The 47278-nt window shown below is 73.2% G+C and carries 39 protein-coding genes and 2 riboswitches; of the genes, 21 read left to right on the top strand and 18 right to left on the bottom strand.

Annotated elements, in window-relative coordinates; all coding sequences use genetic code 11:
- Positions 1-123: 123 nt before the first annotated feature.
- The 6 genes from ACFVS0_RS05060 to ACFVS0_RS05035 form a co-directional block, all read right to left on the bottom strand.
- On the bottom strand, positions 124-876 hold the full coding sequence (locus ACFVS0_RS05060) for a PspA/IM30 family protein (RefSeq protein ID WP_430548637.1): 753 nt from the start codon (positions 874-876) through the stop codon (positions 124-126).
- A gap of 101 nt (positions 877-977) precedes the next feature.
- A complete protein-coding gene (locus tag ACFVS0_RS05055; RefSeq protein ID WP_430587340.1) occupies positions 978-3044 on the bottom strand; it encodes a TPM domain-containing protein in 2067 nt (688 codons plus the stop codon).
- 73 nt (positions 3045-3117) lie between these two features.
- Positions 3118-4140, bottom strand: coding sequence for a TIGR03557 family F420-dependent LLM class oxidoreductase (locus ACFVS0_RS05050; protein ID WP_430548639.1), 1023 nt, complete (start codon positions 4138-4140; stop codon positions 3118-3120).
- A 52-nt stretch (positions 4141-4192) separates the two neighbouring features.
- Positions 4193-5881 (bottom strand): DNA repair helicase XPB, encoded by a 1689-nt coding sequence (locus ACFVS0_RS05045; RefSeq protein ID WP_430548640.1) that lies wholly within the window; start codon positions 5879-5881, stop codon positions 4193-4195.
- 94 nt (positions 5882-5975) lie between these two features.
- Positions 5976-8489 (bottom strand): helicase-associated domain-containing protein, encoded by a 2514-nt coding sequence (locus ACFVS0_RS05040; RefSeq protein ID WP_430587339.1) that lies wholly within the window; start codon positions 8487-8489, stop codon positions 5976-5978.
- Between the two features lie 106 nt (positions 8490-8595).
- Entirely contained in the window at positions 8596-9519 is a 924-nt protein-coding gene (locus ACFVS0_RS05035; protein WP_430587338.1) for an NAD-dependent epimerase/dehydratase family protein, read from the bottom strand.
- A 122-nt stretch (positions 9520-9641) separates the two neighbouring features.
- Between ACFVS0_RS05035 and ACFVS0_RS05030 the strand changes: the two genes are divergently transcribed.
- From ACFVS0_RS05030 to ACFVS0_RS05010, 5 genes are all read left to right on the top strand, one after another.
- Positions 9642-10355, top strand: coding sequence for a TetR/AcrR family transcriptional regulator (locus tag ACFVS0_RS05030; protein ID WP_430586360.1), 714 nt, complete (start codon positions 9642-9644; stop codon positions 10353-10355).
- Between the two features lie 166 nt (positions 10356-10521).
- Positions 10522-10905: a cold-shock protein gene (locus ACFVS0_RS05025; protein WP_430548644.1), complete on the top strand. Its 384-nt coding sequence runs from the start codon at positions 10522-10524 to the stop codon at positions 10903-10905.
- 73 nt (positions 10906-10978) lie between these two features.
- Positions 10979-11884, top strand: a complete 906-nt coding sequence (locus ACFVS0_RS05020) for a DUF3027 domain-containing protein (RefSeq protein WP_430548645.1) — start codon at positions 10979-10981, stop codon at positions 11882-11884.
- Positions 11881-15096, top strand: a complete 3216-nt coding sequence (locus tag ACFVS0_RS05015; protein ID WP_430587337.1) for a sacsin N-terminal ATP-binding-like domain-containing protein — start codon at positions 11881-11883, stop codon at positions 15094-15096. The genes ACFVS0_RS05020 and ACFVS0_RS05015 overlap by 4 nt, the downstream gene beginning before the upstream one ends.
- A 33-nt stretch (positions 15097-15129) precedes the next feature.
- Positions 15130-15738, top strand: a complete 609-nt coding sequence (locus tag ACFVS0_RS05010; RefSeq protein WP_430548647.1) for a TIGR00730 family Rossman fold protein — start codon at positions 15130-15132, stop codon at positions 15736-15738.
- A gap of 12 nt (positions 15739-15750) precedes the next feature.
- Here the strand turns inward: ACFVS0_RS05010 and ACFVS0_RS05005 are convergent, their stop codons facing one another.
- The gene (locus tag ACFVS0_RS05005) at positions 15751-16008 is read right to left on the bottom strand and encodes a DUF2530 domain-containing protein (RefSeq protein ID WP_430548648.1); all 258 of its coding nucleotides are present in this window, start codon (positions 16006-16008) and stop codon (positions 15751-15753) included.
- 246 nt (positions 16009-16254) lie between these two features.
- Between ACFVS0_RS05005 and ACFVS0_RS05000 the strand changes: the two genes are divergently transcribed.
- On the top strand, positions 16255-17763 hold the full coding sequence (locus tag ACFVS0_RS05000; protein ID WP_430548649.1) for a sugar transferase: 1509 nt from the start codon (positions 16255-16257) through the stop codon (positions 17761-17763).
- On the opposite strand, the gene ACFVS0_RS04995 is transcribed toward ACFVS0_RS05000, so the two are convergent.
- Positions 17741-18325: a low molecular weight phosphatase family protein gene (locus ACFVS0_RS04995; RefSeq protein WP_430587336.1), complete on the bottom strand. Its 585-nt coding sequence runs from the start codon at positions 18323-18325 to the stop codon at positions 17741-17743. The two genes, ACFVS0_RS05000 and ACFVS0_RS04995, sit on opposite strands and share 23 nt — an antisense overlap.
- Before the next feature lie 405 nt (positions 18326-18730).
- Here ACFVS0_RS04995 and ACFVS0_RS04990 point away from each other — a divergent pair, with 405 nt between their 5' ends.
- The 3 genes from ACFVS0_RS04990 to ACFVS0_RS04980 all read left to right on the top strand — a co-directional run bounded on the left by ACFVS0_RS04990 (position 18731) and on the right by ACFVS0_RS04980 (position 22561).
- The gene (locus ACFVS0_RS04990) at positions 18731-20284 is read left to right on the top strand and encodes a DUF4012 domain-containing protein (protein WP_430587335.1); all 1554 of its coding nucleotides are present in this window, start codon (positions 18731-18733) and stop codon (positions 20282-20284) included.
- 31 nt (positions 20285-20315) lie between these two features.
- Entirely contained in the window at positions 20316-20981 is a 666-nt protein-coding gene (locus tag ACFVS0_RS04985) for a hypothetical protein (RefSeq protein WP_430587334.1), read from the top strand.
- 128 nt (positions 20982-21109) lie between these two features.
- Entirely contained in the window at positions 21110-22561 is a 1452-nt protein-coding gene (locus ACFVS0_RS04980; protein WP_430587333.1) for a sugar transferase, read from the top strand.
- On the opposite strand, the gene ACFVS0_RS04975 is transcribed toward ACFVS0_RS04980, so the two are convergent.
- Complete coding sequence (locus ACFVS0_RS04975) at positions 22555-23748, bottom strand: hypothetical protein (protein ID WP_430587332.1); 1194 nt, start codon at positions 23746-23748, stop codon at positions 22555-22557. The genes ACFVS0_RS04980 and ACFVS0_RS04975 overlap by 7 nt on opposite strands.
- Before the next feature lie 352 nt (positions 23749-24100).
- Here ACFVS0_RS04975 and ACFVS0_RS04970 point away from each other — a divergent pair, with 352 nt between their 5' ends.
- The gene (locus tag ACFVS0_RS04970; RefSeq protein WP_430587331.1) at positions 24101-25579 is read left to right on the top strand and encodes a polysaccharide biosynthesis tyrosine autokinase; all 1479 of its coding nucleotides are present in this window, start codon (positions 24101-24103) and stop codon (positions 25577-25579) included.
- Positions 25580-25600: 21 nt separating this feature from the next.
- On the opposite strand, the gene ACFVS0_RS04965 is transcribed toward ACFVS0_RS04970, so the two are convergent.
- From ACFVS0_RS04965 to ACFVS0_RS04950, 4 genes are all read right to left on the bottom strand, one after another.
- Complete coding sequence (locus ACFVS0_RS04965; protein ID WP_430587330.1) at positions 25601-27100, bottom strand: lipopolysaccharide biosynthesis protein; 1500 nt, start codon at positions 27098-27100, stop codon at positions 25601-25603.
- Complete coding sequence (locus tag ACFVS0_RS04960) at positions 27097-27897, bottom strand: glycosyltransferase family 2 protein (RefSeq protein ID WP_430587329.1); 801 nt, start codon at positions 27895-27897, stop codon at positions 27097-27099. The genes ACFVS0_RS04965 and ACFVS0_RS04960 overlap by 4 nt, the downstream gene beginning before the upstream one ends.
- 11 nt (positions 27898-27908) lie before the next feature.
- Positions 27909-28841, bottom strand: a complete 933-nt coding sequence (locus ACFVS0_RS04955) for a glycosyltransferase family 2 protein (protein ID WP_430587328.1) — start codon at positions 28839-28841, stop codon at positions 27909-27911.
- A gap of 177 nt (positions 28842-29018) precedes the next feature.
- The gene (locus tag ACFVS0_RS04950) at positions 29019-30059 is read right to left on the bottom strand and encodes a glycosyltransferase family 2 protein (RefSeq protein WP_430587327.1); all 1041 of its coding nucleotides are present in this window, start codon (positions 30057-30059) and stop codon (positions 29019-29021) included.
- A gap of 126 nt (positions 30060-30185) precedes the next feature.
- Between ACFVS0_RS04950 and ACFVS0_RS04945 the strand changes: the two genes are divergently transcribed.
- Complete coding sequence (locus ACFVS0_RS04945) at positions 30186-30863, top strand: O-methyltransferase (RefSeq protein ID WP_430587326.1); 678 nt, start codon at positions 30186-30188, stop codon at positions 30861-30863.
- A 64-nt stretch (positions 30864-30927) separates the two neighbouring features.
- Here the strand turns inward: ACFVS0_RS04945 and ACFVS0_RS04940 are convergent, their stop codons facing one another.
- Positions 30928-31698, bottom strand: a complete 771-nt coding sequence (locus tag ACFVS0_RS04940; RefSeq protein ID WP_430587325.1) for a class I SAM-dependent methyltransferase — start codon at positions 31696-31698, stop codon at positions 30928-30930.
- A 432-nt stretch (positions 31699-32130) separates the two neighbouring features.
- Between ACFVS0_RS04940 and ACFVS0_RS04935 the strand changes: the two genes are divergently transcribed.
- The 4 genes from ACFVS0_RS04935 to rfbB all read left to right on the top strand — a co-directional run bounded on the left by ACFVS0_RS04935 (position 32131) and on the right by rfbB (position 36609).
- Positions 32131-32508, top strand: coding sequence for a CAP domain-containing protein (locus ACFVS0_RS04935; protein WP_430587324.1), 378 nt, complete (start codon positions 32131-32133; stop codon positions 32506-32508).
- 128 nt (positions 32509-32636) lie between these two features.
- Positions 32637-34100, top strand: a complete 1464-nt coding sequence (locus ACFVS0_RS04930) for an NCS2 family permease (RefSeq protein WP_430548650.1) — start codon at positions 32637-32639, stop codon at positions 34098-34100.
- A gap of 163 nt (positions 34101-34263) precedes the next feature.
- The gene (locus ACFVS0_RS04925; protein WP_430587323.1) at positions 34264-35577 is read left to right on the top strand and encodes a UDP-glucose dehydrogenase family protein; all 1314 of its coding nucleotides are present in this window, start codon (positions 34264-34266) and stop codon (positions 35575-35577) included.
- Between the two features lie 36 nt (positions 35578-35613).
- A complete protein-coding gene (gene rfbB / locus ACFVS0_RS04920) occupies positions 35614-36609 on the top strand; it encodes a dTDP-glucose 4,6-dehydratase (RefSeq protein ID WP_430587322.1) in 996 nt (331 codons plus the stop codon).
- A 22-nt stretch (positions 36610-36631) separates the two neighbouring features.
- On the opposite strand, the gene ACFVS0_RS04915 is transcribed toward rfbB, so the two are convergent.
- Positions 36632-37249, bottom strand: coding sequence for a dTDP-4-dehydrorhamnose 3,5-epimerase family protein (locus tag ACFVS0_RS04915; RefSeq protein WP_430564085.1), 618 nt, complete (start codon positions 37247-37249; stop codon positions 36632-36634).
- Between the two features lie 62 nt (positions 37250-37311).
- Here ACFVS0_RS04915 and rfbD point away from each other — a divergent pair, with 62 nt between their 5' ends.
- A complete protein-coding gene (rfbD, locus tag ACFVS0_RS04910; protein WP_430587321.1) occupies positions 37312-38196 on the top strand; it encodes a dTDP-4-dehydrorhamnose reductase in 885 nt (294 codons plus the stop codon).
- Between the two features lie 25 nt (positions 38197-38221).
- Here rfbD and rfbA read toward each other — a convergent pair whose 3' ends face one another.
- Positions 38222-39085, bottom strand: a complete 864-nt coding sequence (rfbA, locus tag ACFVS0_RS04905; RefSeq protein ID WP_430587320.1) for a glucose-1-phosphate thymidylyltransferase RfbA — start codon at positions 39083-39085, stop codon at positions 38222-38224.
- Positions 39086-39397: 312 nt separating this feature from the next.
- Here rfbA and ACFVS0_RS04900 point away from each other — a divergent pair, with 312 nt between their 5' ends.
- Positions 39398-40744, top strand: coding sequence for an MFS transporter (locus ACFVS0_RS04900; RefSeq protein WP_430587319.1), 1347 nt, complete (start codon positions 39398-39400; stop codon positions 40742-40744).
- 27 nt (positions 40745-40771) lie between these two features.
- Here ACFVS0_RS04900 and ACFVS0_RS04895 read toward each other — a convergent pair whose 3' ends face one another.
- Together ACFVS0_RS04895 and serC are read right to left on the bottom strand one after the other, a co-directional pair.
- Entirely contained in the window at positions 40772-41605 is an 834-nt protein-coding gene (locus tag ACFVS0_RS04895) for an MHYT domain-containing protein (RefSeq protein WP_430548657.1), read from the bottom strand.
- Positions 41606-41737: 132 nt separating this feature from the next.
- Positions 41738-42922 carry a phosphoserine transaminase gene (serC, locus tag ACFVS0_RS04890; RefSeq protein ID WP_430586383.1) on the bottom strand — a complete coding sequence of 395 codons (1185 nt, stop codon included), beginning with the start codon at positions 42920-42922 and terminating at the stop codon, positions 41738-41740.
- 148 nt (positions 42923-43070) lie between these two features.
- On the opposite strand from serC, the gene ACFVS0_RS04885 reads away from it, so the two are divergent.
- The 4 genes from ACFVS0_RS04885 to ACFVS0_RS04870 all read left to right on the top strand — a co-directional run bounded on the left by ACFVS0_RS04885 (position 43071) and on the right by ACFVS0_RS04870 (position 47224).
- Complete coding sequence (locus ACFVS0_RS04885; RefSeq protein WP_430548659.1) at positions 43071-43790, top strand: metal-dependent transcriptional regulator; 720 nt, start codon at positions 43071-43073, stop codon at positions 43788-43790.
- Between the two features lie 131 nt (positions 43791-43921).
- Positions 43922-44099, top strand: a riboswitch (cyclic di-AMP (ydaO/yuaA leader).
- A gap of 3 nt (positions 44100-44102) precedes the next feature.
- The gene (locus ACFVS0_RS04880; protein WP_430548660.1) at positions 44103-44891 is read left to right on the top strand and encodes a C40 family peptidase; all 789 of its coding nucleotides are present in this window, start codon (positions 44103-44105) and stop codon (positions 44889-44891) included.
- A gap of 190 nt (positions 44892-45081) precedes the next feature.
- A riboswitch (cyclic di-AMP (ydaO/yuaA leader) is annotated at positions 45082-45268 on the top strand.
- Positions 45269-46081, top strand: a complete 813-nt coding sequence (locus ACFVS0_RS04875; protein ID WP_430548661.1) for a C40 family peptidase — start codon at positions 45269-45271, stop codon at positions 46079-46081.
- A 174-nt stretch (positions 46082-46255) separates the two neighbouring features.
- The gene (locus tag ACFVS0_RS04870) at positions 46256-47224 is read left to right on the top strand and encodes a universal stress protein (protein ID WP_430548662.1); all 969 of its coding nucleotides are present in this window, start codon (positions 46256-46258) and stop codon (positions 47222-47224) included.
- The last annotated feature ends 54 nt before the right edge of the window (positions 47225-47278 follow it).

Genomic DNA, 47278 nt, shown 5'->3' with positions numbered 1-47278 from the left:
GCGACGAGGTGCGCGTCGTGGGTGCTCGCCGCGACGGTGGCGCCGTGCCGGGCCGGGGGGGGGGGGGGACCCCACCCCCCCCCCCCCCCCACTACCTCGCGGGGGCTCGTGCTACCTCGCGGGTCAGGCCGGGTCGGACGGGGAGATCTGCGGCGCCGGCGCGTTGCCCGCCTTGAGGGCGGCGAGCCGGGCCTCGAGCTCGATGTCCTTGTCGGACGCCTCCAGCTCGGCGAACTGGGAGTCGAGGGACGCCGCCGCGACCTCGGCCTGACCCATCGCCATGGCCTCCTCGCGGCGCACGGTCTCCTCGTAGCGGGCCAGCTCGCTGGTCGGGTCGAGCACGTTGATGGAGCTGATCGCGCCCTGCACGGTCTGCTGCGCCTGCGCCGCCTTCTGGCGGGCGACGAGCTGGTCGCGCCGGGACTTGAGCTCGCCCAGCTTGTCCTTCATCGCGGCCAGGCCGGTCTTGAGCTTCTCGACCGTGACGCGCTGCTGCTCGATCATCGGCTGCGCCGTCTTGACCTCGGACTCGGCGTCGAGCTGCTTGCGCAGCGCCACCTTGGCGAGGCTGTCGAACTTGTCGGCGTCGGCCGTGTTGCCGGCGGACCGGTACTCGTCGGCCTTGCGCGACGCGGCGAGGGCCTTGGTGCCCCACTCGCTCGCCGCCTGGACGTCCTCGTTGTAGTCCTGCTCGGCGAGGCGCAGGTTGCCGATGGTCTGGGCGATGGCCTGCTCGGCCTCCGCGATGTTGTTCGTGTAGTCGCGGACCAGCTGGTCCAGCATCTTCTGCGGGTCCTCGGCGCGGTCGAGCAGCGCGTTGATGTTCGCCTTCGCGAGCTGGCTGATGCGCCCGAGGATGCTCTGCTTCTGCGTCATGGTCGTGCTTCCTTCCGTCGCCCTGCTGAGATGGTGTGCCGTCGTCGTGTGCCTGCCAGAACGTGCGCCGCCCCGGACCGGTTCCGGCCCGTACGACGGGGTCAGAAGCGGCCGCCGCGCGACCTCCCGCCGCGGCCGCCGCCGCTGCTCCGGCCGCCGCCGAAGCCGCCGCCACCGCGGCCACCGCCGAAACCACCGCCATAGCCGCCCCGGCGCCGGCCGCCCCCGTAGCCGCCGCCGAACCCGCCGCTGATGCCGCCGCCGGACCCGCGCAGCACGGAGTCGAGCAGGATCCCGCCCAGCACCATGCCGCCGACGTTCGGCCCGCCCTGTCCGCCCTGGTTCGCGCCCCACGACGAGGTGTCCTGCTCCGCGAGCTGCGTCCCCTGCTGGGCGTACCGCTCGGCCTGCTGGGCGCGCTCGAGGGCCGCCGTCGGGTCCTGCGACTGGAGCGCCTGGGCCTCGGCGACGAGCCGCGCCGCCTCGGCCAGGCGGGTCCGGGCCTCGGGGCCGACGGCTCCGCGCCGCGTCGCGACGTAGTCCTGCGTGGCGCGCACCTGCGAGTCCACGCGGCCGAGCGTGTCGCGCAGCAGGGCGCGGGCGCGGGCGTCCGCCTCCGCCTTCTCGCGCGCCGGGGCGAGCGCGGTGTCCAGGGCGGCCTCGGCCGCGGTGAGCCGGTGCAGCGCGGCGAGCGGGTCGCCCCCGGACCGGGCGTCGCGCGCCTGGGTCATCGCGGACTCGGCCTCGGCGAGCGCGGCGGCCACGGCCGCCCGGTCCGCCTGGCCGTCGCCCGCACCGCCGGCGGGCACGAGGCGGGCGGCGTCGGCCACGTCCTGGCCGATCGACGCGAGGCCCTTGTCCAGGTCGGCGCCGGCGGTGGCGAGCTGCGCGCCCGCCTGGTCGACGGCGTCGAGCAGCGTCGCGGCCTGCCCGAGCGCGTTCTGCGCCGCCCGGAGGTGGGCGACCGAGGCGGCGCGGGTGCGGCCGGTGAGGGCGGTGCGGCCCGAGGCGACGGCCTCGCGGGCGTGCGCCACGAGGGCGGTCGCCTGGTCGGGGTTGCCGCGGACGGAGGCGAGCGCGGAGGCCGGGTACGACGCCGCGAGCCCGTCGAGCGTCTCGCGCGCCACCGGGACGCGGGCCTCGATCTCGCCGGCGCGCTGCTCCGTCTCGTCCAGCAGCTCGGGGGCCCGCTGCTGGAGGGCGCGCAGCTCGTCGAACGCGTCGGTCTGCGCATCGAGCGACGCCCCGGCGTGCTCGGTCAGCTCGAGGATGCCGGCGAGCAGCTGGCGGCGGCGCGGCTCGCTGTCCGGAACGTCGTCGTCGAGCTCCTGGCGCAGATGGAAGGCTTGCCCGACGTCGGCCTTCGCGACCTCCAGAGCCGCGGAGAAGTCCTGGGTGGCCTCCAGCCCGAACTCCGCCTGGGCGAAGCCCAGCTCCTGCTCCGACGTGCGCAGGGCGTCGTCGATCTCGACGAGCGCGGTGCCCACGCGGCGCTCGAGCTCCTCGGTCGGCACGGCGGACAGGTCGCCCGGACCGGCCGGGGCGGCGGTGCCCTGCTTCCTGCGGCGCGACCGGACCCAGAGCCAGCCACCGACCCCGCCCGCCACGGCGACGCCGCCCACCGCGGCCGCCACGCCCCAGCCGCCGCCGGAGGACGTCGTGCCGCCGGTGCGGATCGTGTCCGCGGCGGCGATCGCCGCGCCGGCCCAGTCGTCGTCGCGCAGGTGGTCCTCGGCGACCTGCTCCACCTGGTCGAGCTGCGCGTCCGAGAGGCCGTTGTTCGTGTCCACCGACAGCCCGTACGCGCGGTCCTGGGTGGCGACGGCGAGCAGCAGGTCGTTCACCCCGAGGCCCGCGTCCGTCGCGGTGCGGTTCGCCCAGTCGCGTCCGTCGGTGCCGTCGAACGAGTCCACGTAGACGACGAACAGCTGGTACGGCGTGTCGTCCGCGAGCTGGTCGAGCGAGGCCTGCACCTGCGCCACGTCGCCGTCGTCGAGCACCCCCGACTGGTCGGTGATCTCGCTGTCGAGCTGGGTCAGGGGAGGGACGGCGGAGGCGCTGAGCGCGAGGACGGCGGCGCCGGCGAGCGCCAGCACCAGGGCCAGCACGCACGCACCGACGGCCGCTGCGGCGCGGCGCGGCGCAGCGGGGGCGACACGGGGATTCACGACCCGATCGTGTCGCGCGCGGGCATCCGACGCAATTGCGGCACCGACGCCGGCCCGCCCTCCGGGCCGGGCATCAGGGCTCGACGCCACCCTCGACGCCGCCCTCGACGTCGCCCGGGGCGGCGGACCGCAACCGCTCCAGGAGCGGGCCGGCCGCCTCGTCGAGGAACTGGCCCTGGCGCTCGTCCCCGATCTGCACGAGCGCCAGGTCCGTGAACCCCGCCTCCCAGTAGGCGGAGGCGGCCTCGACGACCGCGTCCAGGTCCGGGCCGCACGGGATCGAGTCCGCGACGTCCTCGGGGCGGACGAACGCGGTGGCGCGGTCGAAGGCCTCGGTGGTGGGCAGGTTGGCGTTCACCGGCCAGCCGAGGCCGAACCAGCGGAACTGCTCGTGCGCGCGGGCGATCGCCGCGTCCCGGTCCGGGTCCCACGAGATCGGCATCTGGCCGATCTTCCGCGACGGCGGCAGCGCCGCGTCCTCACGGACGGCGTCCCACCGCTCGACCAGGCCAGCCTTCGGCTCGGTCGCCACGAGGTGGTCGGCGAGCGGCGCGAAGTGCTCGACCGACTGCCGGCCCGAGACGGCCACGCCGATGTCGACCGGCTCGTCCGGCAGGTCCCACAGTCGCGCCGAGTCCACCTGGAAGTGGTCACCGCGGTAGCTGACGAGGTCGCCGCTGAAGAGCACGGAGATGATCTCGACGGCCTCCGCCAGCAGCTCGTGCCGCTCGTCGACGGCGGGCCAGCCGGCGCCGACGACGTGCTCGTTGAGGTTCTCGCCGGCGCCGAGGCCGAGGGTGAACCGGCCGTCGGAGAGCAGCCCGACCGTCGCCGCCTTCTGCGCCACGACGGCCGGGTGGTAGCGCAGCGTCGGGCAGGTCACGTACGTCATGAGCCCCACGCGCTCGGTCGCGTGCGCCACGGCCCCGAGCACGCTCCACGCGTACGGGGAGTGGCCCTGCGCGTCCAACCACGGGAAGTAGTGGTCGCTCATGACCTCGAAGTCGAAGCCGGCCCGCTCGCCGCGCACCGCGTACTCGACGAGGCGCTTCGGGCCGGCCTGCTCGGTCATCAGGGTGTAGCCGAAACGGGTCATGCGGCCACCGTGCGACGGCGGGTGGATGCCCGCACGCCGTCGTCGTCCCGGACTACCGCGCGGCGTCGGGGGCCTCGAGGTCCTCCGCGTCGACGATGCGGTACGCGTAGCCCTGCTCGGCGAGGAACCGCTGCCGGTGGGCGGCGAAGTCCTGGTCCACGGTGTCGCGGGCGACGACGGCGTAGAAGTGCGCCGTCCGGCCGTCGGCCTTGGGCCGCATGACGCGCCCCAGCCGCTGCGCCTCCTCCTGGCGCGACCCGAACGACCCGGACACCTGGATCGCCACGGACGCCTCCGGCAGGTCGATGGAGAAGTTCGCGACCTTCGACACCACGAGGCGGCTGATCTCGCCCTCCCGGAAGGCGGCGAACAGCTTCTGGCGCTCGCGGACCGTCGTCGCGCCCGTGATGAGCGGCGCGTCGAGGTGCTGGCTGAGCTCCTCCAGCTGGTCGAGGTACTGGCCGATGACGAGCACCTGGTCGTCCGGGTGCTGCGCGACGATCCGCTCGACGACGCGGTTCTTGCCCGGCGCGCACGCGGCCAGGCGGTACTTGTCCTCCGGCTCGGCCGTCGCGTACACCATCCGCTCGTGCTCGGGCAGCGTGAGGCGCACCTCCACGCAGTCGGCGGGCGCGATGTAGCCCTGCGCCTCGATGTCCTTCCACGGGGCGTCGTAGCGCTTGGGGCCGATGAGGCTGAACACCTCGTCCTCGCGCCCGTCCTCGCGCACCAGCGTGGCGGTGAGGCCGAGGCGCCGGCGCGCCTGCAGGTCCGCCGTCATGCGGAAGATCGGCGCGGGCAGCAGGTGCACCTCGTCGTAGAGGATGAGGCCCCAGTCGCGGGCGTCGAGCAGCTCGAGGTGGCTGTACACGCCCTTCCGCTTGGTGGTGAGCACCTGGTACGTGGCGATCGTGACGGGCTTGATCTCCTTGCGGGAGCCCGAGTACTCGCCGATCTCGTCCTCGGTCAGCGTGGTGCGGCGCACCAGCTCGTCGCGCCACTGGCGGGCGCTGACGGTGTTGGTCACGAGGATGAGCGTGGTGGTGCCGGACTTCGCCATCGCGCCCGCGCCGACGATCGTCTTGCCGGCGCCGCAGGGCAGCACGACGACGCCGGAGCCGCCGTGCCAGAAGCCGTCCACGGCCTGCGCCTGGTAGGGGCGCATCTCCCACGTCTTCGGCTGCTCGTGCGGGGTGCGGGGGTGCGTGGGGGAGGCCAGCGCGATCTCGTGCTTCTCGCCGTCGACGTACCCGGCGAGGTCCTCGGCGGGCCAGCCGAGCTTCACCAGGACCTGCTTCAGATGGCCGCGCTCGGACGGGTGCACGACGACGGTCTGCTCGTCGACGTGGTCGCCCACCAGGCCGGCGGTGCGCTTCGACTTGAGCACCTCGGCGAGCACGGCCCGGTCCGTCGACTCGAGCACGAGACCGTGCGTGGGATGCGTCGCGAGCGTCAGCCGTCCGTACCTCCCCATCGTCTCCGCGACGTCGATGAGCAGCGCGTGCGGCACCGGGTACCGGGAGTACTCGATGAGCGTGTTGACGACCTGCTCCGCGTCGTGGCCCGCGGCGCGGGCGTTCCACAGCCCCAGGCTGGTGAGCCGGTAGGTGTGCACGTGCTCCGGCGCGCGCTCCAGCTCCGCGAACGGCGCGATGGCGCGGCGCGCGTCGTCCGCGCGAGGGTGGTCCACCTCCAGCAGGATGGACTTGTCGCTCTGCACGATGAGCGGGCCGTCGGTCATGCGGCTCCTTCCGAGGGGTGGCGATCCAGGGTCTGGACCCGAGGCGTCAACGTCGTGGGCGGGCGCGCTTGTTCCGTGGCGGCGTCCGGCGAGGTCAGCCGTCCACCGGCTCCACGCCGGCGATGCGGTGCACGGCGACGGTGAGCTCCGCCTCGCGCGCCGGGTCCAGCGCGCGCAGCCGGCCGCCGTCGAGGCGCAGCGGCTTGAGCGCGCGCCGCTCCAGCGTGCCCGACGCGCCGACCATCTCGATCCACACGACGCGGCCGTCGCGCAGCGCGTCGTGCAGGGTGGCCAGCGCGTCGCCGGGCTCGGCGGTGCGAGGGCGGCCGCCCGTCGCGGTGGCCCGGCCGCCGTTCGCGGGCCCCCGCGGGGTCGTCCCGACGGCGCCCGACGGTGCGGCGCGGTGCGCGCCGGCCAGCCGGTCCACGGCCGTCTCGTCGCCGGCGTCCGCGGCGCGCAGGCGGGCCACCAGGTGGGCGCGGGCGTCGTCCGACGTCGCCTCCGGCTCGGCGACCGGGCCGCGGCGCGGGTCGCGCGGGGAGCGGTCCGGACGCGGCGGCCGGCGCAGGCGCGCGCTGAGCACGCGGCCGTCGGGGCCCTCGACGGCGGACAGCAGGCCGCGGGCACGCAGCGCGTCGTGCAGCTCGACGGCGGGGACCGTCGCGGCGAGCACCGTGGGCGCCAGCCGCACCAGGCCCAGGTGGGCGAGCCGAGGGTCCGCCACCAGCCCGGCGAGCACCGCCGGGTCCGCCGCGCGCACGTACGAGCCGGCCGACCCCACCCGCAGCGACTCGTGCCGGCGCGCCGTGTCGCGCACCAGGTACTCCAGCGGCTGCGGCACGGGCACGCGGGAGCGGCGGGCGAACGCGTCCAGCAGCTCGTCCGCCGTCGTGCCGTGGTCCAGCGCGCGCGTCACCGACGACGGCGAGAAGCGCACCGTCGTCGCCGCCCCGCGCGACTCCACGTCGGCCGACCGCTCCAGCAGGAGGGCGAGGGCCTGCGACGGCCGGCCCGGCACGATGCCGGTGAGGTCGCCCTGCAGCAGCACCTCGTCCACCTCCGGCGGCAGCGCCGCGCGCAGCGCCGCCTCCAGGTCGTGCGGGGTGTCCGACCCCTGCGGGGTCAGGTGGGCGAGGACGGCGGTGCCGGGGCCGGACAGCGCCCCCGCGCCCGTCGCGCCGAGCAGCGCGGCCTCCGTCAGCAGGCCGGCGACCGCCTGCTCCGGGGGCACCGTGCGCGGAGCGTGCCAGCGCAGCACGGTCATGACGGCGTCGACGTCGAGCGCCGTGCCCGGCTGCGCCGCCAGGACCTGCAGCACCTGACGACGCAGCCGCGGCACCCAGCCGCGGTGCAGGTCGCCGGACAGCGGCGCCCGCAGGTTCCCCTTCTCGTCGCGCGAGCCCACCAGCCACGGCGTGCGTCGCGAGCCCGACCACGCCGCCGCGAGCAGCGCCCAGCGCTCGGCGTCGTCCATCACCTCCCAGCGGTCGGCGACGGTCGTGGGCCGGTACGACGGCGGCGCCTCGCCGTCGTCGGCCACCACGCCCGCGGCGGCCGCCAGCTCGACGACGAACGCCGTGTCCGCCTCGTCGGCACCGAGCGCCTGGGCCGTGCGGCGCAGGTCGCGCACGCCGAGGCCCCCGCTGCGCAGCACCGCCGGCGCCGTGTCGTCCCAGGCGGCGACCAGGAGGTCGACGCGGCGCACGAGCTCGAGCGCGGCGCTCGCGGCCTCCGCGTCGACGACCACCTGCGGCACCGCGCGGCCGTCCGGCCGGGGCGGCGCGAGCTCGGGGGAGCGGTGCGTGCGACCGCCGCGCAGCGCGAGCCCGACGTCGCGCGGCAGCGTCACGTGCCGGGCGTCCGTGCGCAGCAGCAGCCGCGCGTCGACCAGGGCGTCGACGGCCGCCCGCGCTGGTGTCCCCGGCGCCGGGACCAGGCCGATCGGCGGGCCCCACGTCAGCGCGTCCAGCACCTCCTGCCCGCCGCGCGGCAGGTCGGGCAGGTGCGGGCCGCTCGTGTCGGTGCCTGCGGCGCTTTCGGGCCCGGTCGGCGACAGGGAGGGACGGGAGTCGGGGCGGACGGGTCCGAGGCCCGCCGGGTGCGGGCCGAGGACGTCGTCCAGCCCGGGCGCGGGGCGCAGGTCCGGGCGGCCGGGCTCGCCCGCGTCCCACAGCAGCGCCGCGGTCAGCGCGTCGGCGAGCGATCGCTCGACGGCGGACCCGCCGTCGAGCGTGCTCCCGCCGTCGTCCGTGTCGCCGGTGTCGTCGGTGTCGTCGGTGCCGTCCGCGCCGACCGCGTGCCGCACGTCGTCAGGGGACACCGGGCCGTCCCCGGCGAGCGCGACGACGGCCTCCAGCGCCTGCAGGGTGCGGGCGTCCGCGTGCGCCAGCGCCCGCTCGAGGGCCGTGCGGCTCGACGCGCGGGCGGCCAGCGACCGCAGCGTCGACGGTGACGGGGTGGCCAGGTCGGGCCGGGCGCGCAGCAGGGCGAGCAGCTCGGCGTCGTCGCGGCCGCGGATCGCCTCGGTGAAGGTCCGGGGCGCGCCCGTGGCGCCGGCGCCGTCCGCGACGTCGGCCTCCGCCGTGCGCCGGGGCGACGTGCTGGCCATCTGATCGATGCTACGCGCCGCCCCCTCGTCGCCGAACAGGTCGTTGTGCACCGAATACGGACTCGGAACGTGCGCAACTGCCTGTTCGGCGACAGCCCGACGGTCGTCAGCCCCGGGCCGTGCGGCGGCAGACCTCGTCCCACGGGGTGGGCTCGAGGCCCCAGCGGTCGCGGGCGGCGGAGTCGTCGAGGACGTACGGCCGCTCCCACTGGTAGCCGAGCTGGCGCAGCTCGCGCAGGAGCGGGGAGAAGGCGGAGACGGCGGCGAGCGCAGGGCCCCGCAGCGAGCGGACGCGGACGGGCGGGTGCCCGGCGGTGGCGAGCACGTCGGCGAGCGCCTGGGCCTGGGTGCGGGGCGCGTTGCTCGGCACGTGCCAGGTGCGGCCGTGCGCACCCGCGTCCTCCGCCGCGGCGACCAGGGTGCGCGCGACGTCGCCGACGTCGGTGAACGTGTGCGGCTGGTCGGTGCGGCCCATCATCGTCACGGCCCGGCCCTCCAGGGCGGCGGGCAGCACGCGCGACACGTGCCCGTTGCCGCCGACGCCGGGGCCCATGTAGTCGGACGCGCGGACCTCGACGGCGCCGCGCAGCCGGCCCGCCTCGAACGCGTGCCGGGCGTCGGACCACAGCCGGGCGCGCAGGCGGCCCTTGTGGTCGGTGGCCGCGTCGGGCAGGTCCTCGGTCATCGGCCCGTCGACCGGGCCGTACGGGTAGAGGTTGCCGGTGATCGCGTAGACGGCGCCCGTGCGCTCGGCGGCGGCGAGGAACGCGGCCGCGAGCGGCGGCCAGGCGCGCTCCCACTGCGTGTAGTCGCCGGGGTTGGCGCAGTTGTACAGGACGTCGGCACCGTCGGCCGCGCGGCTCAGGGCGTCGGCGTCGGAGGCGTCGAGCGCGGCGTGCCCGACCCCGGCGATCCCGGTGTCGCGCCCGCTGCGGGTGACGACGGTGACGTCGGAGCCGCGCTCGGCGAGCAGGGCGGCGACGTGCCGGCCCACGGGCCCGGCGCCGACGATCAGGTGACGGTCGGTCATGACTGGTGCTCCAATCCGAGAGCGGTGCTCTCTGTCTGGTCGATCGTGGCACGCCGCCGACCGCCTGACAAGAGCGATGCTCTCGTTGGTGACGACTGCTCTCGCGTGACAGGCTGAGGCCCATGGTCGACGCTCCCCGCACCGCCCGCGCCCTCGCCCGCGAGACGCTCACCCGCGAGATCCGCGCCGCAGCCCGCGCCCGCCTCGCGACCGACGGCCCGGTCGCCCTGTCGCTGCGCGCCGTCGCGCGCGACGTCGGGATGGTCTCCTCCGCCGTCTACCGCTACTTCCCCAGCCGCGACGCGCTGCTCACCGCGCTGATCGTCGAGTGCTACGACGAGCTCGGCACCGCCGTCGAGGACGCGGACGCCGCGGTGGCCGACCGCGACGACGTCGCCGCCCGCTGGCTCGCCGCCTGCCGCGCGCTGCGGGCGTGGGCCGTCACGCACCCCGCGGAGCTCGGCCTGCTGTACGGCACGCCGGTGCCCGGGTACGCCGCGCCGCGCGACACCGTCGACCCGGCCACCCGCGTCGTCCGCGTGCTGGTGACCGTCGTGGCGCGCGCCCACGCGGCCGGCGCGACCCCGCGGCCCGCGCCGGACGGTGCCCCCGACGCCACCGCCGTCGTCGACCCGGCACGGCGGTTCGTCGCCGAGCGAGGGATCGTGCAGGACGCGCCCACGGAGCTGGTCGCCCGCACGCTCATGGCCTGGACCACCCTGTTCGGCACCGTGTCGTTCGAGATCTTCGGGCACCTCGTCGGCTCCGTCGCCGACCCGGAGGCGTGGTTCGACGCCGTCGCCCTCCGCCTGGCCGCCGACCTCGGCATCCGCTGACGACGCCGGGCCCGGGGCGCGGACCCGGACCGATGCGGCACCCTGCCGCACCGGCCGGTAGCCTGAGCCTCTGGCCGTGTGCCGGGCGCGCGCCCGTGCACCGGCCGGATCCGGCTCCGCGCACCGGCGCGGGGCCGTAGTCGACGACGAGCACGAAGAGGTTCAGGTGCCCACCGGCAAGGTCAAGTGGTACGACGCGGAGCGCGGGTTCGGCTTCATCGCCAGCGAGGACGGTGGGGAGATCTTCCTGCACGCGTCCGCGCTGCCCTCGGACGTCGAGGGCGTCAAGCCCGGTGCCCGGGTCGAGTTCGGTGTGGCCGACGGCCGTCGCGGCCCGTCCGCGCTGTCCGTGAAGCTCCTGGACCCGGCGCCGTCGGTGGCCAAGGCCAAGCGCAAGGCGCCGTCCGAGATGGCCGGCATCGTCGAGGACCTCATCAAGGTGCTCGACCGCGTGGGCGACCAGCTGAAGCGGGGCAAGTACCCGGACGCCGCGGGGGGCAAGCGCGTGGCCACGCTGCTGCGCGCCGTCGCCGACGACCTCGACTCCTGACGCTCCGGCCGACGACCACGCCCGAGACGAGGGCCCGAGACGAGGACATGACGAGCACGAAGAGGACGAGGACATGGTGACCGCTGCCGCTGACGCCCCCGCACGCACGACGCGGGTCAGCTCCCGCGCGCGCAAGGACGCCGTGCTGCTCGGCGCGGTCGACCTGGCACGCGAGGCCGCGCAGGAGGGCGCGTCGTCGCCGTCGGACGTCGGCGAGCACCTGGGCGCGGTCGCCGAGGGCGAGCGCCTCATGTCCCACCGGTTCGCCGCGACGATGCCGGGCTACCGCGGCTGGCACTGGACCGTGACGCTGGCGCGCGTGCCGCGCGGGAAGGTCGCGACGGTGTGCGAGGTCGAGCTGCTGCCCGGCGACGACGCCCTGCTCGCGCCGGCCTGGCTGCCGTGGTCGGAGCGCCTGCGCCCGGGCGACGTCGGTCCCGGCGACACGCTGCCGTTCAAGGCCGACGACCCGCGCCTCGAGCCCGGCTGGAAGGCCACGGGCGACGAGGAGCTCGACTCCGTCGCGATCGACGAGCTCGCCCTCGCGCGCGAGCGCGTGCTGTCCCCGCAGGGCCGTGACGAGGCCGCCGAGCGCTGGTACCGCGGCTCGCGCGGCCCGACGGCGCCGGGCGCGGTCGCCTCGCCCGCGGAGTGCACGACGTGCGGCTTCCTCGTGCCGCTCCAGGGTCCGCTCGGCCAGCTCTTCGGCGTCTGCGCCAACGCGTGGTCGCCCGACGACGGCAAGGTCGTGTCGCTGGACCACGGCTGCGGCGCGCACTCCGAGACCGACGCCCCGCACCCGCCGAGCGACTGGCCGGCCGACGCGCCGCTCATCGACGAGCTCCGGGTGGAGGCCGTGACGGTCGAGCGGCGCGCGCCGCAGAGCGACGCGCCTGCCGACACCGCCGACGCGGCCCGTGACGGCACGACCGACGTCGCGGAGGCGGACGCCGCTCCCGAGCGCCCCGTCGCCGAGTGACGGGCGACGTCTTCGGGACCGCCGCGCTGCGGCACGCGGTAACGGAGGCGTGGCTCGGGTCGAGCACGCGCTTCCGGGAGGACGCGAACGCGGAGGAGGACCATGCGCGCGGCTACTACCGCGACCGCGTGGTGACCGAGCTCGCGCAGAACGCCGCCGACGCGGCCGCGCGGGCCGGTGTCCGCGGGCGGCTGCTGCTGCGCCTCACCGAGCTCACCGACGACCCGCGCGGCGTCGCGGTCCTCGTCGCCGCCAACACCGGCGCCCCGCTGACCGCGGAGGGCGTCGCGTCCCTCGCGTCCCTGCGCGCGTCGGCGAAGACGGGCTCCTCGGCGGCGGAGTCCGCCGAGCCCCCCGCGGGGACCTCCGCCGAGGTGGGCCGCTTCGGCGTCGGCTTCGCCGCGGTGCGGGCGGTCGCCGACGAGGCCACGGTGCGCTCCACCACCGGCGGCGTGCGGTTCTCCCTCCCGGCGACGCGCGACCTGCTCGACGACGTCGCCCCGGAGGGCTCGCCGCTGCGGGACGCCGTCGCCGGGCGCGGCGACGACCTGCCGGTGCTGCGCCTGCCGTTCCCGGCGCCCGCGCTGGGCGAGGCGGCCGACGGGGCCGACGGGGCCGACGACGTGGGGGACGGCTTCGCCACCGTCGTCGAGCTGGTGCTGCGCGACGCCGACGCGGCGGGGTCCGTGCGCGCGCAGCTCGACGCCGTCGACGACGCGCTGCTGCTCGCGCTGCCCGCCCTCGCCTCGGTCACCGTGCACGGCGACGACGGGCGGACGCGGGTGCTCGCCGACGTCGACGACCGGTGGGCGGTGCTGCGCCGGTCGGGCGCGGTGGCCGACGACGAGACGGCGGACCTTCCCCTCGAGCAGCGCCGCCAGCGTTGGACCCTCGCGTGGGCGGTGCGCCGGCACGCGGGCACGCCGGGCGACGGCGCGGCGGCCGACCACGGCGCCGTGCTGCACGCGCCCACGCCGACGGACGTGCCGCTGACGTTCCCGGCGCTGCTGGTGGCGTCGTTCCCCGTGGACCCGGGCCGCCGGCGCGTGCTGCCGGGGCCGCTGACCGACCGCCTCACGGCCGAGGCCGGCCGCGCGTACGCCGACCTGCTGGCCGGGCTGGCGCACGAGCGGGGCGCGGACGTGCTCGACCTCGTGCCCGGCGGGATGCCCGCCGGGGACCTCGACGCCGCCGTCCGCGAGTCCGCCCTCGACGCGCTGCGCTCGGTGCCCCTGCTGCCCGCGCCGCCCGACACGTCCGCGGGCGACGACGCGCCCGTCGCGGCCAGGGTCGCCCCCGCCGACGCGACGGTGCTGGTGGGCGCGGCGGGGGACGACCCGCGGCTCGTCGGCGTGCTGGCCGGCGTCGTGCCGGGGCTGGTGGCGCTCACGACGGTTCAGCAGGGCGTGGCACGCCGGCTGGGCGCGACGCCCACGACGCTCGCCGACGTCGTCGCCGAACTGCCCGGCGGCCTGCCCCCGTCGCGCTGGCACGCGCTGTGCGACGCGCTCGAGCCGTACGCCGTCGACCCGGGGGTGCTGGAGGCGCTGGCCGGCGCGCGCGTGCCGCTCGCGGGCGGGCGCACGGCGTCCGGGGTGCGGGGCACGGTCGTGCTGCCGGAGGACGACGACGATCCCGCGCTCGCCGCGGTCGCCCGGACGCTGGGCGTGCGCGTGGTGCACCCGGACGCGGCGCACCCGCTGCTGGTGCGGGCGGGGGCGTCGTCCACCAGCCCGCGCGCGCTGCTCGACGACGCGGGGGTGCGCGCGCTCGCGCTGGCGGCGTCGGAGGCGCTGCTCGACGGCGCGCCCGAGGTGCCGGAGACCGGCGCGGTCGCGGCGCCCACCCTGGTGGGGCCGGTGGACGAGGGCCCGCGCGAGGTGGTGCAGAACGTGCTCGCGCTGGCGCGCCTGGCGCACGCGGGCGGCGGGCAGGACTTCCCGTTCTGGCTCGGCGAGCTGCCGGTGCCGACCGAGGACGGCTGGCGCCCCGCGCGCGAGGCCGTGCTGCCCGGGTCGTGGGCGGCCGGGGCGATGCCGGGGCTCGCACCCGTCACGCGCGCGGCCGTCGCGTACTACCCCGCCCCGCTGCTCGTGGCGCTGGGCGTGCGGGCGGACGTCGACACGTACCGCGTCAGCGACGTGCTCACGCCCGACCCCGCGGACCCCGAGGCCGAGCACGGGCCGGACGACCCGGCGGGCTGGCTGTCCGGGTGGGAGGACTACCTGGAGTTCCTCGCCGGCCGGCTCGGACCCGGCGTCGACGTCGGGGACGTGGAGGCGGTCGCGGACCTCGACGCGGTGGGCGACAGCGACACCGACGACGCCGACGACGCCGACGACACCGACGAGGCGGACGCCGACCCGTGGGGGCCGGTGCTCGCCGCGCTCGTCGCGGACCCGGACGCGCGCCGCGCGCTCGTCACCCCCGTGGCCGGGGCGCCGTCGTACACGGCGTGGTGGCTGCGCGACCGCCTGGGCGCGCCGTTCGCCGCACACGACGGGGTGCCGCTGCTGCCGCCCGCGCCGCCCGCCGTCGCCGCCCTGGACGCGGAGGCGCGCCGGGCGCTCGGCGTGGTCGACGGCCTCGACCGGCTCGACCCGATGGACTGGCCCGCGGCGCTCGACCGGCTGCCCGACGTCGGCACCTCCGTGCCGCTGCCCGTCGCGCTCGGCGTGTGGCGGGGCCTCGCGGGGCTCGCGGTGCGGCTCGCGCCCGCCGCCCGGGCCGCCGCGCTCGACCCGCTGCCGGACCGGCTGCCCGCGCTCGACGCGAGCGACGTCGTCGTGCGCCGGGCCGACGACGTCGAGGTGGCCGGCACGGCGCGCTGGGCCGTGCTGGGCGCGGTGCTGCCCGTGCCCGAGGCGGAGGTCGCGGCGGTGGCCGACCTGCTCGACCTGCCGGTGGTGGGGGAGGACGGGCTGCCCGCCCCCGACGGGCCGGGCCGCGAGCGGGCGCTCGACGAGCGCGTGGCCGCCCTCGACCCGCGGCTGCCCGAGGTGTGGTTCGAGCACGGCCGGCTGTCCGTGGCCGGCAGCCCCGTGCCGTGGTGGGTGGACGCCGACGGGCGCGCGCACGCCACCGACCGGGCCGGGCTCGCCGCCGCGCTCGCCGACGTGCTGGGCAGGCCGGACCGGTGCGCGCTGCTCGCCACGGTGCTCGCCGCGCCGGAGCGCGCCGCCGAGCTCTGGGTCACGACGGCCTGGGGCTGACGGGTCGCCGCCGGGCGTCCGTACGATGTCCGGGTGCTCGAACCGCAGAATCTGACGCCGTCGACCGCGGGCGCGCTGCGCCGCCTCACCCTCTTCACCGGCTCGTCGCCGGGCCGCGACCCGCGGTACGCCGCGGCCGTGCGCGACCTGGCAGCGGAGCTGGCCGGCCGCGGCGTCGGCGTCGTCTACGGCGGCGGCCGCGTCGGGCTGATGGGCGAGGTCGCGGACGCCGCTCTCGCCGGCGGCGGCGAGGTGCTCGGCGTCATGCCGCAGGCGCTGGTCGACGGCGAGATCGCGCACCCCGGCCTCACGCGGCTGGAGGTCGTCGCCGACATGCACGAGCGCAAGCTGCGGATGGGTGAGCTCGGCGACGGGTTCGTCGCGCTGCCGGGCGGCGCGGGCACCCTGGAGGAGCTGTTCGAGGTGTGGACCTGGCAGCAGCTCGGCATCCACGCCAAGCCCGTGGCGCTGTACGACGTCGGCGGGTTCTGGCAGCCCCTGCTCGCGATGGTCGACCACATGGTCGCCGAGGGGTTCCTCGCGTCGGCCTACCGCGACGCGCTGGTCGTCGCCGACACGCCGGCGGCTCTCCTCGACGCGCTGGACGCCTGGCGCGCGCCCGCTGCCAAGTGGGGGCGCTGAGGCCCGGGAGGGTCAGTCCTCGCCGCGGTACTCGTCGCGGTGCTTGCGCTCCCACAGCATGCCGGCACCGCCGAGGAGGACGCCCGCCACGCAGGTGACGACCGCCTCCTGGGTCCCGCGGCCCATCAGGTACACGACGAGCGTCGCGACGAGCGCGACCGCCCACAGGCCGATGCCGCCGAGCAGCACGCGCCGCAGGTCGACGCGCAGCGGCGGCGGACCGGGGCGGCGCTCCTCGGGATGGGTGAGCAGGCGGACGAGCGAGGGCACCCGCTCATCCTATGCCGCGGGACCCGGGACCGTGGCCCGCGGCGGCAGTCGTCCGAGGCACCTCGCCCATGACGCGGGGGCGTGGTTGAAATGCGGGTGAAACCGCAGGTCAGCGGGTGAAAACCCGGTCGGGTGAAAGCCGGGGTGAAAGGGCCCCGGAAGGCTCTCCGCAAGCCCCGTGACGCTCCTACCTTGGTGACGCCACCGTGCACGGGCACGGTGCCCGACCCGGGAGAGGAGGCCGCCGTGATCACCGTCTCGGACATCGGCCAGCCCCTCCGGTCGCGCACCGCCGCGCTGCGGGCCGCGCGCCTCAAGGAGGTGCGGGACTCGTTCCGCGCGGAGTCGTGGCAGACCTCCTACCGCCGCCGCCTGGTGCGCACGGACGTCGTCGTGGTGGTGGCAGCGGCGGTGGCCGCCGCCGTCGTGCGGGGCGTCGCCGTGCACGACCACGTCACGCCCTCGGTGCTGGGGGACCAGCTGCTGTCCGTCGTCGTCCTGGTGACGACGTGGCTCGGCAGCCTGTGGGTCGCCCGCGCCTACGACGTGCGGGTGTTCGCGTCCGGGCCGGCCGAGTACCAGCGGGTGTTCGACGCGTCGTGGCGGCTCGTGGCCCCGCTCGCTCTGCTCGCCCTGCTCGTCGCGCGGCCCGGGATCTCGACGTTCCTGCTCGTCGCGGTGCCCACCGGCATCGTCGCGCTGCTGCTCGGTCGGTGGCTGTGCCGCGGCTGGCTGCACCGGCAGCGCCGGCAGGGCGCGTGCGTCACGCTCGTCCTCGCGGTGGGGCTGCGCGACCAGGTGGAGCGGCTCGTGCACGAGCTCAACGACCGCACCTCCGGGTACCGCGTGGTCGGGGTGTGCGTGCCGACGTCCGACGACGTGCGGCCGGGCGAGGAGATCCTCGGCGTCCCCGTGCTCGGGGACCTGCGCACCGCCGGCACGATGGCGGCCCAGGTGGGTGCGGACTGCGTCGCGGTCAGCGGGTCCGACGCGATCACCGCGGACGTCGTGCGCAAGCTCGGGTGGGAGCTCGAGCCCGCCGGCGTGGACCTCATGCTCACCGCCGAGCTGGCCGACGTCGCGGGGCCGCGCATCACCGTCACCCCCGAGCAGTCGGTGTCCCTGCTGCACGTCGACGCCCCGCGCTTCACGGGGCCGCGGTACGTGCTCAAGTCGGTCGTGGACTGGACGGGCGCCGCGCTCATCACGCTGCTCCTGCTGCCCGTGATGGCGGTCGTCGCCCTCGCCGTGCGGGTCACCAGCCGCGGGCCCGTGCTGTTCCGCCAGGACCGGGTCGGGCGCGACGGCCACACGTTCGAGATGCTGAAGTTCCGCAGCATGCGCCAGGGTGCGGACCGCGAGCACACCGTGCTGACCGGGCCCAGCGACGGCGACGGCGTCCTGTTCAAGCTGCACGACGACCCGCGCATCACCCCGGTCGGGCGCGTGCTGCGCCGGCTGTCCCTCGACGAGCTGCCGCAGCTGTTCAACGTGCTCGCCGGCCAGATGTCGCTCGTCGGGCCGCGGCCGCCGCTGCCCGCCGAGGTGTCGAGGTACGAGGCGCGCGTGCGGCGGCGGCTGCGCGTCAAGCCCGGCCTCACCGGGCTGTGGCAGGTGGGCGGCCGGTCCGACCTGTCGTGGGAGGAAGGCGTGCGTCTCGACGTCTTCTACGCGGAGAACTGGACCGTGTTCGGCGACCTCCTCATCCTCGCCCGCACCGCGAAAGCCGTGGTCACAGGGCGCGGGGCGTACTGACAGGGTTCACGCCTTCACGCAACGACGTCACCAGACGGCCCACGTGGTGTCGGAGCCACGCGTAGGACCGCCAGTACTCGTCGTCGGGGCGGCCGTACGGGTCGGGGACGTCGTCGTCGCCGTCCTGGCCGAGGAACCGTGGGCGAAGCGCCAGAGCCGCCGGGACGAGCGCGGCCAGACGCCCGGCGTCGTCGGCGCCCTGGGCTGCGCCGCGCGGCAGGTGCGACGCCAGCCGCGACAGCTCGCCCAGCGTGACCGTACGCCGCACCGCGGACGGCTGGAGCGCGAGCGCCGGCGCCCGGTGGGCCGCCGTGGCCGTCACGATCAGGTCGGCGCCGGCCATCAGGTCGGCGGTCAGAGGGCGGGACCGGAAGGCGTCGGTGCGGATCGCGTCCTCGCGCAGGTGCGCGGCCATGCGGTCGTCGATCGCCCAGCCCGGCAGCGCCGCGGTCCCCGCGCTCGTGACCAGCACGCTGTCGTCGACGGCCCGGGTCAGGAGGAGCTGCACCGCCGGAGACCGGCAGATGTTCCCGGTGCACACCACCAAGATCCGGTAGGTCATCCCGGTCCTCCCTTCGATCGCCGACTCCCCGGTTCACGATGCCGCCGTGCCCGACCGTGGGTAGCGTGACTGCGACGCACCGCCCGACGCCATCACACGACGGGGGAGCCCGTGACGCATCCCGGATGGGGAGACAGGTGGGCCGCCGCCCCGGTCCCGGCGCCTGGCACGCCGACGGGCCGTGCGACCGACGGGCGACGTCCGGTTCGGTCCAGGCCCCGGTCGGGGCGGGGACGTCGCCGCCTCCGCGTGGCTGTCTGGGTGCTGGTGGCGCTGCTCCTGGTGCTCGGGCTCCTGCTCGCCCGCGTCGTCACCGACGCCCTCCGGGCACGGGACGCCCTCGAGCGTGCGGCGGCCGGTATCGCGGTCCTCACCCCGGACGCCGTCGCCGGCCGGACCGATCGGGTGGACGCCGCCCTCGCCGCACTGCAGGAAGACACCGCCGACGCGGTCCGGGCGACGAGCGGCGTGCACTGGTCGCTCGCCGAGCGCCTCCCGTTCGTGGGGTCGACCGTGGACGCGGTGGCGACGCTCGCCGAGGTGAGCGACGACCTGGCGCACGGCCCGCTGGACGCGCTCGTGAGCGTGGCAGAGGCGGTCAACCCCGCCACCGTGGCGCCGCAGGACGGCGCAGTCCGGCTCGGGCCGCTGCAGGACGTCGCGGCCGAGGTGGTGGGGGCTGACACCGACCTCGAGGTCGCGCAGCAGAGGGTGGCGGGCATCGACGACACGCTGATGCCCCAGGTCGACGACGCCGTCGCCTCGGTCGACGCCGAGCTCGCCGAGGTGCGGTCCACCACCGCGACGGCCGCGCGCGCCGCGCTGCTGCTCCCCGCGATGCTGGGAGCACAGGGCGAACGCAAGTACCTGGTGCTGGTGCAGTCGAACGCCGAGCCCCGGGCGCTCGGCGGTATCCCAGGGGCGTTCATCCTGCTCCGTGCCGAGGACGGTGAGGTGACGATCGAGGACCAGCGAGCAGCGTCGTCGCTCGGAGTCTTCGATGCGCCGGTCCTCGACCTCGACGAGTCCGAGAGCGCCCTGTTCGGCGACAAGCTGGCGCGGTTCGGGCAGAACGTCACCATGACGCCGGACTTCCCGCGCGCGGCAGCGCTCGCCCGCGAGATGTGGCGCGAGCGGACCGGCGTCGCCGTCGACGGCGTGCTCTCGCTGGACCCGGTGGCGCTCGCCGACGTCCTCGCCGTGGACGGCCCGATCGAGGTGCCCGACGGCCGTGAGCTCGAGGGGGAGAAGCTGGTGCGGTTCCTCCTGCACGGTGTCTACCTGGGGTACCCCGACCCGCGCGAGCAGGACGAGGTCTTCGCCGACGTGGCGCGGTCGGCCTTCGAGCGCGTGATGAGCGGCTCCGCCGACACGTCCGGCGTTCTGGAGGCCCTCGCACGGAGCACCCGCGAGGGCCGGGTGATGCTGTGGTCCGCTGACGCGGACGAGCAGAAGGTGCTCGACGGCACCGTGCTCGACGGGTCGCTGCGTGGCATCCAAGGGGACGCCACCCCGGTGGTGGGCGTCTACTCACAGCTGACGCGCGCGGCGAAGATGGGTTGGTTCCTGGACTCCGACGTCGAGGTGGAGGTCGTGGCGGACCGGCCGGACGGTTCGCACGAGCTCGCGGTCACCGTGTCGTATACGAACACCGCGACGCGGGACGAGGCGCGAGGTCTGCCCCGATATGTCGCGGGAATGGGCGACGGAGATCCCGGTGAGATCAGGATGAATTCGCTGGTCTATGCGCCGGCCGGGGGAAGAATCATGTCCGCACATGACAATGGACGGAATGTCGGTCTTTTCCCACAGGCGCATCATCGACTCATTGTCGGAGCTCGAACTCTGGATCTGGCGCCAGGGGAGACAAACTCCGTGACCTATGTGATGATCACCGGGAAGCACCAATCCGGCGACGTTGCCATTCGATCGACGCCGGGCGCCCGCGCTCAGCGTTGAGGCCACGGTTCGGAAGCGAGAAGGCTGGGGTGTGCCCGTCACGGGCGCCGCACCGGGTGCCTGCGGGCACTTACCTCAAGAATCCGCAGACCCAGGGACTAAGAGCATGCTTCGACGTCTGGTATCCCTCGCCGGCGCAATGATCGCCATGACCGCCGTTCCGGCGACGGCGGCCACTGCCGACACGGATTTCACGTACTCTCCCGACGAATACAGCCTGACCCTCAGCGTCACCACCGCGACCGTCGGCGTGCCGTTCACGATCACCGTCTCCGGCCCCGTCGGGAACTCGTCGTTCACCGTCGAGATTCCCGGGATCGACGACGGCGCGATCGAGGTCGCGGGTGCTCAGACCGCGTCCACCACGGACGGCACGGCGACGTTCGCCGCCACCTTGCCCCAGGCGGGCACGTACACCGTGACCGCCACGGACGCCGAGGGACAGGACGCCGGCACCGCGAGCGTGACCGCCGTGGCCGCCGGCGACGACGGTGGTGACGAAGGCGATGGTGTCGCCGGGGTCGTCGATGACGGCGACTCCACCTCCGGCGCCGGGTTGCTCCCCGTCACCGGAGCGGGTGGCGCACCGTACCTGCTCGCGGCTGGGGCTCTCCTGGTGCTCGGCATCGCGGCACTGGTCGTGGCCCGGGTGCGCGGGCGGAGCCACCGCGCCGTGCCCGGGGACGGCTCCCCGTGACGGCCGACGCCCGGTGACCCCGGGAGCCGGCCCCCATGACCGTCGAGAGGGACATCCCATCCGTCGCTGAAGACTTCGGGACCATCCGCCCCCAGAACGATCGCCGCACGACGCCACCAGAACGATCCATGCCCCTGGGTGGGACCACCCCGGTGGGGCCCCCGAGGACCGGGGCCCGCTGGCAGGCGTCGCTCAGCGGGCGGGTTCTCCTGGTGGACGTCGCGGCGATCGTCGTCGCGGTCGTGGCCGCCTATGTCGTCCGCTTCGACCTCGAGGTCGACGTCGGTCTGTTGGAGCCGCGTGGCGGGCAGTATCTGCTGATCTCGGTGGTGCTGGCCGAGGCCTGGGTGCTCGCGCTGGGGCTCGGCGGAGCGCGGAGCCACCGGGTCATCGGCGCGGGGCGGGAGGAGAACCTGCGCGTGGTACGCGCGTCCCTCGCCCTCTTCGGGTTCGCCGCGGTGGTCTGCTACCTGCTCAAGTTCGACCTCGCGCGGTCCTACGTGGCAGTTGCCCTGCCCCTCGGACTGGTGTCGATCCTGGCCGGACGTCGCTGGGTCGCGCGCCGGCTGCGTGCCGACCGGGCACGGGGGGAGTACCGCCGTCGCACGTTGCTCGTCGGGGCGTTCGAGACCGTGCAGGATCTCGGTATCCGCATGCGCCGGGAGCGCAGCGCCGGATTCGACGTGATCGGCGTGTGCCTGCCGGGCGGTGCCGCCACACCGTCCCCGCTGCCCGGGGTACCGGTGCTCGGCGATGTCCGCGACGTAGCCGCCGTCGCCCGGCGGACCCGGGTCGACGCCGTCGCCGTCACAGCGTCCGACACCGCCACGACCCGGACCATCAAGCAGATCGCCTGGGACCTCGAGCCCAGCGGCGCCGACCTGCTCGTGGTGCCCGGACTGGCAGACGTGGCCAGCCCGCGGCTCCTCATGACCCCCGTCGACGGTGTCCCCGTGGTCCAGGTGACACCTCCCGGGTACACCGGCACGCAGCACGCTCTCAAGCGAGCTTTCGACGTCGTCGTCGCCGGCCTCGGGCTCGCGGTCGTCACCGTCCCCCTCCTGCTGATCGCTGCCCTCGTCCGCCTCACCAGCCCTGGGCCAGCCCTGTTCCGTCAGGAGCGCGTCGGCCTGAACGGCGAGCCTTTCACGCTCTACAAGCTGCGCACGATGCGCACCGGAGCCGAGGCCCAGCTGGGTCACGCCCTCGGTGGGGCCGCCGGCGTGTTCTACAAGCCCAAGGCCGACCCGCGTGTCACCCGCCTCGGGCAGTTCCTCCGGCGCTACTCCGTCGACGAGTTCCCGCAGCTGATCAACGTGCTCCGCGGCGACATGAGCCTCGTCGGACCCCGGCCCCAGGTCGCCCTCGAGGTGGCGCAGTACGACGACGCCCTGCGGCGGCGGCTGCTCGTCAAGCCCGGCCTCACCGGTCTGTGGCAGGTCAGCGGTCGCAGCGACCTCCCGCTCGACCAGAGCGTGCGGCTGGACCTGTACTACGTGGAGAACTGGACGCTGCTGGGAGACGTCGCGATCCTGCTCCGCACCGCGCGAGCGATGCTCCGCCCCGAAGGTGCTTACTGAGCGCTCTCGATGGGCCTTCGTCCCGTCGTGGCCGTGCCGGGGGGTGGCGCGACCGAGTACGCCGCCGCGGTAACCATGGCCAGACCGACGACGAAGTAGAGCTCGTTGTGGCTCGAGTAGAAGGTGGTGGCCGCGATCAGCGCGACGAGGAAGGACGCGAGCACGACGTCGCGCTTCACGACCAGGAGGTAGAGCGTCCGGACCAGGAGTGCGCCGAGCAGCAGGACGAGCCATACCGGCAGCTCCAGCGCGATGGACCCGAAGGTCGAGTGGAGCGGCGCGGAGCCCTCCAGCATCGTGCTGTAGGCGGTCGGGTCGCGCACGGCAAAGGTCGTGAGGTCGACGTCGCTCGCGACGATCACGCCGGAGAACCCGCCGGGTGTGATGCCGAGCACGAGGTTGCCGATGTTCTCGAGCTTGAGCTGTGCCCCGAGCGACAGCAGGACGAGATGCGCGCTGGTGGATGCGTTCGTCGCGTCGCCCGGGGCGAGCACGCGCCCGACGGCACCGAAGAGGTCCGACGCGTTCCGCGCCAGGACGAGCGGTATCAGGACGGTCACCCCGACCAGCAGGTGCGCGAGGTACACCTGCCACGCCTCGGTCGCCCGCCGCCGGACCTTCGAGTACTCGACGACGAACGCGACGACGAAGAAGGGTGCGAAGAAGAAGGGCATGCGTGAGTAGGTGATCAGCGAGATGGCGAAGAAGGAGACGCCGACCAGGAGCCGGAGCGGTGACCGCATGAACCGTAGTGCGGCGAACGCCAGGAGACAGGCGGCGATCGAGGTGTGGGAGTTGTCGTCGAACCCGAGGCGCGGGTACGGAAGGCCGGCGGCGACGTCGAACGCCAGATAGACGAGCATGACGACCAGTGCCAGCGGGATCGCTCGGCGCAGGCCGAGCAGGAACGCTTCTCCTGCACCGTGCTCCTTGCTGAGCCGGAAGACCACCAGTAGATAGACGGCTGCCACGAGGAAGTACAAGCCGTGAGACACCGATGCGCGATAGCCGTACGTGACCGCGACATGGACGGCAGCGAGGACGACCGAAGCCACGGAGAAGACGATCACGATCACGTCGCGGGCGCGGAGAACGCGCGGGAATGCGAGGAACAGGAGGGCCAAGGACAGGATCTGAGCGACGTTCGACAAGGCGAACCGCCCGCCGAGCTTGTGGCTGAGGAGCATGCCGATGACTGCCACCGTCGTCGACGCGGCGACGAGCCGAAGGCGCCGTGGTTCGGCGGGAGCGAGCATGGCGTCGCCGGTGGTGGCACGCGTCGGCGAGCGCGGTGATCGGCGTCCCTCCGGAACTGTGACGGCGTCCTGAGCGCTCGGCATCTTCGACCTCTCAGAGGGCCCGGCGACGGTGGAAAACCTGGCAGCTCAACTTCCTCCTGCAGTGCACCAGAGACGCCGTGGTCGTGCCACTCGCGCACACTCGAGAACCGAGGGTTAGGCTCGCAGCACCGGTGATCGCGTCGGCCCGCTCTGCGGGGCCGGCTGGTTCTCGTACGAACATCACCCGACAGGGGAGTCCATGGGGCTGGCCGACTATCTTCTCGTTCTGAGAAAGCGATGGGTGACCATCGTGCTGGCAGTCATGGTAGGGCTCGGACTGGGTATCGCCCTCTCGCTCGCTGCGACGCCTCGATACCAGACCTCGTCTCAGGCATTCGTCTCGTTGCGTGACGTGGGCTCGGCGAACGAGCTCGTGGCCGGCGGGACCTTCACCGCTCAGCGCGTCGCGTCCTACTCGGCGCTCGTCACGAGCCCACGAGTGCTGCAGCCCGTGATCGAGGACCTCGGCCTGCAGGACAGTGTGGAGACGTTGGGTGCACGAGTCACCGCGGAGGCGCCGCCGGACACGGTCCTCATCACGATCACCGTGACGGACACGTCGCCCGAGAGCGCCGCCCAGACGGCGGACGCCATCGCCTCGAGCCTTGCGACGGTCGTCTCGGACCTGGAGAAGGCGCCCGAGTCATCGAGCTCCCCTGTCGAGATCTCCACCGTGCGCCAGGCGGTGATCCCCGAGTCGCCGGCGTCGCCCCGCGTGTCGTTGAACCTCGCCCTCGGCGTGATCCTCGGCGCCGTCGTGGGCGTGGGCACAGCGGTCATCAGGGAGCTGTTCGACACCCGGATCAGGACCCAGGCCGAGGTCGAGGAGCTGACCGGCCTTTCGGTGATCGGCTCGATCGCGTTCGACGAGGACGCCGTGACGCGGCCGCTCATCGTCCAGGAGAGCCCACAGAGCCCTCGGGCGGAGGCATTCCGGCGGCTACGCACCAACCTGCAGTTCCTCGAGGTCGACGACGACTCGCGGGCATTCGTGGTGACGTCTGCGCTTCCGGGCGAAGGGAAGTCGACGACCGCGATCAACCTGGCGATCGCACTGGCCGATGCTGGCACTCGAGTCGTGCTCGTCGACGGCGACCTGCGTCGCCCAAGTCTGTCCAGGTACATGGGGCTCGAAGGCACCGTGGGGTTGACGACGGCACTCATCGGTCAGGTCACGGTCGAGGATGCGGTCCAGAGATGGGGCGACCTGAACCTGAACGTCCTGGCGTCGGGGCAGGTGCCGCCGAACCCGAGCGAGCTTCTCGGTTCCGTGCAGATGGCTCACGTCATCGGCGAGCTCAAGGACCGATATGACGTCGTGCTCATCGACTCGGCGCCGCTCGTCCCGGTTACCGACGGCGCGATCCTCGCGCGGCTGACCGGTGGATCGATCCTGGTGGCCGGTGTGGGTGAGCTTCACCGCGCTCACCTTCAAGAGGCCATCGCCTCGCTGCGGAAGGCCGGCGCCCGGATCATGGGAGTCGTCATGAACCGCGTGGACGAGTCCGAACGTGCCGGATACCGCTACAGGTACGACGGCGTCTACACGAGATCCGCGGACGACGTCGTGACCGAGCGATACGACGCTCATGACCGCGGCACCCTTCCGCCTGCCGGCACACGTGCCGAGCAGGAGCGCGTACCGTCACGCGGGAGTGACAGTTCGACCTGGTCCTAGCGGCGTCGCGGCCCGGTGGGCTCAACGGGGGAACCCCAGACGTGCCACCGTGCTCAGCAGTGCGAGGTCTCGGCGCAATGCCGGCCATACCGCGAGCTCGACTCCGGCCACGGCGGCCGCGACGGCCAGACCTGCGGCGAGCTGGAGCCAAGGGCCTTCGGCGGCGACACGAGACGCGACCAGCCCCGCGACGATCGCCGCCGCGCCGTGGGCGCCGAGAACACGGACGCCGACGACCATGAGCGAACCCGACGGCGCGGGTGTGGTCCGCTTTGCCCACCAGATGCTGATCGGCCAGATCGCTGCCCACGAGGCGGCGACCGCGCAGGCCACCGCAAACGGGCTCCAGGCGCTGGCGACGACCGCGGCGACGATGACCAGAGGCCGCGTGGCGAGGGTCAGGCGCAGCATCGACCCGGTGGATCCGACGGTGAGGAACGCCCAGGTCGCCGCCGACCCGGCGATTTGGAATGCACCGGCCACGAGCAGCGCCGCGAGGATCGGCGCCGCAGCGTTCCAACCGGGACCGAACACGATCTCGACGATCGGAAAAGCCAGTGCTGCGCCGAGCGCGCATACCGGCATGGTGCAGTGGAGGAGGACGAGATGGCCGCGCAGCAGGAATCTGCGGAACCTCTGGGGGTCGTGCTGAGTGCGGGCGAGGATGGGGACCGCGACGCGTTGCGCAGGGTGGAGAAGCTGCTGGATTGGGAGGGACATGAACTGGAATGCGCGGTTGTAGATTCCTGCGCTGGTCGGCCCGAACCGCAGTCCCACCACGAGCGTGTCGACCGTGCGGGAGAACTGGATGACCATGCCCGCGGCCAGCATATTGATGCCGTACCTGAGGAACGACGTGACGGAGACCCCGAAGTGGACCGGACCGGGGATCCATGACGCGCGCACGGCGCTGCCGACGCATATCAAGGCAGCGACGGTGAGACTCTGGGCCACGAGCGCCCAGTAGCGACCACCGGCCATGGCGATCACGATGGCGCACGTGAGCCCACCGACCTGCGCGAAAACCTCGATCGTCGCGGTCGCAGTGAACTCAAATCGACGCAGCAGCGACGCGCGGTACTGCGTGGCGATGCCGTTGAAGAGGAACGTGAGCGCCAGCCACCGCGTGATGGCTGTCAACTCGGACTCACCGTAGAGGTGGGCGACGAGGGGCGCGGCGAGTACCGTGACCGCGGCGGCGACGGCACCCAGCAACATGTTGATCCAGAAGAGGTTGTCTCTCTGCTCCTTGGACAGGGTCGGGGCCTGGATGGCAGCGTTCAGCATCCCCGAGTCACGGAGCACGTCGGCGATGCCGACCACCACGAGCACCATGGCGACGAGGCCGAAGTCCGCGGGCTCGAGCAGTCGGGCGAGCACCACGAGAGACGCGGCCTGGACCACGGCTCGGAGGACCTGGCCGACGAAGATCGCCGTCCCCCCCTGCGCGGCGGCACGAGCGAGCTGGTCGCCCCGGCCATGGCCCGGAGCCGGGCCGGTCGTCCGTCGGGAACTCCTCACGGTGTGTCCATGCGCCGGGAGGTCGGTCGTTGCGAGCTCCGAGTTTCGACGAACGAGCTACGCGCTCGTTCGAAGACCGGGCGGATCATCGAGCGGGCCACCAAGCGACCGAGGGCGATCGGGTCTCTCAGCAAGATGTTCCGGTGCCGCACCAGGATCCGACGGAGCGACCGGTCTCGGATGCTGCCCAGGCCGGCCGAGATCGAATCGTCCATGCGATGCAGCACGGCCACAGTGGTGGGAACGTGCACCATCCGGACGGCGGACGTCTCGAGGAGGCTCAGCCACAGATCCCAGTCCTGAAACCGCTGGAGTCCGGGATCGAACCTCACCGTGCGTAGAAGCTCTGCGTCGAGCAGCACCGTCTGGGTGGATGCGACGTTGCGGCGGAGGAGAGCGCGGGCGGGATGGGCGACACGGGTCGGGGGCACGATCTCCCGTGTGCCGTCGCGGTGCAGCACTTCGTGCGAACCGAAGACCATCACCATCGAGCCTGCCAACGGCAGGAGGGCGTCGGTCCAGCCGGGCAGCCACTCGTCGTCGCTGTCCTGGAAGGCGATGAGGTCTCCGCTCGCCAGCGCGATGCCGGTATTCCGGGCGACGGGTGCCCCGAGGTTGGCCTGGCGGACGACTCGGACGCGTCCATCCGTAGCAGCGACAGCTGCGAGCACGCGTGGTGTGTCGTCCGTCGAACCATCGTCGACGACAATGACCTCGTCGACGGGGACGCGCTGCGTCAGGACGCTCCGCAGCGCGCGCTCGATCGTCGCAGCGCGATTGTGGACCGGGATCACCACCGAAACCCGTCTCACGCCCGCTCCGCCCGGGCGGGTCGGCCGGCGTCGCCTCGCGCCACCGAACGTCGAACGACGTCGACGAAAGCCACCGCGACGAAGCGTGCCCAGATTCCGCCATGGACCACGAGATCCTCGACGAACGATCGCCGGAGGTGCTTCCGGTAGAACAGCGACATGCTTCGGTGGAAGTGATAATTCAGACGCACCGACCGAGCGCGCCCCGAGGACGCGCCTTTGAGGTGGATCGCCGTCACTCGCCCGTCGTAGACGACGCGCCACCCGGCAGCGCGCATCCGCACGCACCAGTCGAGGTCCTCCGCGTACATCCAGAAGGTCTCGTCGAGGAGGCCGACGTCCGTGAGGGCGGCTGCGCGCACCAGCATGAACGCCCCGTTCACGGCGTCGACGTCACCGACGTCGTGCTCGTCGAGGTCGGGGGCGGTGTAATCGGAGCCGTGCCGACCTGCCGAGCGGAGGAGAAAGTACCGCAGGGCGACGGCCGGACTCGGGACCCGCCTCTTCGACGCGTGGTCGAAGGAGCCGTTGGGAGTCACCAGTCGGCAGCCGAGAACACCTATCTCGGGTTCGTGTTCGAGTTCGTGCAGGAGGTGCTCGACAACGCCCGGTCGGAGTTCGGTGTCGGGGTTCAGCAGCAGAACAGCGGGGGCCGTGGTGCCGGCGAGGGCGGCGTTGTTCGCCACTGCGAACCCGCTGTTGTCTCTACGACGGTGAAGCAGTACCTCCGGAAACCGATGGGCCACCATGTCGGGCGTGGAGTCGGGCGACGCGTTGTCCACGACGTGCACCTTGGTGCCACGAGGAGCGTGGTGACGTACCGAGGTGAGGCACCGTTCCACGAAAGTTGGGCCGCCGTAGGTGACGATGACGATCTCGAGCGGCGGAACGTCCGGTGCGGGGAGCCCGTTGCCGGAGGTCTGGAGCATCAGGCCACCTGGTTCCGAGGACACGAGCGCATGTGTGCTCCTTCTGGGGCGTCGGACGACCGTGCGTTCTCGGAACCTGAGTGGCGACCTGATTCGACTGTAACGACGGCGATTCGAGGGCGCATGCGCGGGCGACGGGCTCTCCGACAGTCGTCGGCACCCCTTGGGTCACAGGGATTACCCGACGTCGGGCTCCTTTGCTCGGAACGGCCCGCCGGCACCCACACGAACCCACCTCGTCCGGCCGCGGGAGTACGGCATGTAGGCCCACCCGAACGCACAGGCAAGAGCGAAGCGGCTCTTCGCCAGGTGGCACTGGCCCAGGACGACGTCGTCGAACGATCTCGTCAGGTGGCCGGTCGATATGCGCACGAGGGCGGCGACCCCGACGACGACGGCCTTGACGATCTGCCGGCAGACGAGCCTTGCGCGGTCGATCGGTGTGCGCGACGACCGCATGCGGGCCCAGAAGAGGCCCGACTCCAGGTGAGCGATGCGTTGGATGATCCACGTCCGGGTGTATCGGCCCAACGGGATCCCCAGCGTCACGCGCGCGTCGGGTTCACGTGCGAGCTGAGCGCCGAGCAGGGACATCTGATGGGTGAAGAGGGTGTCCGAGCCGGAGAACACGCGGGTATCGAACCGCAGGGAGTGGAGCGCGACGAAGCGCAGGTCGAGGAGGAGGTTGTTGGTCGCGGCGACGGTCAGCCGGTTCCGGTCGTCGTAGGACCGGCGCCACCTGGTACGACCGAAGGGGCGCTCCAGGCCGTCGGGAGTGAAGAACCCGGAGGCCTCCACCCACCGATCGCGGTGTGGCGGCGTGGAGTAGGTCGAGACGCCGGAGACCATCTCCGAGCCGCCGCGGCGCCAGGTCGCGACCAGTGCCGCCAGCCAACCCGCGTGGGGAACGTCGTCGTCGTCGACGAACACCAACGCGTCGGATCCCTGCTCCAGCGCCCACTCGATGGCGCGGTTGCGAGCAGCAGGGATGCCCGGCATCGGTTCATGGACGTACGCGGTGGCGATCGCGTCGTCAGCGAGATGATCGAGGGCATCCTCGTAGTAGGGGAGTGCCTCGCCGTGCGGGTTGTTGTCGACGAGAAGGATGCTGACCTCGGCCTCAGCCGGCAGCGTCTGCGAGGAAAGTCGACTCAGGTGCTCGGCCACCGTGGCGTTGCGGTCGTAGCTCAGGGTCGCGACCGTGATGTGTCCACCCATGGGTTGCAGTCTCCGCTGTCGGACCGTTGGAATGCCGTGCCAGACGTTCGTGAATGCCGAGTCGACCGTCCTCGTACGATAAGCGTTCCGCGCGCGTCCCGACCGCGACGTGGATAGATTGCCGATGTGCTGGAACACACCGCATCGGCTCCGGCCAGAGCGCACGAGGCACTGGTCAGGGCCGCGAGAAGTTCGTGGTCGACCGCGCAGGACGTCAGACGCCTCGCCACACGAATTCTCGAGGATCCACAGCAGTCGCGCTATCTGAGGCGCTGGTTGAGCACCTATCGCCGCAGCACTCTCGACCTTGAGCTTCCTTGGCTGCCTTTCCAGGTGATCGACCGGCTTGACGCCGTGCTCGATCGTTCGTCCCGCGTCTTCGAGTTCGGTGGCGGCGGTTCCACCGTGTGGCTGGCGCGACGGGTCGGCGAGGTGGTCACGGCAGAGCACGATCCGGAGTGGCACGCACTCCTCACCGAGCGCACGCGGCAGTTCGCCGGCGTCACCGTGCTCGATCTCGATATGTCCCCAGGCCTGGACGACTACGTCGCGTCGATCGACGCCTTTCCGGACGGATTCTTCGATCTCGTCGTCGTCGACGGGCGCGAGCGGGTCCGCTGCTTCCACCACGCCCTTCCCAAGGTTCGTCCGGGTGGCGTGCTCATCCTGGACGACTCGCAGCGAGACAGATACGCCCGGGCGTTCGGCATCGCCGGCGAACATCGTCATGTGACGATCCGAGGGCTTGCGCCGTGCAAGACGACGCGGGCGCACACGACGGTATGGACGGTCCGCGACGCCTGAGTTTCCCGGCACAGCGTGCGAGCGTTCCGGAACGAGTCCCGCCTCGTCTACGGTCGTGGACGACTCAGCGGGTCCCGACGAACACCCGCTCGCCCCGGATCAGGCCGAACCGACGGCAGTCGGCGGGCTCTGCGACGAACTCGGACAGGCCGAATCCCGCCCCCTGGATGCGGTCGCGCAGGTCTCGACCGAAGTACCGCACGTGGTCCCTCTGCCCGAACTCGATCCTGCGCTCGCGCGGGTCGGTCACCCTGCGGTCCTCGTAGGAGCTCTCCCAGCCCTCCACGATGGGGACCATCACGATCATGCGCCCGCCCGGGGCCAGGACGCGGTGCATCTCCGTGAGTGCGAGGCGGTCGTCGACGTGCTCCAGGACGTGGGAGCACACGATCACGTCGAACGACCCGTCGTCGAGGTCGATGGCCTCGATGTCGATCCGTAGGTCCGCGAGGCGTGCGTCGATGTCGGCGGAGACGACGTTCCCGGGGGTTGCGTCGTCGAGCAGACGCGCGACCTGAGGTTCGGGCGCGAAGTGGAGGACGCGATCGCCGCGCCGGACGAGCTCTTGTCGTTCCACGGCGAGCTTGAGCAGGCGGTGGCGCTCGAACGACCTGCACACCCTGCACTTGGCATCGAGACGGGGCGGGTCGCCTGCGGGCGAGAAACGTCCTTGGTAGCCGCAGAACGAGCATTCCCGGGAGGTCACGCCCCTGAGCATCCGGACGCTCGACAGCGCGAGGAACCTGGCATCGGCCGCGATGCTCCGCAGTCGTTCCGGCGTGCTCTGCCTCCGTGGGGTCGAACGCGGGGGTCGCGGTGTGACCGCCTGCACCACTCGTCCTGGTTCCATGACACCAGCCTTCGCGCACGTGACCTGAGTTCGGTGTTGCTCGCCCCTGTCGGGCTGCCGGGTGACGGCTTGCGCGGACGACTGGCGTTCCGCTGCAGCGAGCGTATCCCTGGGCCTCGATGCCGACCTCTCGGCGACCCGCGACGGGCACGAGCTGTCCGCGCGCGTGCTCCGTACGCTGGGTACCGTCGGCAGGCATCGGTCGCGGCACCGGACGGAGGTTCGCTAGTGCCCAACCCGCCATCTGTCTCGCGTACCCCGAGCCGCTCGAGCTTCGGAGAGGTCAGGCCGGGCCCGCGCGCCACTGTGCTGATCGTCGGTCTGGCGGGGCTCGTCGGGGGCTGCGGATGGGGCGGCCCGGCACCTCAGCAGACGGACGCGCCCGCGAATACGCGGACCGCACGGGATGTCGCGTCGGTGGCCGGCTACTCCGCCGGGCTGGAAGACCTGGTCTCCGCCGAACGCCAGGCGGAGGGCCTCGACCCGCTGACCCACGACGAGTGCGCCGCGTCGGTTGCGGCGAGTCGTGCGGACGAGCTGGTCGGCGCGGCGGAGCTGGAGCACCGGCCGCTGGACGACGCTCTGGAGGAGTGCGCCGTGGAGCTCGCGGCGGAGAACCTGTCGCGCACGAGCGAGCCGCCGGCGGAGGTCGTCGAGGCATGGCTGGCGTCGGCCGGCCACGCGGAGAACATCCGTAACCCTCGCTTTGCCCGTGCGGCCGTCGCGTGCGCCCAGGACGGCGAGGAGCGCGCAGAGCCCCGTATGGTGTGCGTCCAGGTCTTCCTCGCCGAGTGACGTTCATCCCGGGCAACGGGGCGACCGGCTCCGCGACCTGGGGCGACGTGCAACACGGGCGTGAATTCGGCGTCACGATGCGGCAACGACGCCGGGTGGCCTTCACACGATCTGCCATGATTCTGCCCATGGCGAACCAGACCACCGCGCCGCCGCAGGGCGAGCTGAGCGCGATCGACCGCTTCTTCAAGATCACCGAACGAGGCTCCACCATCGGCGCGGAGATCCGCGGCGGTCTGGTGACCTTCTTCGCGATGAGCTACATCATCGTGCTCAACCCGCTGATCATCGGCACCGTGCCCGACGGCACGGGCCAGGTGCTCGGCGGCGGCACCGAGGCCACGCCGGAGACGCTCGGCATGGTCGCCGCCGCGACCGCGCTGATCGCCGGCGTCGCGACGCTCCTCATGGGCGTCTTCGCGAACTACCCCCTCGGCCTGGCCGCAGGCCTCGGCCTCAACGCCGTCGTCGCGTACTCCATCGCCGGCCTGCCGAACGTCACCTGGGCCGACGCCATGGGGCTCGTGGTGATCGAGGGCGTCATCATCCTGATCCTCGTGCTCACCGGGTTCCGGGAGGCCGTGTTCAACGCGGTGCCCGTGGAGCTCAAGACGGCGATCAGCGTCGGCATCGGCATGTTCATCGCGCTGGTCGGCCTCGTCAACGCCGGCTTCGTCGTGCCCGGCGAGGGCACCGTCGTCGCGCTCGGCAACCTCGGCACGTGGCCGATGCTCGTGTTCGTCGTCGGCCTCGTCCTCACCATCGTCCTGTTCGTGCGCAAGGTGCGCGGCGCCATGCTCGTCGCGATCATCACGGCGACGGCGCTCGCCGTCGTGCTGGAGAACACGCTGCACATCGGCGCCAAGAGCGCGGAGAACCCTGACGGCTTCAACCTCAACGCGCCCACCTTCTCGGGCGTGGTCACGACGCCGGACCTCGGCCTGATCGGCCAGTTCTCCCTGCTCGGCTCGTTCCAGAACATCGCGGCGGTGTCCGTGGTCCTCATCGTCTTCTCGCTGCTCATCGCGGACTTCTTCGACACGATGGGCACGATGGTCGCCGTCGGCTCCGAGGGGAAGCTCCTCGACAAGGACGGCAACCCGCCTCGCACGCGCGCCATCCTCGTGGCCGACTCGCTCGCCGCGGTCCTGGGCGGCGTCGGCAGCACGTCGTCCAACACCGCGTACGTGGAGTCGACGACGGGCGTCGGTGCCGGCGCGCGTACCGGCTTCGCCGCCGTCGTCACCGGCGTCCTGTTCCTGCTCGCGACGTTCCTGTCGCCCGTCGTCGCGCTGGTGCCCTACGAGGCCGCCGCGCCCGCCCTCGTCTTCGTGGGCTACCTGATGATGGCGCAGGTCGCGGGCATCTCGTGGCGCAACGTGGAGATCGCCATCCCGGCGTTCCTCACGATCATCATCATGCCGTTCACGTACTCCATCGCCGACGGCATCGGCGCCGGCTTCATCGCCTTCGTGATCATCAAGCTCGCGCTCGGCAAGGTGCGCCAGATCCACGCGCTCATGTGGGTGGCCGCGGCCATGTTCCTCGTCTACTTCACGCTCGAGCCCATCCAGGCGGCACTGGGTCTCTGACGTCGCGCCCCGACGGCCCCGGACGGTCCTCGCGACCGGCCGGGGCCGTCGTGCTGTCCGGGAGTTCCGGCCTCGTCCGACGTCCGCGCGCGACCTAGAGTGAGCGCGGGGCGTCCTGGGGCGCCTCGTCGTCCCACGGATGCCTCGATGAAGGGCAGCGAACGTGCAGGTCTCGGTGATCGGTCTGGGGTATCTCGGTGCGGTGCACGCCGCGAGCCTGGCGCAGCTGGGCCACGACGTCGTGGGCGTCGACGTCGACGCCGAGCGGGTGGACGCGCTGGCCGCGGGCAAGGCGCCGTTCTTCGAGCCAGGGCTGGACGAGCTGTTGTCGCAGGTCATGGGCACGGGCCGGCTGACCGTCTCGACCGACATGGCTGCGGTCGCCGGGTCACAGGTGCACTTCGTGTGCGTCGGGACGCCCCAGCGGAAGGACGGCCCCGCGGCCGACCTCGCCTTCGTGGACGCCGCGGTGGACGAGCTGGTCGAGTACCTCGCGGCGGGTGAAATCGTCGTCGGCAAGTCCACCGTCCCGGTGGGCACGGCGCGCCGACTCGCGGGCGTCGTCGCGGCGGCGCGGCCCGGGGCGGTGCTCGCCTGGAACCCGGAGTTCCTGCGCGAGGGCTTCGCCGTGCAGGACACGCTGCACCCCGACCGCCTCGTCTACGGCGTGCCCGACGGCGCGGCGGGGGAGCGCGCCACGGCAACGCTCGACGCCGTCTACGCCCGGCCGCTCGCCGAGGGCGTGCCGCGGATCGTCACGGACTACTCGACGGCCGAGCTGGTGAAGGTGGCCGCCAACTCGTTCCTCGCCACCAAGATCTCCTTCATCAACGCCATGGCCGAGCTGTGCGAGGTGGCGGGGGGCGACGTCGCCCGCCTCGCGGACGCGATCGGCCACGACGCGCGCATCGGGCGCCGCTTCCTCAACGCCGGCCTGGGCTTCGGGGGAGGCTGCCTCCCCAAGGACATCCGCGCCTTCCGCGCCCGCGCCGACGAGCTCGGGGCGGGCGACGCCGTCGCCTTCCTCGGCGAGGTGGACGCCATCAACACGCGCCGTCGTACCCGCATGGTGGACCTCGCGTCCGAGGTGCTCGGCGGGATGGTGGAGGGCGCCGAGGTCACGGTGCTCGGCGCCGCGTTCAAGCCCGACAGCGACGACGTCCGCGACTCGCCGGCCCTCGACGTCGCGGCCCGCCTGGCGGAGCTGGGCGCCGTCGTGACGGTGCACGACCCGCAGGCCATCGACAACGCCCGCGCGAAGCAGCCGCACCTGCACTACGAGCGGGACCTGGAGGCCGCGCTCGCCGGCGCGGACGCCGTCCTCCTCCTCACGGAGTGGAAGCAGTACCGCGACCTCGACCCGGAGCACGTGGGCACGCTGGTCGCGCAGCGCACGATCCTCGACGGCCGCAACGCCCTGGACCGCGCCGCGTGGACCGGGGGCGGCTGGCAGTATCGTGCTCTCGGCCGGCGCTGAGCCGGTCGTCCCCTCCACAGATGGGTTCAGGTCCTCATGCGGGTTCTGGTCACCGGTGGCGCCGGTTTCATCGGGGCGAACTTCGTCCAGCAGACGGTCGCGGAGCGCCCGGACGCCGTGGTGACGGTGCTGGATGCGTTGACGTACGCCGGCGACCTGTCGTCGTTGGCCCCGGTCGCGGACCGGGTGAACTTCGTCCAGGGGTCCGTCACCGACGCGGAGGCGGTGGACGGCCTCGTCGGCGACGCGGACGTCGTCGTGCACTTCGCCGCGGAGTCGCACAACGACAACTCGCTGGCGGACCCGTCGCCGTTCGTGCAGACCAACGTGGTGGGCACGTTCACGCTGCTCGAGGCGGTGCGCCGCCACGGGGTGCGGTACCACCACATCTCCACGGACGAGGTCTACGGCGACCTGCCGCTGGAGGGCGACGAGAAGTTCACCCCGACCACGCCGTACAACCCGTCGAGCCCGTACTCGTCGACGAAGGCCGGCTCGGACCTGCTGGTGCGCGCCTGGGTGCGCTCGTTCGGCATCGAGGCCACGATCTCGAACTGCTCGAACAACTACGGCCCGTACCAGCACGTGGAGAAGTTCATCCCGCGGCAGGTCACCAACCTCATCGACGGGGTCCGCCCGCGCCTGTACGGGGCGGGGCTGAACGTGCGCGACTGGATCCACGTCCACGACCACAACACCGCCGTGTGGGCGATCATCGACCGCGGCCGGGTCGGCGAGACGTACCTCATCGGCGCCGACGGCGAGACGAACAACCTCGAGGTGGTGCGCACCCTGAACGAGCTGTTCGGGCGCGACGCGGACGACTTCGACCACGTCGCCGACCGCCCGGGGCACGACCTGCGCTACGCGATCGACGCCACGAGGCTGCGCACCGAGCTCGGTTGGACCCCGCAGTTCACCGACTTCCGCACCGGACTCGCCGCGACCGTCGACTGGTACCGCGCGCACGAGGACTGGTGGCGCCCCGCCAAGGCCGCCGTCGAGGCCAGGTACGCCAGCACCGGCCAGTAGGACCGGGAGGAGCCGCGCGGCGTCAGCCGCGCAACGACGCGACGAAGTCCTGCACGGCGTCGTGGGTGGGCAGCAGGCCCTGGGCCTTCGCCTCGGCCAGGCCGGGGGCGGCGGTGTCCTTGTCGGACAACTGCGCGACCAGCGGCGAGCCGTCGCGGGCCGTCGTGGGCCACTCGATGCCGACCTCCGGGTCCAGGGGGTGGATGCCGTGCTCGTGGCCGGGGTTGTAGCCCGCGGAGCACAGGTAGAGCACGGTCGAGCCGTCCTCCAGGGACATGAACGCGTGGCCCAGGCCCTCGCCGAGGTAGATGGCGCGCCGGTCGACGTCGTCGAGCAGGACGGAGTCCCACCGCCCGAAGGTGGGCGAGCCGACGCGGAGGTCGACGACGACGTCGAGGACGGCACCCTTCGCGCAGGTGACGTACTTGGCCTGGCCGGGCGGCACGTCGGCGAAGTGGATGCCGCGCAGCACGCCGGCGGCGGACACCGAGGCGTTGGCCTGCTGCAGGTCGAGCCGGTGGCCGACGGCCTCGGCGAACGGTCCGGACCGGAACCACTCGAGGAAGACACCGCGCGGGTCGCCGTGCTGCTGCGGGGTGATCTCGTAGGCGCCGGGGACGGCCAGCTCGCGGATCTGCACGGGGCGCTCCTTCGCGGGGTCGGCCAGGTTTCGACGACGGGTCGGGCCCGTAGGATCCTACGGTGACCGAGACCACGACGGCACCGCCCGCCACCTCCGCGTCGCGACGCTGGCTGGTCGTCGGCGCCACGGGAATGCTGGGGACCGACCTGCTGGCCCGTCTCGGGGACGCCGGGGCGGACGTCGTCGGGCTACGTCGGGCGGACCTCGACGTCACGGACGCCGACGCCGTCCTGGCCGCGGCCCGCGGGTTCGACGTCGTGGTCAACGCCGCCGCGTGGACGGCGGTCGACGACGCCGAGGCCCACGAGGCCGAGGCGTTCCGCGTCAATGCGACCGGAGCCGCGAATCTCGCGCGGGCCGCGCACGCGGCGGGCGCCCGCCTGGTGCAGGTGTCCACGGACTACGTGTTCGACGGCGCCGCCACCGCGCCCTACGACGAGGACGCGCCGCTCGCGCCCGTGTCCGCGTACGGGCGCACCAAGGCTGCGGGGGAGTGGGCCGTGCGCGCGGAGGCGCCGGACCACCTGATCGTGCGGACCGCCTGGCTGTACGGGGCGCACGGCGGCTGCTTCCCGAGGACGATGGCGCGCCTCGGCGCCGAGAGGGACCGTCTCGCGGTCGTGGACGACCAGGTCGGCCAGCCCACCTGGACGCGCGACCTGACCGACCTGATCGCCCGCCTCGTCGAGGCGGGGGTCCCGGCGGGCACGTACCACGGCACGGCCTCGGGGCGGACGTCGTGGTTCGGGTTCGCCCGCCGCGTCCTCGCGTCCGCGAGCTTGGACACCCCGCTGGAGCCCACGACGTCCGACGCGTTCGTGCGCCCCGCGCCGCGGCCGGCGTTCTCCGTGCTCGGCCACGACGCCCTACGGGCTGCCGGCGTCGAGCCCATCGGCGACTGGGCGGAGCGCTGGGACGCCGCCGCGGCCGAGGTGCTCGCCTGACGGGTGCTCGCCCGAGCCTGCCGGGCTACTGCTCGAGCAGGCCGAGCAGGTAGGTGCCGTAGCCGGACTTCACGAGGGCCTCGGCGCGGACGCGCAGCTCGTCGTCGGACAGGAAGCCGCGCCGCCACGCGACCTCCTCGGGCGCGCCCACCTTGAGGCCCTGGCGGCGCTCGATCGTGCGGACGAAGTCGGACGCCTCCAGCAGCGAGTCGAACGTGCCCGTGTCGAGCCAGGCCGTGCCGCGGGGCAGGACCTCCACGTGCAGGTCCCCGCGGTCGAGGTAGGTGCGGTTGACGTCCGTGATCTCGTACTCGCCGCGCGCCGACGGCTGGAGGCCCTTGGCGATCTCGACCACGTCGTTGTCGTAGAAGTAGAGGCCCGGCACGGCGTAGCTCGATTTCGGCCGCGCCGGCTTCTCCTCCAGCGACACGGCGCGCCCGTCGGCGTCGAACTCGACCACGCCGTACGCCGTCGGGTCCGCGACCCGGTAGGCGAACACGGCGCCGCCCTCGACCGAGGTGAACTTCTGCAGCTGGTCGCCCAGGCCCTGGCCGTAGAAGATGTTGTCGCCGAGCACCAGCGCCGCAGCGTCGGACCCGAGGAAGTCCTCGCCGAGCACGAACGCCTGCGCCAGCCCGTTCGGCACCTGCTGCACGGCATAGGCGATCGAGATGCCGAACTGCGACCCGTCGCCCAGGAGGCGCCGGAACTGCGCGGCGTCGTGCGGCGTGGTGATCACCAGCACGTCGCGGATGCCCGCGAGCAGCAGCGTCGACAGCGGGTAGTAGATCATCGGCTTGTCGAAGACCGGCACCAGCTGCTTGCTCACCCCGAGGGTGATCGGGTGCAGCCGGGTGCCGCTGCCGCCCGCCAGGATGATTCCGCGCATCGTTGGTGTCCCTCCGCCGGTCCAGTCCTCACGAACACGTCAGCACGTGGTCCGTGCCGTCCGACGCGACGTCGTCGTGAGCACCATCGTGTCCCTCGTCGGGGCCCGGCACGAGCCCGGCGTGCTGAAAGGCCCGACACCCGCGGTGCACACGGCGCACACCGTACTGGACTTCGTCGGACGGGTGGGCCGGGTCACTCACCAGGCGGGGAATAGAACGATTCGATAGTCTGTTGCCACGGTCGACGACACCCCGAGGAGAAGGAGATCCGTGGCCCCCGCGAGCGACGAACCAGCCGGGGAGCTCGATCGATGAGCGCCACCTTCTCCTCCCTGAAGTACACGAACTACCGCATCTGGTTCGCGGCAGCACTCGTCGCCAACGTCGGCACGTGGATGCAGCGCATCGCCCAGGACTGGATCGTCCTCACCGACCTCAGCGACGACTCGGGCATCGCCGTCGGCCTCACCACGGCCCTCCAGTTCGTGCCGTTCCTGCTGCTCTCCCCGTGGGCGGGCGTGCTCGCCGACCGGCTGCCGCGCCGTCGTCTCCTCATGGCCACCCAGGGCGGGATGGGCGTGCTGGCGCTCGCTCTCGGTGCCCTCGTGCTGTCCGGCCGGGCGGAGCTGTGGCACGTCTACGTCTTCGCGCTCCTGCTCGGCGTCGTGTCCGCGCTGGACAACCCCGCGCGCCAGACCTTCGTCGCCGACAGGGTGCCGGCCGACAAGCTGCCGAACGCCGTCGGCCTGAACAGCGCGTCGTTCAACGCCGCGCGCCTCATCGGCCCCGGCGTGGCCGGGCTGCTCATCGCCGCCGTCGGCGCCGGCTGGGTCTTCATGATCAACGGCGTGACCTTCGGGGCGACGATCGCGGCCCTGGCCCTCATGCGAGTCCGCGAGCTGCGGCCCCAGCCGGCCGCGCCGCGCGCCAAGGGTCAGATCCGCGAGGGCGTGCAGTACGTGCGCCGGCGGTCCGACATCGTCGTGATCATGGTCGTGATGTTCGTCGTCTCGACGTTCGGGCTGAACTTCCAGCTCACCTCCGCGCTCATGGCGCGGGTCGAGTTCGGGCGCGGGGCCAGCGAGTACGGCATCCTCGGCTCGGTCCTCGCGATCGGCTCCCTCGCGGGAGCCCTGCTCGCCGCGCGCCGGGACCGCCCGCGGGTGCGCCTGGTCATCGGCTCGGCATTCGCCTTCGCGCTCTCGACGGCGGTGCTCGGCCTCATGCCGACCTACCCGGCGTTCGTCGTCGCGTGCATCCCGGTGGGGCTGTCGTCGCTCACGATGATGACGGCGGCCAACAGCGCGCTCCAGGTGTCCACGGACCCGGCGATGCGGGGCCGGGTCATCGCCCTGTACGTGATGGTCTTCCAGGGCGCGACGCCGATCGGCTCGCCCATCGTCGGCTGGATCGGCGAGGCGTGGGGCCCGCGCTGGTCGATCCTCGTGGGCTCGATCGCCACGTTCCTCGTCGCCGCCGGCGCGACCGCCTGGGCGGTACGGCGCTGGCACCTGCGGGTGCGCTACCGGGTGCTGTCGCGCCCGCACCTCGAGGTCGTCTACCTCGACCGCGAGGTGCTCGAGGGCGTCACCACGCGCGACGGCGTGCGGCGCGAGCTGAGCCGCGCCGACGCCGAGCGGGTGCCGACGACGGCCTGACGGCGTCGGGCCGCCGCGGCGGCGCGCTCAGTGCCGGTGCGTGGCCGGCTCCCGGCGCGAGGCGCGCCGCGCCGGCGGGGTGATCCCGTTCGCGCGCCGCTGCATCCGGGCCTCGAACTCCTGCTGGTCCCGCATCTCCTCCTCGTTCGGCCACATCAGGACGACGAAGATGAGCGCGACCGTGAGCGCCGCGATCCCGAGGATGAGCGGGCCGAGCAGGTCGATGGCGGTCGTGCCGGTCGTCGGCACGCCCGAGGCCCCCGTGATCGTCAGGGCGGCCATGCCGGTGTAGTGCATGCCGCTGACGGCGACGCCCATGATGAGGGCCGCACCGAACGTCGCGGCGCGGCCGCGCACGTTCACGCTGAGCCAGAGGGCCGCCGTCGCCGCGACGATCGCGATGAGCACGGAGAGCCCCACCACGGGCAGGGAGAACTCCATGTGGCCCGTCATCCGCATGGCCGCGATGCCCATGTAGTGCATCGCCGCGACGCCGAGCCCGGCGACGATGCCGCCGGAGACCAGCCACAGGGGGCGGTCGCCCGCGAAGCCGACCAGGAACAGCCCCAGCGCGACGACGACCACGGCCACGAGGGCGCTGAGGACCGTCTGCGGGACGTCGTAGTTGATCGTCATGTCGGTGACCGTGAAGCCGAGCATGGCGATGAAGTGCATGACCCAGACGCCCGTGCCGCCGATGGCGACGGAGGCCACCAGCAGCCAGGCCGCGCGGGTCTTCGTGTCCGTCGCGGCGCGGGCTCGCGCCGTCGCGGACAGGCCGGTGGCCGCCCCGAGGCACGACGCGGCGTACGCGAGCAGCGGGGTGATCAGCCCGTAGGTGAAATGGTGCATCTCCGGCATGCGGGGCCTCCCGGCAACATCGCCCGTCTGTGACGAGGCGGCACGTTATCAGCCCGTGACCTAACGGGTGAAAAATGCTCGCTGAACTGGGACGATGTGAGGCGTGCTCGGGAGGCCCCGCCGGCGAGGGCGTCAGCCGAGGTGTGCCACCACGTGGTCGACGCAGGCGGTGAGGGCCCGGACGTCGTCGGGCTCGACGGCGGGGAACACCCCCACGCGCAGCTGGTTGCGGCCGAGCTTGCGGTACGGGAACACGTCGATGACGCCGTTCTCGCGCAGGACGCGGACGACGGCGGCGGCGTCGATCGCGTCGTCCAGGTCGATCGTCGCGACGACCGTGGACCGCTCGGCCGGGTCGGCGACGAACGGCGTCGCCCAGTCGCGCGCGTCGGCCCAGTCGTAGAGCACGCCCGCGGACTCCGCGGTACGGGCGCTCGACCACGCGAGGCCGCCCGACCCCAGGAGCCACTCGACCTGCTCGGCGAGCAGCACCAGCGTCGCGACCGCGGGCGTGTTCAGCGTCTGGTCGAGGCGCGAGTTGGCGAGCGCGGTCGTCAGGGACAGGAACTCCGGCACCCACCGCCCGGTAGCGGTCCCGGCGGACGCCTCCACGCGCTCGGCGCGCTCGACCGCGGCCGGCGAGCAGACCGCGAGCCACAGGCCGCCGTCGGCCGCGAAGACCTTCTGCGGGCCGAAGTAGTAGACGTCGGTGTCGGCGACGTCCACCGGCAGCGCGCCCGCGCCCGACGTCGCGTCCACGAGGAGCAGGGCCCCGTCGGCGCGGGCGCCGGGCACCTGCCGCACCGGCGCCATCGCGCCGGTCGAGGTCTCGTTGTGCGGCGTCGCGTACACGTCCACGCCGTCGACCGGCGTGAGGTGCGCTACGGTGCCCGGCTCGGCCGACACCACGTCCGGGTCGGCGAGGAAGGGTGCGCGCGTCGTCGCCGCGGCGAACTTCCCGCCGAACTCCCCGAACACCGCGTGCTGTGCACGGCGCTCGACGAGGCACGCCGCGGCGACCTCCCAGAACGCCGACGCGCCACCGTTGCCGAGGGCCACCTCGTATCCGTCGGGCAGGGCGAACAGCTCGCCGAGGCCCGTGCGGACGCGCCGCACGAGGTCCTTCACGGCCGGCTGCCGGTGCGACGTCCCCAGCACCGGGGCCGCCGGGTCGCCCGAGGCCGCCAGCGCGGCGACCTGGGCGGGGCGCACCTTGGACGGGCCGGAGCCGAAGCGGCCGTCGGCCGGAAGGAGCGACGCCGGGATGACGACGCTCGGGTGGCTCGAAGGGCTCGGGTGGCTCGACGCAGCGGGCATGGTGTCTCCGGTTCCGGGCGAGTGGGAGCGGGTCGTCGGTGGGGCAGGGCAGGATGTCTCGTCAGGAGTGCGCACGACGGCGCCGCGCGACCCGGCCTGCGCCCACGCGTGCGAATAGACTAGGCCGCGCCGAATGACGGGAGTGGACGTGACCGACCTGATCGACACCACCGAGATGTACCTCAAGACGATCTACGAGCTCGGTGAGGAGGGCATCCCGCCGCTCCGCGCCCGCATCGCCGAGCGACTGGGGCACTCCGGGCCGACGGTGTCGCAGACGGTGGCGCGCATGGAGCGCGACGGTCTCGTCGTCGTGACGGGGGACCGCCACCTGGAGCTCACCGAGGCGGGGCAGACCAAGGCGACCCGCGTGATGCGCAAGCACCGGCTCGCCGAGCGGCTCCTCACGGACGTCATCAAGCTCGACTGGGAGCACGTGCACACCGAGGCGTGCCGCTGGGAGCACGTGATGAGCGACCTCGTCGAGAAGCGGCTCGTCACCCTGCTCGACCACCCCCATGCCGACCCGTACGGCAACCCGATCCCGGGTCTGTCCGAGCTGGGGGAGCAGTACAAGGACGTCCCGTTCCTCGAGGGCGTGCAGTCCCTGCCCGGCGTGCTCGAGGCGCGCAGGGCGAAGGGCCTGGCGGACGGCGACGGCGTCGAGCTGGTGCTCCAGCGGATCGCCGAGCCGCTCCAGGTGGACATCGAGCTGCTGGCGCGTCTCGCCGAGTCCGGTCTCGTGCCGGGCGCGCAGATCGTCGCGCGCACCGCCGGCGACGACGTCGCGGTCGAGGTCGAGGGGTCCGGCATCGTGCTCGACCTGCCCGAGGAGCTGGCGAAGCACCTGTTCGTCGCGAGCCGCTGACCTGCGGTCCGGCTCCTGAGCCGGGGCGGCACGCCACATCGTGACCGCAGCGTGACATCGCCCGGGGTTGTCCGGTACGGTCGGGGCGCTCGTCGGAGTTCATCCTGCGAGCGCTCGACCGGACCGCCGAACCCTGCCACCGGCCGAGCTCCACGGACATCCGCACGGCAGGAGCGGGGGACCCACTTCGGGCGTCGGTGACGGCGTCCTTGGGGTGAAGCCGGACGGGCCCGGTCACGGGCACGGACGGCCGGGTGTTTCTCCCACCCGAACCCGACAGCTGACCTCGCAGGCGACAGGAGAGGTAGACACGTGAGCGCACGCACGAACCACGGCCGGCACCGCGCCGCCCGTCGTCCGATCGCCCTCGCCCCGTCCGGCGTCGCCGGCCGCCGTGTGGCCGTGGCCGCCGCCGCCGGTGGCCTCCTGGTCTCGACCTTCGCCAGCGCCGGCGCCGCGCAGGCCGCCCCGGTCGACACCGACGCCGCCAAGAAGCTCAGCACCGTCGACCTCGGTGCCCTGACCGACCAGGCCCGCGAGGCCCTCGAGGCGGCCCCGGTCGTCACCGTCGACGCCAAGGCCAAGGTCGACGTCGAGAAGGTCACCGCGAAGATCGCGGCCGGCGCCGAGATCACCCCGGCCCCGGAGCCCGAGCCGGAGCCGGAGCCCGTCGTCGAGGAGTCGTCGGTCGACGCGGACCGCTCCACCAGCACCGTCTCCCGCTCCGAGGAGCGCGCCGAGGTCGAGACCGCCGTCCCGGCGTCCGCCAACGGCTCGGCCATCGTCTCCATCGCGATGCGCTACGTGGGCGTCCCGTACGTCTCCGGCGGCTCCAGCCCGTCCGGCTTCGACTGCTCCGGCCTGACGCAGTACGTCTACGCGCAGGTCGGCATCAACCTCCCGCGCACCTCGTCCGCGCAGCGCAACGCCGGCACCGTCGTCTCCGCCTCCGAGGCGAAGCCGGGCGACCTGGTCTGGACCCCGGGTCACGTCGCGATCTACGCCGGTGACGGCATGCAGATCGACGCCCCGAAGCCGGGCGACGTCGTGAAGTACCGCGCCATCTGGCAGTCGAACCCCACGTTCATCCGCGTCGGCTGAGTCTGTCCGACACGTCACACGGAGCCCCGCCGCGCCCTTGCGCGGCGGGGCTTCGTCGTGCGCGGGTAACCGGTTCGACCTGGGCGGACGCGCGTCCAGGAGCGTCGTCCACAGACGCTGTGACCGAAACGTGACATCGCCTCGCGCGTCCGCTACGGTGTCAACCACTCGGCGGGTGATCCGCCGGGTCTCGACCGGAACGCCGAGCCCTGCAGCCGGTCGGGGACCTTGACCGCACGCAGGGGCGGGGGACCCAATTTCGGGCGCTGTTCCACGGCGTCCTTGGGGTGAAGTCGCACGGACCTGGTCCGTGAGGCCGGGTGTTTCTCCCACCCGAACCCGACAGCTGACCTCGTAGGCGACAGGAGAGGGAACACGTGAACGCACGTACCACGCGCGCCCGGCACCGTGCCGCGCGCCGTCCGCTCGGCGGGCTGGTCCAGAGCGTCGGCTCCTCGGTGACCGGCCGTCGGGCCGTCGTCGCCGCAGCCGCCGGCGGACTGCTCGTCTCGACCTTCGCCAGCGCGAGCGCCGCCCAGGCGGCCCCGGTCGACACCGACTCGGCGAAGAAGCTCAGCACCGTCGATCTGGGCGCCCTGAGCGACCAGGCCCGCGAGGCGCTCGAGGCGGCTCCGGTCGTCACGGTCGAGTCCAAGGCCAAGGTCGACATGGAGACCATCAACAAGAAGATCGCGGCCAAGGCCGAGATCACCCCGGCGCCTGAGCCCGAGCCGGAGCCGGAGCCCGTCGTCGAGGAGCAGAGCACCGAGCGCTCCACCGAGACCGCCTCGCGCTCCGCGGAGCGCGAGGAGGCGCCGGCGGCTGCCGAGACCTCGTCCAACTCGTCGCTCGGCCAGCAGGCCGTGTCGATCGCGATGCGCTACATCGGCACGCCCTACGTCGTCGGCGGCGCCAGCCCGTCCGGCTTCGACTGCTCGGGCCTCACGTCCTACGTCTACGGCCAGCTCGGCATCGACCTGCCCCGTACCTCGTCGGACCAGCGCTACGCGGGCAAGCAGATCCCGTTCTCCGAGCTGCAGCCGGGTGACCTCATCTGGAGCCCCGGCCACATCGGCATCTACGCGGGCGACGGGATGGTCGTCGAGGCCTCCCGCCCGATCAACTGGGAGACCGGCTACCACAAGATGTGGCAGTCCGAGTCGGAGGCCGTCGCGCTGCGCGTGTTCTGACGCCGCCCGGCCGACTGGCCGCACCTGGACGCCGTCGACCCCCGTGCCCACCGGCACGGGGGTCGACGTGTCTGGCGTCGCTTTGCTGTGACTTGCGCGATCCTTTCGCTACGCTTGAACCAGGCGCCCTCGACGACGAGGGCGAGTTCCTCGCCAGCGGACAGGAGGCGCGAGATGACACGGCCTGAGGTCGTCCTGGTAGGTGTCGACGGGTCTGCAGCCAGCCTGCACGCCCTCGACTGGGCTGCCGCGTACGCGCGGCGTGTGGGGTGGGGGCTGCACGTCGTCTGTTCCTACTCGTTGCCGTCGTTCACGGCCGCTTCGCTCGACGGCGGGTACGCCGCCCTGGACGACACCGCGATCCAGGAGGGCGCCAAGGCGGTCCTCGCCGAGGCGGAGGAACGGGTCGCCGCCAGCGGGGTCCCCGTGACCGGCACCGTCGCGACGGGGGACGCGGCAGGCGTGCTCGTCGAGATGTCGCGGGAGCACGCGCTCGCCGTCGTGGGCACGCGGGGCAAGGGCGGGTTCACCGAGCGGCTGCTCGGCACCGTCTCCTCGGCCCTGCCGGCGCACGCGCACTGCCCCACGGTGGTGGTGCCGTACCGCGGCGACGGGGGCGGCAGCACCGACGCCGCGGATCGCCGCGACGGCGACGTGGTGCACGAGGTACGCCGCATCGTGGTGGGCGTCGACGGGTCGCCGTCGGCCGAGGTCGCGCTGAAGCACGCCGTCTCGCAGGCGAAGGCGTGGGACGCGGAGCTCGTCGCGGTCGCCGGGGTGCCGCTCGGCGGCGGGGCGGGGATCCTGGCGTGGCTGCCGTCGCAGATCGACCACGAGACGGTCCTGGCCGACGTCAAGGCCGGCCTCGACGTCACCGTGGACCGTGCCCAGGCGGCGAACCCGGGCATGACGATCAAGCGGCACGTGCTCGACGGGACGGGTGCCGAGCTCCTCACCGAGTTCTCCACCGGGGCGGACCTCGTCGTGGTCGGCTCTCGCGGCCGCGGCGGGTTCCGCGGCCTGCTGCTCGGGTCCACCAGCCAGGCGGTGCTGCACCACTCCGCCTGCCCGGTGCTGGTCGTGACGCGAAAGTGCGACGAGGAGCTCAGCGAGGACGGCGCCGACTCCGCCTCCGCCGCCTGAGTGTCGTGAGCATGGTTCTGGCCCGCTTCCCATCTCTGAAAAGGGCCAAAAACC

Origin of the sequence: Isoptericola sp. NPDC058082 (assembly GCF_042885055.1) — a bacterium.
In the GTDB taxonomy this organism is placed as follows: Bacteria; Actinomycetota; Actinomycetes; order Actinomycetales; family Cellulomonadaceae; genus Isoptericola.
This window is presented reverse-complemented; position numbering and strand designations above follow the sequence as displayed.

What these genes read in the sequence shown, in the direction of transcription:
- ACFVS0_RS04995 (WP_430587336.1), bottom strand. Translation starts at nt 18,325, where the DNA reads ATGACCTACCGGATCTTGGTGGTGTGCACCGGGAACATCTGCCGGTCT.
- ACFVS0_RS04975 (WP_430587332.1), bottom strand. Translation starts at nt 23,748, where the DNA reads ATGCTCCTCAGCCACAAGCTCGGCGGGCGGTTCGCCTTGTCGAACGTC.
- ACFVS0_RS04930 (WP_430548650.1), top strand. Translation starts at nt 32,637, where the DNA reads ATGGCGAACCAGACCACCGCGCCGCCGCAGGGCGAGCTGAGCGCGATC.
- ACFVS0_RS04980 (WP_430587333.1), top strand. Translation starts at nt 21,110, where the DNA reads ATGCCCCTGGGTGGGACCACCCCGGTGGGGCCCCCGAGGACCGGGGCC.
- ACFVS0_RS04950 (WP_430587327.1), bottom strand. Translation starts at nt 30,059, where the DNA reads ATGGGTGGACACATCACGGTCGCGACCCTGAGCTACGACCGCAACGCC.
- ACFVS0_RS04970 (WP_430587331.1), top strand. Translation starts at nt 24,101, where the DNA reads ATGGGGCTGGCCGACTATCTTCTCGTTCTGAGAAAGCGATGGGTGACC.
- ACFVS0_RS04900 (WP_430587319.1), top strand. Translation starts at nt 39,398, where the DNA reads ATGAGCGCCACCTTCTCCTCCCTGAAGTACACGAACTACCGCATCTGG.
- ACFVS0_RS05040 (WP_430587339.1), bottom strand. Translation starts at nt 8,489, where the DNA reads ATGGCCAGCACGTCGCCCCGGCGCACGGCGGAGGCCGACGTCGCGGAC.
- rfbB (WP_430587322.1), top strand. Translation starts at nt 35,614, where the DNA reads ATGCGGGTTCTGGTCACCGGTGGCGCCGGTTTCATCGGGGCGAACTTC.
- ACFVS0_RS05060 (WP_430548637.1), bottom strand. Translation starts at nt 876, where the DNA reads ATGACGCAGAAGCAGAGCATCCTCGGGCGCATCAGCCAGCTCGCGAAG.
- ACFVS0_RS05050 (WP_430548639.1), bottom strand. Translation starts at nt 4,140, where the DNA reads ATGACCCGTTTCGGCTACACCCTGATGACCGAGCAGGCCGGCCCGAAG.
- rfbA (WP_430587320.1), bottom strand. Translation starts at nt 39,085, where the DNA reads ATGCGCGGAATCATCCTGGCGGGCGGCAGCGGCACCCGGCTGCACCCG.
- ACFVS0_RS05035 (WP_430587338.1), bottom strand. Translation starts at nt 9,519, where the DNA reads ATGACCGACCGTCACCTGATCGTCGGCGCCGGGCCCGTGGGCCGGCAC.
- ACFVS0_RS05030 (WP_430586360.1), top strand. Translation starts at nt 9,642, where the DNA reads ATGGTCGACGCTCCCCGCACCGCCCGCGCCCTCGCCCGCGAGACGCTC.
- ACFVS0_RS05020 (WP_430548645.1), top strand. Translation starts at nt 10,979, where the DNA reads ATGGTGACCGCTGCCGCTGACGCCCCCGCACGCACGACGCGGGTCAGC.
- ACFVS0_RS05045 (WP_430548640.1), bottom strand. Translation starts at nt 5,881, where the DNA reads ATGACCGACGGCCCGCTCATCGTGCAGAGCGACAAGTCCATCCTGCTG.
- ACFVS0_RS04870 (WP_430548662.1), top strand. Translation starts at nt 46,256, where the DNA reads ATGACACGGCCTGAGGTCGTCCTGGTAGGTGTCGACGGGTCTGCAGCC.
- serC (WP_430586383.1), bottom strand. Translation starts at nt 42,922, where the DNA reads ATGCCCGCTGCGTCGAGCCACCCGAGCCCTTCGAGCCACCCGAGCGTC.
- ACFVS0_RS04895 (WP_430548657.1), bottom strand. Translation starts at nt 41,605, where the DNA reads ATGCCGGAGATGCACCATTTCACCTACGGGCTGATCACCCCGCTGCTC.
- ACFVS0_RS04955 (WP_430587328.1), bottom strand. Translation starts at nt 28,841, where the DNA reads ATGCTCCAGACCTCCGGCAACGGGCTCCCCGCACCGGACGTTCCGCCG.